Origin of the sequence: Streptomyces bikiniensis, from assembly GCF_000716625.1 — a bacterium.
Lineage (GTDB): Bacteria > Actinomycetota > Actinomycetes > Streptomycetales > Streptomycetaceae > Streptomyces > Streptomyces bikiniensis.
Genome location: NZ_JNXJ01000015.1, coordinates 114,543 through 171,539, shown reverse-complemented (window position 1 = coordinate 171,539; position 56,997 = coordinate 114,543). Strand labels below are relative to the sequence as shown.

The window sequence follows — 56,997 nt, the reverse complement described above, 5'->3', positions numbered from 1 at the left end:
GCGCCCGGTGGAAACGCCGGTGCGGCACGACGGAGGGCGGGCCCGGAGCGCCCGTACGGCTCCGGGCCCGCCCTCCGGCCGCGCTCAGGCGTCCAGCGCCTTCGCCAACGCCGCCACAAGCCCGTCGATCTGCTCGTCCGTCACCGTCAGGGCGGGAGCGAGCCGTACGGTGGCCGGGCCCGCCGCGTTGACCAGGAAGCCGGCGTCCTGGGCCGCCCGCCGGACCTGCGCGGCCCGCGGTTCGGTGAGGACGACGCCCAGGAGGAGGCCTGCGCCCCGCACCTCGGCGACGCCCGGATGCCCCAGCCCCTCGACGCCCCGGCGCAGCCGCTCGCCCGCCCGTACGGCACGGGCGAGCAGCCCCTCGGCCCCGACGGTCCGCAGGACGGCGAGCCCGGCCGCGCACGCGATCGGGTTGCCGCCGAACGTGGAGCCGTGCTGACCGGGCCGCAGGAGCCCGGCCGCCGACCCGAAGGCCACCGTCACGCCGATCGGGAGCCCGCCGCCCAGGCCCTTCGCGAGGGCGACCACGTCGGGGTCCACGTCCTGGTCCGCCTGGTGCGCGAACCAGTGGCCGGTCCGGCCGATCCCGGTCTGCACCTCGTCCAGGACGAGCAGCGTGCCGGTCGCCCGGGTGATCTCCCGCGCGGCCCGCAGGTACCCCCCGGGCGCGGGCACGACCCCGCCCTCGCCCTGGACCGGTTCGAGGACGACCGCCGCCGTCTCCTCCGTGACGGCCGCGCGCAGCGCCTCGACGTCCCCGAACGGGACGTGCGTCACCCCGCCGGGCAGCGGCAGGAACGGCTCGCGCTTCGCCGGCTGGCCGGTGAGGGCGAGCGCTCCCATGGTGCGCCCGTGGAACCCGCCCTCGGCGGCGACCACGTGCGGACGGCCCGTCCGGCGGGCGATCTTGAAGGCCGCTTCCAGCGCCTCCGCGCCCGAGTTCGCGAAGAAGACCCTGCCCCGCCGGCCGAAGAGCCGGAGCAGCTCCTCGGCCAGGGCGACGGGCGGCTCGGCGACGAACAGGTTCGACACGTGACCGAGCCGTCCGGCCTGCTCCCGGACGGCCGCGACGACGGCCGGATGGGCGTGGCCCAGGGTGTTGACCGCGATCCCGCCGGTGAAGTCGGTGTACGTACGGCCCGACTCGTCCTCGACGGTGCTGCCCTCGCCCCGGACCAGGGCCAGCGGGGGAGTGCCGTAGGTGTCCATCATGACCGCGCGCCAGCGGTCCGTGAGGGTCCTCGTGCTGTCGGCGGCGGTCACGCGTCGTCCTCCTCGGAAGGGGAAGCGGGTACGGGGGCGGAGGGACGCTCGGGGTCCGGGACCACGGTGGTGCCCGGCCCGTCCGCGGCGAAGACGCCGCCGAGGAGCGCGTGCGGCACCCGCCCGTCGACGACCCGGGCCGCGCGGACGCCCCCGCGGACCGCCCGCAGACAGCCCTCCATCTTCGGGAGCATGCCGCTCGCCAGGTCCGGGAGCAGCGCGTCCAGTTCACCGGCCGTCAGCCGGGCGACGACCTCGGTGCTGCGCGGCCAGTCCGCGTACAGGCCCTCGACGTCGGTCAGGACCACGAGCCGGTCCGCGCCGAGCGCCACGGCGAGCGCGGAGGCGGCGAGGTCGGCGTTGACGTTGTAGACCTCCCCGTCCTCGCCCCGCGCGACCGGGGAGACGACGGGGATGCGGCCCGCCTCCAGGAGGGCGCGCACGGCGGCGGTCTCCACGGCCACGACCTCGCCGACGAGACCGATGTCCACGGACCGGCCGTCCACCCGCGCGGGGCGCCGCACGGCGGTCATGGTGTGCGCGTCCTCGCCCGACAGGCCCACGGCGAAGGGACCGTGGGCGTTGAGGGCGCCGACCAGCTCCCGCTGCACCTGCCCGGTCAGCACCATGCGGACCACGTCCATGGTCTCGGGCGTGGTCACCCGCAGGCCCGCCTCGAAGCGGACCTCCAGGTCGAGCCGGTCGAGCATGGCGCTGATCTGCGGTCCGCCGCCGTGCACGACGACCGGCCGCAGGCCCGCGTGCCACAGCTCCACGACGTCCTGCGCGAAGGTCCGGTGCAGCGCCGGGTCCACCATGGCGTTGCCGCCGAACTTGACGACGACCGTCCGGCCCCTGAGCTCCTCGGCCCAGGGCAGGTCGGCGGCCGCGGTGACCGTTCCCGCGGCCGGAGTTCCGGCCGGGGCTCCGCCCGGCCGTGCGTGGGGGAGCGTCCCCGTCCGTGTCGTCCCGGGCCCGCTCATGAGCTGTACGCGCTGTTCTCGTGGACGTACTCGGCCGTCAGGTCGTTGGTCCAGACGACCGCCGACGCGTCGCCGGAGCGCAGGTCGGCGGTGATCGTGATCCGCCGGTCCGACAGGTCGACCTCGTCCCGGGGCTCGCCCGCCGCGCCGTCCCGGCACACCCACACCCCGTTGATCGCCACGTCGAGCCGGTCCGGGTCGAAGACGGCCGCCGTGGTGCCGATCGCGGAGAGCACCCGGCCCCAGTTGGGGTCCTCGCCGTGCAGGGCGCACTTGAGGAGGTTGTTGCGGGCGACGGAGCGGGCCACCTCGACGGCGTCCTCCTCGGAGACCGCGCCGACGACGTGCACCTCGATCTCCTTGGAGGCGCCCTCGGCGTCCGCCACCAGCTGCCCGGCCAGGTCCCCACGTCGGCGTCGGTGGTGAGGACGACGAGCATGGTGGCGAGGCCGGGGGCGAGCATGCCGGCGCCCTTGGCCATGCCGCCGACCGTCCAGCCGTCCCGGGTCACCACGGCGGTCTTGTGGACCGAGTCCGTCGTCCTGATCGCGACGGCCGCGTCCTCGCCGCCGTCCGGCGAGAGCAGCCGCCCGGCGGCGTCGACGCCCGCGAGGAGGCGGTCCATCGGCAGCCGTACGCCGATCAGTCCGGTGGAGCAGACCGCGACCTCGCGCGGTTCCACGCCCACCGCGTCCGCCGTCCGCTCGGCCGTCAGACGCGTGTCGACGGCGCCGGCCTGTCCCGTACAGGCGTTGGCGCCGCCGGAGTTGAGGACGACGGCCGATATCCGGCCGTCGGCCAGGACGCGCCGGGACCAGCGCACGGGCGCGGCCTGGACGCGGTTGGAGGTGAAGACGCCGGCGGCGGCGCGCGACGGCCCCCGGTTCACCACCAGGGCCAGATCGGGGTCACCGGACTCCTTGATGCCGGCGGCGATGCCGCAGGCGAGGAACCCCTGTGCAGCGGTCACACTCACGGTGCTTCTCCGTTCTCCCCCAGGGCCGGCGCCTGGGCGGTGCCCCCGTCTCCGCCCACACGGCGCGGAGGTGCGGGCTTCGTCGTCTTCTGCGGACCGGTGGCTGTGCGCGCGTCGCTCACGGAGCCGCTCCGTTCACGGGCAGGCCCAGCCGTTCCGGCAGGCCGAGGGCGACGTTCATGCTCTGCACCGCGCCGCCCGCGGTGCCCTTCGTCAGGTTGTCGACGGCGCTGACGCAGACCAGCCGGCCGGCGTCCGGGTCCACGGCGATCTGCACCTGGACCGTGTTGGAACCGAGGACGGCGGCGGTCGAGGGCCACTGCCCGGGCGGCAGCAGCCGGACGAACGGCTCGCCGGCGTAGGCGGATTCGTAGGCCTCGCGCACCGCGTCGGGGCCCGCCGCGAGCGCTTCGGGGCGGAGCCGCGCCGAACAGGTGGCGAGGATGCCCCGGGGCATGGGGGCGAGGGTCGGGGTGAAGGAGACGGTGACCCGCTCGCCGGCCACCAGGGAGAGGTTCTGGACGAGTTCGGGGGTGTGCCGGTGGCCGCCGCCGACCCCGTACGGGCTCATGGAGCCCATCACCTCGGCGCCGAGGAGGTGCGGCTTGAGGGCCCGTCCGGCGCCCGAGGTCCCGCTGGCCGCGACGACCACGACCTCCGGCTCCACGAGCCGCGCCGCGTGCGCGGGGAACAGCGCGAGCGTGACCGCCGTGGGATAGCAGCCGGGCACGGCGATGCGTGTGGAGCCCTTCAACTCCTCGCGAGCGCCCGGGAGTTCCGGGAGACCGTACGGCCAGGTCCCGGCGTGCTCGGAGCCGTAGAAGCGCTCCCAGGCGGCCGGGTCGCGCAGACGGAAGTCCGCCCCGCAGTCCACGATCAGCGTCTCGGGGCCCAACTCCCGCGCGTACGCGGCGGACTGCCCGTGCGGCAGGGCCAGGAAGACCACGTCGTGGCCGCGCAGCGCGGCCGCCGAGGTCTCGCCGAGGACCCGGTCCGCGAGCTCCGCCAGCTGCGGTTGTACGGAGCCGAGCGTCCGGCCCGCGCTGCTGTGCGCGGTCACCGCGCCGATCTCCACGCCGGGATGCGACAGCAGCAGGCGGAGTGTCTCCCCGCCCGCGTAGCCGCTCGCACCGGCCACCGCGACCCTTACGGTCATGTTCTTCCGTCTCTCTGCCGTACGTGTGGGGGGCGCCGCCCCGGGGAGGGGGCCGCGGAGTGCCGTTCCAGGGTGGGCGCGCGGGGTTGCCGGCGCGGGCCCCCGGCGGTGCGTCCCGGCGAACGCCTCGCGGCGTCCTGCCGGACGGGACCGCGCGCCCGGGGCCCGGCCCCGCGCGCCTCCGGCCCTCGCGGGCCGGGGAGCGCCGCGGACCGAACGCCGTTCGCGGCCCGGTTCGCGTCCCCGCCCGTCCTGCCGTTCGCGCCCTCGGTCGTGTCCTCGTCCGTGGAATCGTTCGCGTCCTTCGGGAAGAACGCGAAAAGCGGATGTGCCCGCACCCCCTCACCCTTCGATCGGGACTTAGCTGAGCCTAACCTAAGTTGAGCTTTCGTGGGGCTCGCAGGTCCGGTCCACCGATGGGCCGGTCCTGTCGAGCGCCCCGGACGGGCCCGGCGTAGGGTCCGGATATGGGAGAGCCCGCGGGCGCGGACGCCGAGGACGTCTTCGGCGCGGGATGGTTGGACGCCGTCCTCGCCGACGTGATGCGCGACACCGGCGCCTCGGTCGGTCTGGTGTACCTCCGGGTCCCGGGGGAGGGCATGCTGCGCCTGGCCCTGGTGTCGGGCGTCTCCCAGGAGATCGCGGCCCCCTGGGTCCGCATCCCGGCCGACGCGCCGATCCCGGTGGTCGACGCCATGCGCGACCGCGCGCTCGTCTGGCTGGGGGGACAGCAGGAGATCGCCCGCCGCTACCCGCGCCTGGGGATCGTGCTGCCGTACGACTTCCTCCTCGCCGCCGCCCCGATCGCCGACGACACCGCCGTGCGGGGCGGGATCGTCCTGCTCTGGCCGGTCTGGCACCCGCCCCACCTCGACGAGCACGAGCGCGCGGCGCTCGACGCCTGCGGCCGCCGGGCGGCCCGCCTGCTGCGCCGGGCGGCCGAACGGGGACCGGCCTCCTATCCGGCCGAACCGCGCGTCGTGCACCCGGCCGGGCTCCCGGAGGCCGACCCCGTCCTCGCCCGGTCCGCCCTCCGCTTCACCGAGCGGCTGCCCGTCGGGTGCTGCGCCCTGGACCTCGACGGACGCCTCACCTTCCTCAACACCGCCGCCGCCGAACTGCTCCAGGCGGGCGCGGCGGCGCTGCTCGGCAGGCGCCCGTGGGAGGTGCTGCTCTGGCTGAACGACCCCGTCTTCGAGGACCGCTACCGCGCGGCGGTGGTCACCCGCCAGCCGATGTCGTTCACCGTCGTGCGGCGGCCGGCGACCCGGCTGCTGTTCGAGCTGTACCCGGACGCCACCGGCATCAGCGTCCACGTCACCCGGGTGGCGGGGCCCTCCGTCGCGGACGAGGGGGAGGGGGCCGGCAGGGAGCCCGGGGCCGGCGCGGCGGCCCCGCCCGGCGCCCCGGCCGCGTCGTATTCGACCCCGAACCCGGCCCCGGCCCCGTTCGAGGGCTCCGGAGGGACCGCGGGCGGCGCGGCCCCGGCCTCCCGCCCCGCCGAGCCCGTGGGCGCCGGGGCCGTGTACCGCCTCATGCACCTGGCGGCGACCCTGGCGGAGGCGGCCGGCGTCCACGACGTCGTCGAGCTCGTCGCCGACCAGATCGTGCCCGCCTTCGGCCCGCAGGGCCTCGTCCTGATGAGCGCGGACGAGGGGCGGCTGCGGATCATCGGACACCGCGGCTACAGCCGGGAGTTCGTGGACCGGTACGACGGCACGCCGCTGACGGCCGAGGTCGCCGACGCCCAGGTCCTCGCCACCGGCGTCCCGCTCTTCTTCACCAGCCCCGAGGACCTGTACCGCGCCCACCCCCACGCCCCGCGCTACGAGGACCGCTCCGCCTGGGCGTTCCTGCCGCTGATCGCCTCCGGCCGCCCGGTGGGCTCCCTGATCCTCTCGTACGCCCGGCCGCGCCCCTTCCCGGCGGCCGAGCGGGCCATGCTCACCTCCCTGGCGGGCCTGATCGCCCAGGCCCTCGCCCGGGCCCGGCTCTACGACGCCAAGCACTCCCTCGCGCGCAGCCTCCAGACCAGCCTGCTCCCGCACGGCCTGGTCCCGCTCCCGGGCGTCGAGGTCGCCGCCCGCTATCTGCCGGCGGGTCACGGCATGGACGTCGGCGGCGACTTCTACGACCTCATCCGCGCCGCGCCCGACACCGTCATCGCCGTCATCGGCGACGTCCAGGGGCACGACCCGAACGCCGCCGCCCTCATGGGGCAGGTGCGCACCGCCGTCCACGCGCACGCGACGGCCGGCGCGTCCCCCGGCGACATCCTCGCCCGCACCAACCGGCTCCTGAACGACCTGGACCCGGACCGCTTCACCAGCTGCCTGATCGTCGAACTCGACCTGGCCCGCCACCGCCTCCGGCTCGCCACGGCGGGCCATCCGCCCCCGCTGCTGCGCGCGCCCGACGGCCGCACCCGCCTCCTGGAGGCCCCGCCGGGCCTCCTCCTCGGGATCGCCCCGGACGTCGAGTACGCCACCGCGGAGGTGCCCTGGGAGGCCGGTTCGGTCCTCGCCCTCTACACCGACGGCCTCGTGGAGGCGCCCGGGGTCGACATCGGCACGGCCACGGCGGAGCTGTCCGGCCGCCTCGCCCGGTCTCGGCCCGGGGACCTGGACTCCCTCGCGGCCGATCTGATCCGGCACGTGAAGGACCCCGCGCACCGCACCGACGACGTCGCGCTCCTGCTCGTCCGCCGCGAGTCCTGACCGCCGCCTTCCACGCCGCCCGGGCCCTCCCCCTTGCTGAACCTATCGAATATCGATAGCTTGTTATCGGTTTTCGATCGAAGGGGATGTCATGGGAAAGCTGACGGTGCTCGCGCTGCGCGCCGTGCTCGCGGGGCTGCTCGCGGGTTCGGTCTTCGTGGAGGCGGTGATGGTGCCGCTCCTGGCCGCCGACCTGAACGGGCTGAGGCCGGAGTACGCGTACCTCCGCACGCCGGTGCTCGTGCTCCTGGTCCTGGGCGCGCTGACGGCGCAGACCGTCCTGGTCTGCGTGTGGCGGCTCGTGACGATGGTGCGGCGCGGCACGGTGTTCTCGCACGCGGCCTTCCGGTACGTGGACGTCGTCACCGGCGCCTTCGCGGCGGGCGCCGCCCTGGTGTTCGCGTTCGCCGTGCTCCTGGCGCCCGGGGAGGCCGCCGCCCCGGGCGTCGTGCTCCTGATCTGCGGGGCGAGCCTGGCGGTCCTGGGCGTGGCCCTGATCGTGCTCGTGCTGCGGATGCTGCTCGCCCAGGCCGTCGAGCGCGAGGCCGAGGCGAAGCGGATGCGGGCCGAGCTCGCCGAGGTGATCTGATGCCGATCGTCGTGGACGTCGACGTGATGCTGGCCCGGCGCAAGATGTCCGTGGGCGAACTCGCGGAACGCGTGGGCATCACCCCGGCCAACCTCGCCGTGCTCAAGAACGGGCGCGCCAAGGCGGTGCGCTTCACCACCCTCGCCGCCCTCTGCGAGGTCCTCGACTGCCAGCCGGGCGACCTGCTCCGCTGGGAACCGGAGCCCGGGGCGGACGCGGAAGCCGCCGGGGACGCCGTGGCGGCGGTCGGGGAGAGCACCTGACGGCGGGTCGGCCCACCGCCTCCGGAGCCGTACGGCGAAAGCGGCGCCCCGGCCCGGGCCCTCGGCCGGCCGGGTCCCGGGCCGGATCCGGCGCCGGTTCGCCTCCCGGAAGGACCCCTGGGCCGGTTACGGCACCGTGGTCTCCGACGCCGCGGAGCCCGAGCGGGTCCGCGCACTGCGCGTCCCCGTCGTCGACACGCCTCCCGAGGACTTCCGCACCGCCGCCGACCCGGCCCACGACCCCCAGCGGTTCGTCCAGTGCCGGAACGACGGCCCGGAACCCGTGATCGAGGCCACCGGCCACCTGCACCACCCGGAACGGGCCGGCCCCGCCCGCCTGACGGAGAGCGGCCGGCGGTCCTCCCCCTCGCTCCGGCAGCGCCGCTTCCCCGGCGCCACGGGGGAGGCGGCGCTACGCGAGGACGGCCGCCCACACGCTCGTCGGAGAGCTTCAGGAGCCGGGCGTCGACCCGGCCGACCTCGTCCGCAGCGGGACCGTGACCGGCCGCGGCCACGGCTTCCCCATCGACCTGCCGGGGACGGGCGCCCGCCGCGACCCCCGCGCCTGGCCTACCGCACGCCCCGGGCGGGCTCCACGGGATCGAGCGGCGCCCGGAGCGCGCTCCGGTCCTCCGCCCAGGCCGCCAGCACCCGGTCCCCGAGCCGGTCCTCCAGGAGGACGGTGGCCGCGATGCCGAGGGCGACGTCGGACGCGAGGTCCGGCTCGTCCTCCAGGAGGCCGCCCACGGCCTCCCGGCGCACCAGCTGCTCGTGGACGGCGTCGGCCTCCACGTGCTCGTCGTAGTACCGCTCCGCCGCCGGCCCCGCGCCCGTCCGCCGCATCGCCTCGACGAGCCGGCCGGCGGCGGGCGGTGAGGTCACCTCGACCACGGCGAAGTGCCCCACCAGCGCGCCGCGCAGCCGCCGGTGCAGGGCGAGGAAGGTCGACAGGTTCACGGCCGCCAGCGTCTCGGCCCCCACCGCGTCCACGTACCGCCCGTACGCCGGGTCGAGCCCCAGGTCCACCATCAGCTCGGCGTAGAGCCGCTCGTGCATGCGGTCGGCGCGCCCGCAGCCGAACTCGTCGTACTCGATCGCCACCATCGCCGCCTTGGCCCGGCCGCGCAGCCGGGGGACCACCCAGAGGTACGGGTCGGCCTCCCGGAGCTGCGACACGGAGCGGAGCGCCGCGTACTCCCGCACCTGCCACCGCTCCCCCCGCGAGGCGAGGAACGCGGAGACGCCGGTGGCCTCGGCGGGCTCCACCAGAAGGGCGCCCAGCTCCTCGTCCACGTTCTCGCGGTGCCGGCAGTCGTGCCGCAGCGCGCTCTCGAAGCGGTGCTCCAGGAGGGCGCGGGTCCTGAGCAGGTGCGGATCCCATTCGAGGGTGTCGGGAACCCCGTCGTACCCCCGGTAGTGCAGGGCGTAGCAGAGGTGCAGGGCCAGCTGGAGGTCCTCGCCGTACGGATCGCAGCGCGCGATCTCCGGGCCGTCGGGCAGCGCCCCGGGGTCACCGAGCAGCCGCCGCCGGACCGCCCGCGACACCTCGCCGCGGGCCTCGGGGACTTCCGGCGCGCCGGAGGCCGTACGGACGGTCTGCGGGGCGGTGGTCATGGGGTCGGGTCCTCCGGGGAGTCGGCCGCCGGGCGGGAGCGCCGCTGCCGGTGGCGGTGGCTGGTGTCGCAGAACGGGGCCCGCTTGCTCCGCCGGCACGTGCACAGCGCGACCATCGGCCGCTCGCAGTGCCGCACCGATCCGTCGGGCATGACGACGTCCACCGGCCCCTCGACGAGCATCGGCCCGTCGTCCAGCGGGCGGACCAGGGTCGGCGCGCTCCGCGCCGGGCCTTCAGCCCGCTCCGGGGGCACGGCCCCGGGCCGTACGTCCGGGGAAGGGGACATGGCACACCACCCATCGGCTGTCTCGTTTCCTCTGCTGCGCGGCTGCCCCGCCGGACCGCGCCCATGCGCGGGCGGTGCGGCGGGGGAGGGGCCGGGGGTCACGCGCGGGACGCGCGGATCACGACCAGGTCCTCCGTGCGCGTCCCGGGCGGGACGAGCCCCCGGGCGGCGAACCAGTCCTCGCGGGAGGACATCACCGGGCCGAAGGGCTGGGCGCGGCGGTCGGCCACCCGGGCGCGCAGCCCGGCCCGGCGCAGACCGTCCAGGGTGGCAGTGACGCCGGAGAGCGACGACTGCACGACGAGCAGCGTCCCCGAGGAGGTGAGCAGCCGGGGCACCCGGGCGCAGACCCGGTCGAGGAGGAGCCGCCCGTCCGTCCCCGCGTCCCAGGCGCGGCGGGGGCCGCGCGCGGGCAGCGCGGGGTCCTCGCAGGGCACGTACGGCGGGTTCACGGTGATCAGGTCGAAGCGCTCGTGCGCCACCGGGGCATCCAGGTCGCCCCGGAACAGCCGCACCCGGCAGCGGTGCCGGAGCGCGTTGAGCCGGGCCGTGGTGACGGCGGCGCGCGAGATGTCCACGGCGGTGGCCCGCGTGCCCCGCAGCGCGGAGGCGACCGCGACGACACCGGTCCCGGTGCACAGGTCGAGCGACCGCGCGCCGGCCCGGAGCTCCTCGCGCGCCAGGTTCGCGAGCAGCAGCGCGGTGTCCCCCTGGGGGGCGTACACCCCGGGGAGCCGGTAGACGCGCGGCGGGTCCGCCGGCCCGTCTCCGGGCGGCGCGGCGAAGCCCTTGCCGACGGAAGGGGTCACCTGGGTCACAGCGGCCGCCCTCCCGCCCGGGACGGGGCGCCGGGCGCCGGCGGTACGCGGTCCGCCGGCGCGGGCGCCTCCGCGGAGTTCCTTATCGGGATCCTCATGGCCCGGGCCTCAGCGTTCCCGGTCCCGCTCGGACTGCTCCGGCGGCTGCCAGGACTCCCGCCTCGCCTCCGCCGCCGGGGGCTGGGCCACTCCGGCGGTCTGCTTCCGCCGGGCCACCCGCCGGGAGCCCCACCAGAACGCGCCGAGCAGCAGGGCCGCCACCAGCACTCCGACCGCGATCAGCAGGAGCGAGGAAGAACCTTCCGCCGCCAGGAGGGAAGGCGGTGCGGCGGTGGGGAGAGAGGAGAGAAGCATGATCGCCCTTCCTGTCGGAGACGGGGCAGTTCGTTCGGAACGGCGGCTACCCTCGCGGAGAAGATCCATTCGCTCACGGTCGGTGTCCCGCCTCCGCGTGTCCTCAGAGCTCGCGCAGGACCGGAAGCAGTTCCTTCTCCGCCCAGCGCAGGAACGGCTCCTGGTGCCCGCCGCCGATCTGGACGAGGGCCAGCTCGGTGAAGCCGGCCTCGGCGTACGGACGGGCGGCCTCCACGAACGCGTCGACGTCGTCGCCGCAGGGGATGTTCTCCGCCACGTCCTCGGGCCGCACGGTCTCGGTGGCCTGGGCGAACCCGGAGGGCAGCGGAAGCTCGGAGTTGACGCCCCAGCCGCCCAGTGACCAGCGGAACTGGTCGTGGGCGCGGGCCACCGCCGCCTCCCGGTCGGGGTCGTAGCAGACCGGCATCTGGCCGACGCGCGGCTTGCCCGCCCCGCCGTGCTCGTCGAAGGCGTCGAGCAGCTCCCCCTTCGGCTCCGTGGCGATCACCAGGTCCGCCCGCCGCCCGGCCACCTTGCAGGAGTGCGGGCCCGACACGGCGATCCCGATGGGCGGGGGCGCGTCCGGGACGTCCCACAGCTTGGCGTTCTCGACCTGGAAGTGGGTTCCGCGGTGGGTCACGTACTCGCCGGAGAACAGGTCGCGGATGATCCCGGCGGCCTCGTCCAGCATCTCCAGGCGGACGCCCGCCGAGGGCCAGCCCGCGCCGACGACGTGCTCGTTCAGGATCTCGCCCGACCCGAGGCCGAGCCGGAAGCGGCCCTCGGAGAGCAGCTGCACGGTCGCCGCCTTCTGCGCCACGACCGCCGGGTGGTAGCGGAAGGTCGGACAGGTCACGTACGTCATCAGGGGGATGCGGGAGGTCGCCTGCGCCGCCGCCCCCAGGACGCTCCACGCGTACGGGGCGTGGCCCTGGGAGTCCAGCCACGGGAAGGAGTGGTCCGAGATCACGGAGAAGTCGAACCCGACGCGCTCCGCCTCGACCACGTGCCCCACCAGCTCACGGGGCCCGGCCTGCTCGGTCATCATCGTGTACCCGATCTGCATCATGCCGGGCGACTTGCCGCGAACACGCCCCTTGAAACGGGCATGCCGGGCACTTCTCCCGACGGCGTCCGTAACGGTGTGCGACGGGCGAAAACAGGTGCAGGCCCCGATGCGGGCGGATGGTGCCCCGGGGGGGACGGTGGGGCGGAGGAGTACCCGGCGGCCCGGTCGCCGCGCCGGTGCGCGGGACGGGGCGCGCGGAGCGCCGGGCCGGCCGGTGACGCCGGTGTTCCGCGCCATGGGCACGAACGGAGTCCGCGCCCATGACACGCCCCTCCCGCAGACCACGGAGTCCCCTCGCCGCTCCGGACGCAGCGCCCGCGCCCGGCCGCCGCCACCGGGCGGGTCCGCCGTGAGCGTGACCACGTGGGCGACCGTCGCGGTGTTCGCGGCCGTCTGCGTACTGATCGCCACGGAGTGGGTCCACCGGGTCGCCGCGGCCCTCGGCGGCACGGTCGCCATGCTGCTCATCGGGGCGACCAGCCCGGAGGACGCCTTCTTCTCCGAGCACACGGGCGTCGACTGGAACGTCCTCACCACACCGTCGTGGTCGTCAGCGGCGGACTGCTCCTGGCGGCCGGCCTCGTCACGGCGGCCCTCGCGGTGAACCTCTTCGACCCCCGGGAGCAGCGGCTCCGGCGGCCGGCGGTCACCCCGGGCCGAACTCCCCCTCCCGGGGCGGGCGTCGACGCCGTCCCACTCCGTGGAACGCCGGCCGGCGCACCTTGACCCCGCCGGCGGGCACCTGCTTCGATCATGCACATGAAGAGCCGCCGGACGACCCTCACGCGACGACGCCACGTCGACCTCGCGCGCACGTCCTGCGCCCTCTGTAGCGTGCGCTGACCCCGGCCGCGGTCCTCCGCGACCGCGGGCACCGGCCGGGACCGCCGTCCCCGGGGCCCCTGTTCCCGGTCGCCGCCGGAGCGTTCCCGCCGGCCGTCCCCGCCGCCGGGCGCCCGTCCGGCCACCGCCCGCCGCCCCCGGCGCGTTTCCTCCGCCGGAGGCCGGCCCCGGCTGCGTGACGCCGGTCGGGCCGCAGAACCCGTCAACCTCACTGGCCCCATCAGTCCCACAGGCCCTACCGGCCCTACCAACCTCACCGGTCCCACCAACCCCGCCCGCCCCCGGCCCCGGCGATCCCGGGAGCGCCGGCCGTGGGCCCGCCCCGCCGTGCCCGCCGCCCCGCCCGTACGCACCACTCCGCCCGTACGAGCCTCCTCCACGCCCGTACGCGGCCATCCCCGCCCGGCACGCACGCGTCCCGCCCCCGTCCCCGCCCCTCCTTCCGGAAGGAACCCGTCCTCGTCATGACCGCCCCGTCCGCACGCCCCCGCGCCCGCCGCGGGCCCCTGGTCGCCGCGCTGCTCTCCGCCCTCGCCCTCACGGCCACCGCCGTCCCCGCCGGAGCCGCGCCCACGGCCGGCTTCGCCCCCGTACCGCCGCACAACCCGTACGCGGGCCCCGACGGCACCGCCACCATGCACGGGGACACCGGCTCCTCGGACACCACCCCGCTGGCGGGCCCCGGCGCGGGGAACCTGTCCTCGAAGCGGGTGGCGCTCGCCTCCGCCTGCCCCACCGTCCTCGTCGGCTCCGACGGATACCCGGTCGTCCTGTGCACCCCGATCCTCGGCCAGGTCCCGACCGTCCACCTCCTCGACCCGGCCGACGGCTCCTCCCTCACCAGCCTCCGGCTCACCAAGGGCTCGCTCCTCGGCGGCGTCTACGCCTACCTCGACCACGAGGACCGGCTCGTCGTCGTGGACGGCAGCCGCAGCCTCCTGCGCGTCGCCCACCGCAAGGACGCCTCCGGCAAGTGGCGCCTCTCCGTCGACCACAGCCTCTCCCTCGCCTCCGCCGTCCCCGCCGACGATGCGGTCACCGGCCTCTCCCCGGACTGGCGCGGACGCGTCTGGTTCGCCACCGGCAACGGCGTGGTCGGCCTCGCCGACGACCGGACCGGACGGGTCTCCACCCTGCGCCTGCCCGCAGGCGAACGGATCGCCAACAGCATCTCCACCGCCCCCGAGGGCACCGCCGTCACCAGCACCCACGCCACCTACCTGCTCACCGCGGACGCCGACGGCACCCCGGCGATCGCCTGGCGGCAGGCGTACGACCGGGGCCGGGCCCGCAAGCCCGGCCTGCTGAGCTGGGGCAGCGGCTCCACCCCGACCTTCCTCGGCCCCAAGACCGGCACCGACTACGTCGCGATCGTCGACAACGCCGACACCACCGTCCGCCTCAAGGTCTACCGCACCGACGGCGGCGCCGAGATCTGCTCGATCCCCGTCCTCCAGGCCGCCGGCGGCCCCGGCAGCGAGAACTCGCCGATCGGCGCGGGCGACAGCGTCTTCGTCGCCGGCACCTACGGCTACCCGTACCCGGCCCTCCCGGACGGCGCGGGCCCGTCCGTGCCCTCCTCCGCCGACTTCGCCGGCGGCCTGACCCGGGTCGACATCCGCTCCGACGGCACCGGCTGCGCCACGGTCTGGGACAACACCCTGCGCTCGGCGGCCGTCCCGAAGCTGTCCACCGCCACGAACACCCTGCACACCGTCGTCCGCGACCCGCTCGTCCCCGGCACCGGGGGGACGGGTGTCCTCGACCCGTACCGCTACGTCCAGATCGACCCGGAGACCGGCCGCGTCACCCGCTCCCGGCAGGTCGGCGTCGGCGCCCTGTACGACACGCTCCAGATGGCCGGAACCGTCGCCCCGGACGGCTCCTACCTCCAGGGCACGGTGACCGGGGTCCTGCGCATCACCGCGGGCTGAACCCCGCCCCGCGTCAGTACACGTCGCGGACGTACCGCCGGTCCGCGGCCATCCGCTCCACGTAGGCCGCCGCCTCCTCGTCGCCCATCCCGCCGTGGCGGGCGACGAGTTCGCGCAGGGTCCGGTCGACGTCCGCGGCCATGCGGGCGGCGTCGCCGCAGACGTGGAAGTGCGCTCCGTCCCGCAGCCAGGACCAGAGGACGGAGCCGTGCTCGCGCATCCGGTCCTGGACGTAGACCTTGTTCCGCCGGTCGCGGGAGAAGGCGGTGTCGAGCCGGTCGAGGTGCCCGGAGGCCAGATGGGCCTCCAGCTCCTCCCGGTGGTAGAAGTCGGTGGCCTCGCGCTGCTCGCCGAAGAACAGCCAGTTGCGGCCGGTGTGGCCCCGGGCCAGGCGGTCCTCCAGGAAGCCGACGAAGGGCGCCACGCCCGTCCCCGGACCGACCATGATCAGGGGCGCGGCGGGGTCGGCCGGCGGCCGGAAGTGCGGGGAGCGCCGCACGAAGACCTGGACGGGGCCGTCGTCGGCGTGGTCGGCGAGGTAGGCCGAGCACACGCCGGTGCGGTTCCGGCCGCGGCCGTTGGTGTAGCGCACGACGGAGACGGTGAGCCGGACCTCGCCCGGGTGGGCCAGCGGGCTGGAGGAGATCGAGTACAGGCGCGGCTGGAGGCGCTTGAGCACCCCGGTCCACTCGGCGGCGGAGGCGCGGACGGGGAGGCCGCCGATCACGTCGGCCATCTGGAGCCCCCACCCCCACTTGGCCAGCTCGTCCTTGTTGCCGGGGCGCAGCAGCCGCTTGAGGTCGTGGCTCCCGGAGCGCTCGGCCACGAACCTCAGCAGCTCCGGGGTGACGCGCGCGATGTCGAGCCGGGTCCGCAGGGCCTCGGCGAGGGGCAGGGGCCCGGCGCCGCCCGCGTCGACCGGCTCGCCGGGGTCGAGCCCCGTCAGCGCCAGCCACTCGGCGACCAGCTCGCCGCCGTTCACCGGCCACACCCCGAGCGCGTCGCCCGCCTCGTACGCGAGCTCGCCGCCGCGGGTGTCGAAGGCGAACTGCCGCACCTCCTTCCGGGAACCGGGCAGGCCGAGCAGCCGGTTGCCGACGAGGAGCGTGGCGAACGGAGAGGCCTTCGTGTACTCCCCGGGCCGCGCCGCACCGGAAGCGGCGACCCGCCCGGGTGGGGCGGGGGCCGGAGCCGGGGCCGCCAGCAGCGGCAGGAGCGCCGCCAGCCAGGCCGCCGAGCTCTCCTCGTGGTCGGGTTCGCAGTCGGTGCGGGGGTGGAGGCGGGTGGCGCCGAGTTCCGCGAGGCGCTCGTCGACCCGCCGGCCGTGGCCGCAGAAGTCGGCGTAGCCGGAGTCGCCGAAGGCCAGGACGGCGAAGCGGACCCCGTCGAGCCGGGGCGCCTCGGGGGAGGCCAGCGTCCGCCAGAAGGACGCCCCGTTGTCCGGGGCGTCGCCGTCCCCGAACGTACTGGTCACCACCAGCAGGTCCGCGTCGGGACCGATCTCCCCGAGGTCGGCGCTCTCCATCGGCAGGAGGGCCGGGGCGTGCCCGGCCTCGGCCAGCAGCCCGGCGGCACCGGCGGCGAACTCCTCGGCCGTACCGGTCTGGGAGGCCCACAGGAGCAGCAGACGGCGCGCGGGAACGGCCCCCGCCGCCCCGTCCCGCTCCGGCGCGCCGGGCGGGAGCGGCGCCGGTCCTCCGGCCCGCGAGAACGTTCCGGCCAGGACCCCGTCCACCCAGAGGCCGCGCTCCGGCGCGAAGGGCGCGGACGCCGGGAGGACCGGCACGCGGCCGTCGGCGGGTGCTCCGGCGAGCCCGGAGAGGAAGCCCGCGAGGTAGCGGCGCTCCGGCTCGGTGAACGGGGGAGGGGTGAGGTCCGCGACGCCGAACAGGGCGGCGAGCGCGGGCACGGGACCTCCTTCCGGCCCCGGCCCGGTGACGGGCGGGGTCACGGGTGCGGACACGGGCACGGAGACGGGGGCGGAGACGGCGGCGGTCGTCTTCGCGAGGGTCACCGCGCACACCTTGAACTCGGGCTGGAAGGAGATCGGATCGACGGCGTCGCTGGTGACGGCGTTGACGCTCAGGTACTCGCCGAACAGGTCGTTCCAGTGGAACGGGGCGAAGCAGTCCCCGGGCCGGACCCGGTCGGTGACCACGGCGGGCAGGACGGCGCGCCCGCGCCGCGAGGCGATCTCCACGCCGTCGCCCTCGGCGACGCCGAGCGCCGCCGCGTCCTCGGGGTGGATCTCGACGAAGGGCCCGGGGTTCAGCTTCGTGAGCCTGGCCACCTTGCCGGTCTTGGTCAGCGTGTGCCACTGGTGCTGGAGGCGCCCGGTGTTGAGGACGAAAGGATAGGCGTCGTCGGGCAGTTCGGCCGCCGGAAGGTGCGGGCGCGCGAAGAACCGGGCCCGTCCGCTCTCCGTCGGGAAGGCCAGCCGGGGCCGGGTGCCGTTCTCGCGCTCCAGGAGCGTCTGGCTGACGCCGTCGTTCAGGTACCGGACCGGGTTGCGGTCGGGGCCGTCGACGGCCGCGGCCGGCCACTGGACGGGAGCGGCGCGCAGCCTCTCGTACGTCACGCCGCGCAGGTCCCAGCCGGTCCCCGGGTTCCACGCCCGCTTCAGCTCCTCGAAGACCTCCTCGGCGGAGGCGTACGTGAAGCCCTCGGCGAAGCCCATCGCGCAGGCGACGCGGGCGATCAGCAGCCAGTCGGGCAGGGCCTGTCCGGGCGGGTCGACCACCCCCTGGACGAGGGTGAGGTTCCGCTCGGAGTTGACCATGACGCCGTCGGACTCCGCCCACAGCGCGGCCGGCAGCACCACGTCCGCGTACGCGTTGGTCTCGGTCTCGGCGAACACGTCCTGGGTGACGACGAGTTCGGCGGCCTCCAGGGCGTCGATGACGGTCCTGCGGTTGGCGACCGAGGCGACCGGGTTGGTGCAGATGATCCAGCAGGCCCTGACCTCCCCGGCCGCCATCCGCTCGAACATCTCCACCGTGCCGCGCCCCGCCTCCGTCCGCAGCGTCCCCTCGGGCACGTTCCACAGCTCCTCCACGAAGGCGCGGTCGGCGTCCACGAGCACCGACCGCTGGCCGGGCAGCCCCGGCCCCATGTAGCCCATCTCCCGGCCGCCCATGGCGTTGGGCTGGCCGGTCAGCGAGAGCGGCCCGGCGCCCGGCCGGCAGATCGCCCCGGTCGCGAGGTGCAGGTTGACGAGCGCGTTGGTGTTCCAGGTGCCGTGCGTGGACTGGTTGAGCCCCATGGTCCAGCAGCTCGTCCAGGCCCCGGCCTCGCCGATCCACCGCGCCGCCTCCCGGATGTCGGCCTCGGGGAGGCCGGTGATCCCGGCGACCTTCGCGGGCGGGTAGTCGGCGAGGAAGGCGGGCATGTCCTCCCAGCCCTCCGTGAACTCCGCGACGAACTCCTCGTCGACGTGCCCGTTCTCCACGAGCAGGTGCAGCAGCCCGTTGAGCAGGGCGAGGTCGGTGCCCGGCCGGATCGGCAGGAAGAGGTCCGCCCTGTCGGCGGTGGCGTTGCGCCGGGGATCCACGACGATCAGCTTCGCCCCGGCCGACTTCACCCGGTCCATCATCCGCAGGAAGAGGATCGGATGGCAGTCCGCCATGTTGGAGCCGATCACGAGGAACACGTCCGCGTGGTCGAGGTCCCGGTACGAGCCGGGCGGCCCGTCCGCGCCCAGCGACAGCTTGTAGCCGGAACCGGCCGACGCCATGCACAGCCGGGAGTTCGACTCGATGCGGCTCGTCCGGACGAAGCCCTTGGCCAGCTTGTTCGCCAGGTACTGCGCCTCCAGGGACATCTGCCCGGAGACGTAGAGGGCCAGCGCGTCGGGCCCGTGCTCGTCCAGGATCGCGCGCAGCCGCCCCGCGACCTCGGCGACGGCGGCGTCCACGTCCGCCTCGACCGGCTCGCCCCCGCGCTCCGCCCGCACCAGCGCCCTCCCGAGCCGCCCGGGAGCCGCCGTCATGTCGGCGCTCGTGGCCCCCTTGGTGCACAGCCGGCCGGAGTTGGCCGGGTGCGCCTTGTCGCCGGACGCCCGCACGACCCGCCGCAGCCCGGTCGCCGGGTCGCGCGCCACGTCGAGGACGATGCCGCAGCCGACCCCGCAGTACGAGCAGACCGTCCGCGTCGTCCCGCCCTCCGGCCCCATCGGCACCCCTCTCCGTCGTCCTCCCGGGTGGGAGGTCTCCCACGCCCACCGACCGTAGGAAGACCCGGTTTCCGGACGATCACGCCCCTCGCGCACGGGGCGTTACACCGGACGCACGACGAGGGGGCGGAGCGCCGTGAGCACCGCGCCGGCACGCCGTTCTTCCCGGTCGCGGAGGACACTCCGCACGCCCCCGGCCCGCCGGGCACCCCCTAGAGTGCGGGGATGCCGTCGTACAGCATGGGGCAGGCCGCGCGGCTGCTCGGAGTGAGTTCGGAGACCGTCCGTCGGTGGGCGGACGGGGGCAGGCTGGCCGTGGCGCGCGACGGGGCCGGCCGGCGGGTGGTCGAGGGGGCGGCCCTGGCCGCCTTCGCCCGGGAGCGGGGCGCCGGGGCGCACGCCGTCCCGGAGGACGACGTGCCGACCTCGGTGCGCAACTCCTTCGTGGGAATCGTGACCGGGGTGCGGACCGACGACGTGGCCGCCCAGGTGGAGGTGCAGTCGGGGCCGCACCGGCTGGTGTCCCTGGTGACCCGCGAGGCCGTCGAGGAGCTGGGGCTCGACGTCGGGGTCACGGTCACCGCCCGGGTGAAGTCGACCGACGTGCACGTCGACCCGGCCTGAACCGTACGGGACCGTCCCGGCCGGGTCAGCGGCAGAGCAGGGCGGCGCGCAGGTCCACCCGGTCGTCCAGGCGGGACAGGTCCCGGCCGGTGAGGACCTCGATGCGCTCGACCCGGTAGTGGACCGTGTTGACGTGGATGTGGAGGGCCTCGGCGGTCCTCGTCCAGGAGCAGTCGTGCGCCAGGAAGACCTCCAGGGTCTCCAGGAGCATGGCGCCCGACCCCCGCCCGGCTCTGGTCAGGGGGCCCAGGACGGTCTCGCGGTAGACGTCCCGCACGTCGGCGGGGACGCCGGCGAGCAGCAGGGCCAGTCCGCCGAGGTCGCGGACCCCGGCGACCTGCGGGGACGGCGGGGCCAGGGCGGGGGCCGCCGCGAGGGCGTGACGGGCCTGCGCGAGCGCGCCGTTCAGCGCGGCGGGCGCGGTGACGGGCATGCTCAGGCCGACCCGCCAGGTGCCTTCCGGCCGGCGGTCCCGGATCAGCGGCCACACCTCGCGCAGCCGTTCCCTCACCCCGTCCGCCGCGTCCCCCTCGTGGGCGAGGACGGCCACCGTCCCGCCGCCCGCGCCCCGGGCGACGGCGGACGCGACGGACGGCAGGTGGCCGAGCGCCTCGGCGAGCGCGGCGACGCCGTCCGCACCGCCGTTCCCGTCCGGCTCCAGGGCCGCGACGGCCACCGTGTACGCGGCCCGGTCCGCCAGACCGCAGGAGGCCAGCGCGCCCCGCAGGCGGTCGGTGCCGGCGTGCGGGGCGCCGATGGCCTCCACCAGCCGCACGGAGGCGGCGTCGTGCGCCGCCCGCCGCCGGTCCCGGCGCCGCCGGTGCCGGCCGAGGAGTTCGGACATCTCCTGGAGGACCCTCGGGGGCACCCGCCCCTCCTCCGGCAGGTGCAGGTACCAGGTGTCGAAGTCCGTGCCCTCGGCCTCGACGCGCAGCGTCGTGCCCCGCCCGCCGCGCAGGACCGCCACGGCCTCCCGGGCGGGCAGTTCCGCCGTACCGCCGGTGCGGGCGACGGTCCGGCCGGTGGGGGTGAGCAGGTGGCAGGCGGGCGTGCCGAGGTGGGCGAAGGCCCGGTCGAGCAGTTCGCCGGTCGTCGCGCCGCCCTCCAGGGCGCGGTCGAGATCCAGCCGGACGTTCTCCGGCAGGGCGTGGTGGTCGTCGGCGGGGTGCCGGTGGAGCTCGCCCCACCGGCGCAGGTACACGGCTTCGGTGACGGCCCGGAAGCTGGTGTGCGGGGGCACGGCGACGAGGGCGACGCGGTGCCTGCGGCACGCGTCGACCAGTTCGCGCGGCACATGCCCGTGGGTCTCCTCCCCGGCGAGCAGCGCCACGGCCCCCGCCCGGCTCAGGGCCGACACGAAGCGGTCGGTCTTGGCCGGGGCGCCGTCCCGGCTCCACCACACGAGCCCGCTCAGCACCACCTCGCCCGGCTGGAGGAAGCGCTCCGGGTCCTCCAGGTCGGTCGCGGTCACCCCGGCGATCTCCCGGCCGAGCAGTGCCTCGTCGCCCCAGACGAGCGAGAGGTCCAGCCGGTCGAGCCGGAGGAGGTGGTCGACGTGCATACGGGGCTCCTTGGGCGGTCGCGGGACGGGCCCGCCCTCACATTCACGAGGCGAATGCGGGTCGCTGCATCGTAGATGCCCGGCTCTCGGGGGGAAACAGCCCCTGGGTGATCCTCCAGGGCCGAGGGCCGGGAGAGGGGCGATTTCCGGGTGCGCGTCCAGTCGTGCCGCACGCCCCCGCCGGGCTTCACTGGCCTGAAGGAACCGGTCGCAGGACGCCGGTCGGAAGGCGGGGGGCGGAATGGACCTCAACACGATCACGGACGTGCGGGACGCGCGCCGGCGCGAACCCTGGCGGCCCGGGGACGCGTGGCTGGGAGGCGGGACCTATCTCTTCTCCGAGCCCCAGCCGCACCTGCGCCGGCTGATCGACCTGAGCCGGATGGGCTGGGAACCGCTCACGCGCCACGCGGACGGTTCGCTGGAGATCGCGGCGACCTGCACGATCACTCAGCTGTCCCGTTTCGGACGACGCTTCCTCGACGCGCCCGCCGCCCCGCTCTTCGAGCAGTGCTGCCGGGCCTTCCTCGCCTCGTTCAAGATCTGGAACGAGGCGACCGTCGGCGGGAACCTGTGCAACGGCCTCCCGGCCGGGCCGATGATCTCGCTCGCCGCCGCCCTCGGCGGAAGCTGCCTCCTCCAGGCGCAGGACGGCTCCACGCGCGAGGTGAAGGTGGCCGAATTCATTCGGGGCGCGGGCGTCAAGGACCTCGCGGAGGGCGAACTGCTGCGCTCGGTGACCCTGCCCGGACGGGCGCTGGAGTGCCGTACCGCCTTCCGGCAGGCCTCCCTGTACGGGCTCGGCAGGTCAGGCGCCCTGGTGATCGGGACGCTCGATCCGGTGGACGGCTCGCTGGCGGTCACGGTGACCGCCGCCACCGTCCGCCCGTTCCGCTTCTGGTTCCCGCTCCCGCCCACCCGCGAGGCGCTCCGGACCGCGATCGACGCCGCCGTACGGGACGAGGACTGGTTCGACGACATCCACGGACTGCCCGAGTGGCGCCGGCACATGGGCCTGCGCCTCGCCGAGGAGGTCCGCCGCGAGCTGACCGCACCGGAGGAGGACGCCCGATGAGTTTCGAAGTGCACGTCAACGGAAGGCCGTTCGACATCGAGCCGCACGCCGGCCAGTGCCTGCGGACCTACCTCCGCGAGCGCGGCTGGTTCGGGGTGAAGAAGGGGTGCGACGCGGGCGACTGCGGGGCCTGCACGGTCCACGTCGACGGCCGGCCGGTCCACAGCTGCCTCTACCCGGCGGTACGGGCGGAGGGCCGCGCCGTCACGACCGTCGAAGGACTCGCCTCCCCGGACGGCGAACTCCACCCCGTACAGCGGCGGTTCCTCGACGCACAGGGCTACCAGTGCGGCTTCTGCACCGCCGGCTTCCTCATGACCGCCGCCGCCCTGGAGGCCGAGCGGGACACCCCGCACGACGACGGCAAGCTCGACGACCTGCCCCGCGCCTTCAAGGGCAACCTCTGCCGCTGCACGGGCTACCGGGCGATCGAGGACGCCGTACGGGGCGTGAAGCACACCGAACGCCCCTGCGCGGGAGGAGCGGTGGGCCGCAACGTCGGCGCCCCCGCCGGGCCCCGGGTCGTCACCGGCACCGCCCGCTACACCTTCGACGTCGAGGTGCCGGGCCTGCTCCACATGAAGCTGCTGCGCTCCCCGCACCCGCACGCCCGGATCGTCGCGATCGACACCTCCGCCGCGCTCCGCGTCCCCGGCGTGCACGCCGTCCTCACCCACGAGGACGCGCCGAAGACGCTCTACTCCTCCGCCCGCCACGAGCATCCCACCGAGGACCCCGAGGACACCCGCGTCCTGGACGACGTCGTCCGGTACGTCGGCCAGCGGGTCGCCGCCGTCGTCGCCGACAGCGAGCGGGCCGCCGAGGAGGGCTGCCGCCGGATCGGGGTCACGTACGAGGAACTGCCGTACGTGACCGACCCGGAGGAGGCCATGGGCTCCGGCGCCCCCGTCCTCCACGCGGGCAAGGGGCCGGAGGAGCGCATCGCCCGGGTCGGGAACAACGTCGCGGGCGAGGTCCACGGCGAGATCGGCTCCGTCGAGGACGGCTTCGCGGAGGCGGACGTCGTCCACGAGGAGACCTTCCGCACCCAGCGGGTCCAGCACGCCAGCCTGGAGACCCACGGCTGCGTCGCCTACTTCGAGCCGAAGGAGGACGGCACGGGGGAGCGGCTCACCGTCCGCTCCTCCACCCAGACCCCGTTCCTGACCCGTCGCGCCCTGTGCGCGCTGTACGGCCTGCCGGAGGACGGGGTGCGGGTGGTCGCGGGCCGCGTCGGCGGCGGCTTCGGCGGAAAGCAGGAGATGCTCACCGAGGACATCGTCACCCTGGCCGCCCTGAAGCTGCGGCGACCCGTGAAACTGGAGTACACCCGCGCCGAGCAGTTCCACGGCGCCACCACCCGTCACCCCTTCACCATCGGCATCAAGGTCGGGGCCCGGAAGGACGGCACCCTCACCGCCGTACGGATGCGCGTGGTGTCGAACACCGGCGCCTACGGCAACCACGGCCCGGCGGTCATGTTCCACAGCGTCGGCGAGTCCTTCGCCGTCTACCGCGCCCCGCACAAGAAGGTCGACGCCTACTCCGTCTACACCAACACCGTCCCCGCCGGCGCCTTCCGCGGCTACGGCCTCGGCCAGGTCACCTTCGCCGTCGAGTCCGCCATGGACGAACTCGCCCGCCGCCTCGGCATGGACCCGCTCGTCTTCCGGGAGAAGAACGTCATCGGCCCGGGGGAGGGCATGCACAGCCCGATCGGCGAGGAGGAGGACCTCCACATCGCCTCGTACGGACTCGACCAGTGCCTCTCCGTCGTACGGAAGGCCCTCGCCGAGGACACCAGCGCCGAAGAGGCCCCCGAGGGCTGGCTCGTCGGGCAGGGCGCGGGCCTGGCGATGATCGCCACCGGGCCGCCCGGCGGCCACTACGCCGACGCCCGGGTCTCGCTCCTGGAGGACGGGACGTACGACATCGCGGTCGGCACGGCCGAGTTCGGCAACGGCACCACCACCGTCCACCAGCAGATCACCGCCGGCGCCCTCAACACCACCGGGGACCGGCTCACCGTCCGCCAGTCCGACACCGACGTCGTGCGCCACGACACCGGCGCCTTCGGCTCCGCCGGCACCGTCGTCGCCGGCAAGGCCGTCCTCCTCGCGGCGACCTCCCTCGCCGAACGCCTCCGCACCCTCGCCGCCCGGCACACCGGCGTCGCCCGCCACCTGTGCGTGCTCGGCGCCGAGTCCGTCGACTGCGCGGGCCGTACGGTGACGCTGAAGGAGCTGTACGAGGCGGGGCACGCGCTCGGCGCCGCGGAGGAGCTGGCGGCGGACGGGCACTGGGGCGGCTCGCCGCGCTCGGTCGCCTTCAACGCGCAGTGGTTCCGGATCGCCGTCGACCCCGGTTCCGGGGAGATCCGCATCCTGCGCAGCGTCCACGCGGCCGACGCCGGCAAGGTCATGAACCCGATGCAGTGCCGGGGCCAGGTCGAGGGCGGGGTCGCCCAGGCCCTCGGCGCCACGCTCTTCGAGACCGTGCGCGTCGACGAGCGCGGCGAGGTCACCACGGCCGCGTTCCGCCGCTACCGGCTTCCCCAGTACGCGGACGTCCCGCGCACGGAGGTCCACTTCACGGAGACGTCCGACGCGATCGGCCCCCTCGGCGCCAAGTCGATGAGCGAGAGCCCCTTCAACCCGGTCGCCCCCGCCTTCGCCAACGCCCTGCGGGACGCCACGGGCATCCGCTTCACCGAACTGCCGGTGACCCGTGACCGCGTCTGGCTCGCCCTCGACCGGCAGGCGCGCAACGCCGTCCGAAAGGACGTGCAGAGGTGAAGGACGGTCTCGTAGAAAGCTCACAGATGCGGCCCCACCAGCCAGATTCGGGTGGCAATCGCGGTTCTCCGCTCCCTCGGTCGGGTATCACTGCGCGCAGCCGCCGCACCGACCGCAGCGAGGGGACCGACGATGAGCCGACCGAACGCCGCACCCCACCCGACACCCACCGCCACACCCGCACCCGCACCCGTATCCACATCTGCACCCGCACCCGCACCGGCCACACCCGCACCCGCACCGGTATCCGTATCCGTATCCAGGCCCGCTCCCGCCCCCACCCCCGCCGGATCCTTCACGCTCCGGGGGGACGTGGCCCGCCCCGCCGTGCTCACCGTCGCCGACCTGCGCCGGGGCTGGGAGCAGCACCGGGCCGAGGTCGTCTTCGACTGCGCCACCGCGGGACCCCAGCACCACACCTTCGCCGGCCCGCTCCTGCGGGAGGTCGTCGCCGCTGCCCTGCCCCGCTTCGACCCCGCGTGCCGCAAGGAGCGCGCCCGTTTCCTGCTCGCCGTGAACGGCGGCGACGGACACCACGCTCTTCTGTCGTGGGCGGAGATCGACGCCGACTTCGGCGACGCCCCCGTCCTCCTCGCGACCCGGACGGACGGCCGGGACCTCGACGGGGCCGGTCCGCAGCTCGTCGTCCCGTCCGACCGCTGCGGAGCCCGCTACGTCAGCGCCGTCACGGGCATCTGGATCGGCCCCCCTCGGCTCGCGGAAACCCTCCCGGCCGAGGCGTGAGACCGGGGACGCCCCCTCTCGTCACTTCCTACCACCGGCCTCTCATCCGCGATGGAGAGTCCCACCACTTTGTTGCAGATGAGAGAGATCACGGCCTACGGTGTCGCATATGCAGTCCTACACCATCGGGCAGGCCGCGCGTCTGCTGGGCGTCAGCCCGGACACCGCGCGGCGCTGGGCGGACGCGGGGAGGGTCGCCACCCACCGCGACGAGAGCGGGCGGCGCGTCATCGACGGGAAGTCGCTCGCGGCGTTCTCCGCGGAGATCGCGCAGGGCGACGACGAGGACGCGTCGTACACGTCCGCGCGCAACGCCTTCCCGGGCATCGTCACGGCGATCAAGCTCGGTGACGTCGCGGCCCAGGTCGAGATCCAGGCCGGTCCGCACCGGCTCGTCTCGCTCCTCACCCGGGAGGCCGTGGAGGAACTGGGACTCGAAGTCGGCATGCAGGCCACCGCCCGCGTGAAGTCGACCAGCGTGCACATCGACCGCACCTGACCACCCCTCACGCAGTACCGGAACACCTCGGCCGTCGGCGCGGCCGGCCTCTTTTCCGCACTTCCGAACCTTCTCCAAGGAGTCCAGACCCTCATGTCCCCCACCCTCACCCCCGCCGGACGCCGTGCCGCCGCCACCGTTCTCGCCGCCGCCCTGCTCGTTCCGCTCGCCGCCTGCTCGTCCGGCGGCGACACGGAGAAGGGCACCGCCGGCTCCACCCCCTCCGGGTCCGCGAGCACCGCGCCGCGGGCGAACCTGACGGTCCTCGCCGCCGCCTCGCTCACCGACGTGTTCAAGACGGCCGGGGCCGCGTACGAGAAGTCCCACCCGGGCACGAAGCTGACGTTCTCCTTCGCGGGGTCGCAGGAGCTCGTCGCCCAGGTCTCCCAGGGCTCGCCCGCCGACGTCCTGGTCACCGCGGACACCAAGAGCATGGACAAGGTGAAGGCCGACACCGGCACCCCGGCGGTCATCGCCAGGAACCGGCTCGTCATCGCCACCGGCGAGGGCAACCCGCACAAGGTCGACGACCTGAAGGACCTCGCGGACACCGGGCTCAAGGTCGTCCTCGCGGCCCCCGAGGTCCCGGCCGGCAAGTACAGCAAGCAGATCCTCGACAAGCAGAAGATCACGGTGAAGCCGGTCTCCCAGGAGCCCAACGTGCGCGCCGTGCTCAGCAAGGTCGAGCTGGGCGAGGCCGACGCGGGCCTCGTCTACAGGACCGACGCCGAGAGCGCGAAGGACAAGGTCGACGCCGTCGACATCCCCGACGACCAGAACGCCGTCGCGCAGTACCCCGCGGCCACCCTGAAGGACTCCGGGAACGCCGGAGCCGCCGCCGCGTTCGTCGCCTGGCTGTCCTCGCCCGAGGCACAGAAGATCCTCCAGGACGCCGGCTTCCAGAAGCCGTGACGCACGGGATCGACCATGATCGGGAGGGGCCGTCCGCACCGGGGGACCGGACGGCCCCTCCGCTCCACGCCCTCACCCCTCCGGGACCACCGATGAAACGAGCAGGCACGCGCGGCGCCTCCGCGCGCCGTCCGGGGGCCGCCCGGCCGCCCCTCGCCCTCGTGCTGCCCGCGCTGGCGGCCGTGGCCTTCCTGGCGCTGCCGCTGGTCGGCATCCTCGTACGGACCGAATGGAGCGGACTCGCCGGACACCTGACCTCGCCCGGGACCGTCGAGGCGCTGAAGCTGTCCCTCCTCGTCTCCTTCTGGGCGCTCGGCCTCTCGCTGCTCCTCGGCGTCCCCCTGGCCTGGCTCCTCGCACGGGTCCCCTTCCCCGGCAAGGCGGTCGTCCGTTCGCTCGTGCTGCTGCCGATGGTGCTGCCGCCGACCGTCGGCGGCGTCGCGCTGCTCCTGGCCTTCGGCCGCCGCGGTCTCCTCGGCCCCCGGCTGGAGGAGACCTTCGGCATCACCCTGCCGTTCCACACCTCCGGCGCCGTGATCGCGGCGACCTTCGTCGCCATGCCGTTCCTGGTCATCAGCCTGGAGGGTGCGCTCGGCGGCCTGCGGCCCCGGTACGAGGAGACGGCCGCCTCGCTCGGCGCTTCCCCGGTCCGCGTCTTCTTCACCGTCACGCTCCCGATGGTGGCGCCCGGGGTCCTCGCGGGGGCGGCGCTCACCTGGGCGCGGGCTCTGGGCGAGTTCGGCGCCACGATCACCTTCGCCGGAAACCTGCCGGGCACCACCCAGACCCTCCCCCTCCAGGTCTACCTCCTGCTCCAGGAGGAGCCCGAGGCCGCCACCTCCGTCTCCCTCCTGCTCCTCGCCATCGCCATGGGCGTCCTCGTCGCCCTGCGCGGCCGCTGGACGGGCACCCCGACGGACCGAGCACACCACCCGGCTCCCACGGAGGAACCGACGACGGGGGAGCGGGCCGCGGGAGGCCCGCCCACGACCGTCCCGGCCGCCGGCCACCACCCGCCCGACGCCACCCCGTCCACCGCCCCACCCGGCGGCCACCGGGCGCCGCGCGCCGCCACCACCGCGCCCGCCGGCCACCACCCGCCCCATGCCACCGCGCCCCCCTCCCCACCCGACGACCGCAAGGCGCCGCGCGCCGCCGTTACCCCACCTGTGGACCGCGAGGCGCCGCGCGCCACCACCCCACCCGCCGACCGCTGGGCGCTGCGCGCCGACGTCACCGGTTTCACCCGGCTCGCGCTGGACGCAGGGCCCGGCACCACCATCGCCGTCGTCGGCCCGAACGGTGCGGGCAAGACCACCCTGCTCCGCGCGCTCCTCGGCCTCACCCCGCGCGCCCGCGCGGAGCTCCGGCTCGGCGACGAGGACGTCACCGCCCTGCCCCCGCACCGCCGCCACGTCGCCTGGGTGCCGCAGGACGGCGCGCTCTTCCCGCACCTGTCGGCCCTCGCGAACACCGCCTACGGCCTGCGCGCCCAGGGCGTCGCCCGCACCGAGGCCCGCCACGAGGCACAGGCCTGGCTCGACCGCCTCGGCGTCGGCCACCTGGGGCACCGGAAGCCGGCGCAGCTCTCCGGCGGCCAGGCCCAGCGGGTCGCCCTCGCCCGGGCGCTCGCCGCCCGCCCCCGGCTCCTGGTCCTCGACGAACCCCTCGCCGCCCTCGACCAGACCACCCGCGCCCACGTCCGGCACACCCTGCGCACCCACCTAGCGGGCTTCGGCGGCGTCTGCCTCGTCGTCACCCACGACCCCGTCGAGGCCGTCTCCCTCGCCGACCGCGTCCTCGTCCTCCAGGACGGCCGCGCCCTCCAGGACGACACCCCCGCCGAGGTCACCCGCCACCCGCGGTCCCCCTGGGTGGCCCGCATGCTCGGCCGCAACGCCTGGACCGGCACCGCCGTCCCCGACGGCCTCGCCCTCGACGGCGGCGGCACCCTGGTCGCCGCCGAGCCCCCGCCGCCCGGCACCCCGGCGCTCGCGATCGTCGCGCCCGAGGCGGTGTCCCTGCACCGCGAGAGGCCCGCCGGGAGCCCCCGCAACGTCTGGCCCGGCACCGTGCGCGAGATCACCACCAGCGGCAGCCGGCTCCGCGTCCTCGTCACCTCCGACCGGGCGCCCGACCTCGTCGCCGAGATCACCCCCCAGGCCGCCGCCGAACTCGGCCTCGCCGACGGCGTATCCGTCTGGACCGGAATCAAGGCGACCGAGACCACGATCGTCACCCTCTGACGGCCCCGGTGTCGAAGGCCGCGGGGACCACCACACTGGAGGGTGCCGCCCAGCCCGTAGCCGCACCTGCGAAAGAGATTCCGGTACGAACCTCGTAGATATGGCCCTTCTCAAGGCTTCGGCCTCTTGGATGATCCACCGGACCGACGCCCCGCCGAAGGGCCGTTTTCCGTGTCCCGGTCCAATCGTCCCGACGGGTCGGAGCCTGCTTGACCGACTCGCGTCGGCCCCGGGGCGGAGGAGCGGCTCTCGCCGCCCCGGACCCGGCCGGTCGGGTGAGCCCTGCGTGCCGTTCGCGGTGTTCGGTACGCGGGGACCCGTACGGCCCGGGTCGCCGTGCCGTCAGAAGCGCTCCCCCGGGGGCGGCGGCTCCGCGCCGGTCAGGCCGGCGCGGGCCAGACCGTACTCGTGGGGGTGCTGCTCCGCCCCGGGCAGGGCGAGGACGGCCTCGTACTCCCGGCGCGCCTCGGCGTGCCGGCCCGCGGCCGCGTAGGTGTCGCCGAGCCGGGTCCGGACCTGCATCTCCAGCCACGTGCTGGTGTGCCGGGTCAGCGCCGACAGCGCCTCGTGGTGGGCGTCGACGGCCGGGCCCAGACGGCCCCGGGCGTGCTCGGCGGCGGCGAGCCGGGAGAGGGTCGCCGCCCGCAGCGGCGGGTCCTCGACCTCGCGGGCCAGGTCGGCCGCCCGCCGCAGCAGCCCGACGGCCTCCGCGGTCCGGCCGAGGTCCAGCTGCGCCTCGGCGACGAAGCACAGGCTGCCGGCGATCGTCCGGGGCCGCCCGTTCTTCTCGGCGAGCGCCAGGGCGGTGGCGTAGAAGCCCAGGGCCTCCTCGTGACGCCCCTGCCGGTGGCGGATCGCGCCGAGGTTGCAGTGCACGATCCCGGTCAGCCAGTCGTCGCCGAGCCCGGCCGCCCGCTCCGCCGCCTCCTCCAGCCGGGCGGTGCCCTCCTCGGCGTGGCCCAGCGTCCACTCCGCGACCCCCATGCCGGCGGCCGCCCGCACGCGGTCCCGGGGATCGCCGTGGCCGGAGCCGTGGCGCAGCGCCTCCTCGAACCAGGAGTACGCCTGCCGGAACCGCCCCCGGTGCACGTCGAGGAACCCCATGCAGTTGCGCAGCGCGGCGGGCATCCGCCGGTCGGAGGCCCGGTCCGCGCAGGACAGGGCGAGCTCCAGGGCGCTCCGGCACTCGTGGTGGTGCCCCTGCCCGAGCAGATGGTCCGCCAGGGCCTCGGCGATCCAGCAGGCGTGGTCGTACTCCCCGGCGGCGACCGCGTACGCCACCACGTCGACCAGCTCCCCGCCCGCCGCGCCCAGCCACGCGGACGCCTCCCGCCAGTCGGCGAACGGAGCGTCGCCCGAGCCCTCCGGCCCGGTGGGGAACGCGTCCGGGCCCCAGTCGGCGGCCAGCCGCCCGGCGGCCGAGTAGAGCCGCAGCACCGCGTCCCGGTCCGCCGCGGCCTGCTCGGGCGCCTCCTCGGCGAGCTGCCGCGCGTGCGCCCGTACGAGATCGTGCAGCCGGTAGCGGCCGGGGTGCGGCTGCTGCACCAGGCTCGCGTCGACCAGGTCCTCCAGGACCCCCTCGGCGTACTCCCGGGAGCGGCCGAGGACGACGGCGGGCACGAGGGCGTCGAAGCGGGCCGTCGGGGCCAGGCCCACTGCCCGGAAGCCGCGCCGCAGCCCGGGCGCGAGCTGGTCGTACGACATCCGGAACGCGGCCTCCACGCTGCGGTCCTCGGCCCGCAGCTCGCCCAGGCCGCGCGCGTCGTCGGACATCCGCCCGGCCAGGAAGGCCAGGGTCCACGACGGACGGTTCTGCAGTCGGGCGCTCGCGATGCGCAGCGCCAGGGGCAGCCCGCCGCAGCGGCGGGCGAGTTCGCGGGCCGCCTCGGGCTCGCGGTCCGCCCGTTCGGTGCCGAGGAGTTCACGGAGCAGCCCGACCGCGACCCCCGTGTCCAGGGGCTCCACGGTGAGGCGCACGTCGGCGTCGAGACCGGGCAGCCGCTGCCGGCCCGCGACGAGGACCCGGCTCCCGGGCCCGGCGGGCAACAGCGGGCGCACCTGCTCGGCGCTGCGGGCGTCGTCCACGACGAGCAGCAGCCGCAGCCCGCTGGTGGCCGCCCGCCAGGCCGCGACCAGCTCCGTCAGGTCGTCCCGGCCGTCCCCGTCCCCGGCGCCGTGCGGTTCGTCGGGGACCCCGTGGCCCCGGTCGCGGACCGCGCGCAGCAGCCGGCGCAGGGCCCGCCGGGGGTCGACGGCCTCGTGGACGGCGCCGTGCGCGTGCAGGTCCACGAACAGGCAGCCGTCGGGGTGGGCGTCGGCCAGTGTCCAGGCGGCGCGCACCACCAGGGCCGTCTTGCCGACCCCCGCCGTGCCGTCGACGGTCATCACGGTCACCGCGTCCGGGGACACCGGGGCGGTGAGGAGGGCGAGTTCCGCCTCACGCCCGGTCAGGCAGGCGGTGTCGCCCGGGAGTTCGTTGCGGTTCCGGCGGAGGAGGCGGGGCCGGTCGGCCGGATCGGACCGTTCGGAGTCCTCGGGGCCCTCCTCGTGCCGGGGGCGGGGAAGGCCGGAAGGCGCGGACGCGTCGGCGGGGCGGTGTTCGACGTCGGCGGCGTCCGCGGCACCGGGCCCGCCGCCGTCCCCGGCGGCGGACCGGCGTACGGAGCCGGCATCGGCCCGGCGGTGCCGCTCCGGCGGGCGCCCGTCCCCGTCGGCCCCGTCGACCGCCGCCCGGCCGAGCAGGAACCGGTCGTCCCGCCGCAGGACGGCCCGGTGCACCCGGCGCAGCTCCTCGCCGGGCTCCACGCCCAGCTCGTCGAGGAGCAGCCGGCGGGTCTCCCCGTAGACGGCCAGGGCCTCGGCCTGCCGGCCGCTGCCGTACAGCGCGCGCATCCGCAGGGCGGCGAGCGGTTCGTCGTGCGGCGGGGCCGGCGGCGCCATCAGGCCGTCCAGGGCCTCCGCGTGGCGCCCGAGCAGGACGAGGCACTCCGCCCGGTCCTGGAGCAGCGCGCGCCGCTGCCGGGCGAGACGCCGGCGCTCGCTCACGGCGAGGGGGCCCGGCAGCCCCGGCAGGGGTTCGCCGTGGAGCAGCTCCAGGGCCCGGCCGCCGTGGTCGAGCGCCGCGCCGAGGTCGCCGGCGGCCTTCGCCCGCCGGGCGTCGGCGGTCCGTTCGGCGAGCTCGGCGAGATCGGTCCCGGCCCCCTCGGGCGCGAAGCGGTAGCCGCCGCGCCCGCCGAGGATCACCGACCCGCCGGGCCCGGCGTCCGGCGCGTCGAGCGCCTTGCGCAGCGCGTAGACGTAGCTCGGCAGGACCCGGTGGCCGGTCCCCGGGGGCTCCGCGCCCCAGACGTCGTCGAGGAGCCGTTCGTACGTCACGAAGGCCGGCGCCCGCAGGACCAGGGCGGCGAGGACCGCCTGCCTGCGCACCGGGCCGAGGGGGATCGGCGTACCGCCGCGCCGGGCCCGGACGGATCCGAGCAGGTCGATCCGCAGGCGTCCCTCCGCACCGGCCGGTGTCCCGTCCGGCCCCGTTGCCCGCTCGTCCACTTCGCCGTCCCCGTGTTCCCCGTGCGCCGCGTGCCCGCGCGATTCTTCAAGGCCCTTGCTTCAACAGGATTTCATCGTCCCTGCAACGCGGTGCGCCAGGGTGGGCCGAGTGGTGTCGGGCACCCGCGCATCGACGGGGGGCGGAGGTGCCGGGTGACGACGCGCAGGGCGGGGCGGCAGTGTCGGCTGCCGCCCCGTGGCCTTCGGAGGACCGGGCCGATGTGATGACGGCCCGGCCCGGGGCGGAAAATCCGTCCGGGCCGGGCGGGGTGACGCGGGCTCGGCCCCGGAAGGCGGCGGGGTGGAGCGGGCTCAGCCCCGGAAGGCGGCGGGGCGCTCGGGGGAGGCCTCGGCGAGGGCCTTCGTCACGGCGTCGACCCCCGCGCGGAGCCCGTACACGGGGGTGTCGGGCTGCTGCCGCCAGGAGTCGTCGATGCCGCCGGCGTCGACCGTGTCGAAGCCGAGCTCGTCGACGAGGGCGCGGACGGTGTTCTTGGCGGCCTCGTCGTCACCGGCGATCGGCAGGGCGATCCGCTCGGGGTCGCCGGCCGGGCGCGGCCGGTCCAGGATGTCCTGGGCGTAGGTGCCGTTGAACGCCTTGACGACCGGATGGCCCAGCTGCCTCTCCGTCCAGCGGCTCTCGGTCAGGCCCTCGTCCTCGATGGCGGAGATCCGCCCGTCGCGCTCCCGGGGGTAGTAGTTGCCGGTGTCGAGGACGACGAAGCCCTCGGCGGCCCCGGCGAGGACGTCGTCGGGCAGGTCGGGGACGTTCTTCAGGGGGATGGTCACGACGACCAGTTCGGCGTCGCGGGCGGCCTCGGAGACCGGGACCGGAGTGGCCCCGGTCTCCTCGGCGAGGGCGCTGAGCGTCTCGGGACCACGGGAATTGGCCACGGACACGTCGTGGCCGAGGGCCGTGAGCCGACGGGTGAGGTTGCCGCCGATGTTGCCGGCGCCGATGATGCCGATCTTCATGACACGTCCTTCGTGAGCGCGGTGGGAGCGGCTGCGGTGAGCGCCGCGGACCCCTCGTCGGTGAGCGAGAACACCACGCTCCGGAGGTTTCTTCCGCGCGCCGGCCCCGGGCGCGTCCGGTCGGGGACGTCCGGCCGCGCCGGGACCGGTGCCGTCTCAGGCCCCGCCGAAGGGACTGTCGATCACATAGCGCCAGTGACCGTCCTCCCCGCGCCGGACCACGTCCGTGGCCGTCCCCGACGCCCTCCCCCCGATCTCCCAGTCCACGGTCAGCAGCGCGATGTCACCCGCGAGACGGACGTGCCGGGGGCGCACCGCGATCGGCAGCCCGAGGCCGAGGAACCCGGCGTTCTCGCGGGCGACGGCGTCCGCGCCGTGCACGGCCGCCCCGGACTCCGGCACGAAGACGGCCCCCTCCTCGTACAGCTCCCGTACCGCGCGGGCGTCACCGCTGTTGAAGCGCTCCGCGAACGCGGCGGGAACGTCCTGCGCCCGGGTCGGAAGCGTACGGGCGGACCCGGATCCGGGATGTGTCATGGTGGCGTCTCCTGTTCGGTGTCCGCCGGACGGGCGCCCGGCACACGGCGACAGTAGGAGACGCCCTCGTGACTCACCGAACGGTAGGAGACGCACCGGCCGCGCTCCCGGGCCTGCCCGACGACCGGCACGCGCGGGTCGCCGCGCCCCGCCCGGACTGCCCCGTGGAGATCGCCCTCGCCGCGCTCCGGGGGCGCTGGACCACCCTCGTGGTACGCGAGTTGCTGCGCGGGGAGTCCCTGTCCTACAGCGAGCTGGCCGCCCGCCTCCCCGCCCTCTCCGACAAGGTGCTCAGCGACCGGCTCGCCCGGCTCGTCGCGGCGGGCGTGGTCGCGAAGGACCGCACGGCGGGGTGGCCGCCCACCGTCGGCTACCGGCTCACCCCGCACGGCCGGGAACTGGGCCCGGTGCTGCAGGCGCTGTGGGACTGGGGCGCGGCGGCCCCCGGCCGGCCGGAGGACCGGGAGCCGTAAGGGAACTGCCCGGAGGACGACCTGCCCGCGGACTTCGAGGACAACCGGGACGTCCACTGCGCCGCCCTGGGCCGGCCGCGGGACGCCGGCGAGTTCATCACCGCGCTCCAGAGCGGGCTCCGCACGTCGCTGGACCGCTCCGAGGCGGCCCTGGCGCACAGGGCCTGCGTCCCTTCCGGGATCCTGACGCCGTCGGGGGCGGCGAAGACGAGATGTGAGGACGTGCCGTTCGGCGGTTGGGCAATGCCTTCGGGTTCGTCCCGCAGCGGGGCGGTGGGGGGCTTCGGGGTCCGAGTGGGGGACGGGTCGGGAAAGCGGTGGTGGCGTTCGGCGGAGGAGAGCAGGGTGGCGGGTGCGGCCCCGCCGCCGGGCTGGGCGAGCCGGGGTGGTCAGGCGGTGGCGTGAGGGTGGGCCGGGCTGAGGTGGTGCACGGTGCTGCTGTCGCAGTGCGGCTGCAGAAGGGCCTGCAGGTCGTCGGCCGCGGTCTTGAGCAGCCGCTCGTCGCGGGCGGCGGCGACGGTCTCCAGGACGAAGGCGACGCGGGTGGAGTCCTCGGTGACGCGGGTGCGGTGGGCGTCGCGGTGGTTCCAGTGCCGGGTGAGCACGTCGGTGGTGTCGGTGTAGATGACCTCGCCGGGCCTGGGCGTCTCGACGGCGCCGGGCTCCCCGAGCGGGGTGAAGCTCTCGCTGCCGTCGGCGTAGCGGATCTCGACGTCGCCGGTGACCTGGTCGAGGTCGAAAGCGCCGGCGGGCAGGCCGTGGCGGACGGAGACCGCATTGTAGGAGTCGACGGCCGGGTTGATCCGGGGCAGGGAGCCCTTCTTCGCCAGGCGGCGGCCCAGGGCGTCGACACTGGGCCGGACGCGGCGGGGATTGGTGCCGAAGGCACGGTAGACGGCATGCCATGCCTCGATGCGCGGGTCGTTCTCGTCGGCCGGGGACCAGGAGCCGTCGGCGAGCCGGGCCTCCAGTTCCTCCAGCGCGGCGGTCGTGGCCGGCCACGGTTCGCGGCCGCGCAGGCCGGTGGCGGTGACGACGGCGATGAAGGTGTCGGGGAAGGCGTCGGCGGCATCGGGGGCGAGGCGAAAGGCAGTGGTCATCAAAGGGTCCGTTCCGGGGGTGGTGTGCGGTCAGGTGAGGGCGAGGAGGCTGACGGCGACGGCGGCGGTGCCCAGACCGATCAGCTGGCCGCGGTGGATGCGCTCGGCCAGGACACCGCGGGCGAGCAGGACGGTGCCGGCCGGGTACAGGGCGGTGATCACGGCGACGACAGCCAGGTCGCCGCTGCGGGCGGCGAGCAGGAACAGCAGGTTGGCCACCGAATCAAGCACGCCGGCCGTCGCCGAGATCGCGTACGCGGGCTTCTCCGGGCCCAGGCGCCGGAACATCACTCCGGCCGCGGCGAGGGTGACGGCGGAGGAGACGGCGCGGCCGACGATCAGCGGACCGACACCGCTGTCGGAGGGCGCCTGGTGCAGGAAGACCAACTGCAGGGCGATCGCGGCACCCGCGCCGAAGGCCGGCAGCAGCGCGGTGCGCGAGGGCCGCGCCGACTGCGCGCCGTGCCCGGCGCTGACCAGCACCACGGCGGCCAGCGCCAGCGGCAGGCCGATCAGCCCCGCCGGGCCCAGATGTTCGCCCTGCAGCAGACCGACGCCCACCGGCAGCATCGCCGAGACCAGCGCGGTGATCGGCGACAGCACGTTCATCGGGCCGATCGCCAGCGTCTTGTAGAGCAGGGCGAAGGCGGCGGCCGACGCGACGCCGGAGGCCGCGCCCCAGGCGAGGGTGGCCGGGGCGAAGGAGGCGCCGAGGAAGGGCCACAGCAGCAGCTCGACGGTGAGCGAGGCCGGCGCGGCGATCATCACGGTCCGCAGGACGTGGGCCTTGCGGGCGCCCAGGCCGCCGAGGAAGTCGGCGCACCCGTAGGCCAGGGAGCTGCCCAGGGCCAGCAGGAGAGCGATCACGGTACGTACATCCCTTACTATCAATGGAACGACTGCACCGTACATCACACCGACCGCAGGTCGTCAACCGAACGACCGCATGGTGCATCACACCGACCTGTTGCTGGAGGGACGAAACCGATGGCCGAGACCGAGGCCGCACTGCGGACGCTCGCGCACAACGTCCGCACGGCCCGCACCCGCGCAGGACTGTCCCTGGACGAACTGGGCCGCCGCGCCAAGGTCAGCAAGGGCGCCCTGGTCGGACTGGAGAAAGCGCAGGGCAACCCCAACTTCGCCACCCTGGTCCGCCTCGCCGACACCCTCGGCGTCTCCGTCTCCGCACTGATGGAGGGCAGCCCCGAACAACGCGTGCGGGTGGTGAGCGCCGACGCCGTCATGCCCCTGTGGAAGGGCGAACGGGGCAGCGAGGCCCGGCTCATGCTGACCACCGGCGGCCCGGCGGCCACCGAGGTCTGGCTCTGGACCCTGGAACCCGGCGAGGAGTACCCCAGCCACCCCCACCAGGCCGGCGTCACCGAGACCGTCAGCGTCACCACCGGCGAGATGGTCCTCGTCGTCGACGGCACCGAATACCCCGTCACCGCCGGACAGACCGCCACCTTCGACGCCGACACCACCCACACCTACCGCGGCACCGGCACCCAGACCTGCCGCCTGATCATGACCGTCCACCTCCCCCCGGGCCCCGCGTAGACCTCAAGAGGCCGTGGCGGCCGGAGCGCCCGGCTGTCGGTGAAGGATCGTTTGACGACAGGGGGCAGCCGTGTCCGATGAACCGCGCGATCCGGGGGTCCGCAGTGGGCGAACACGGCCCTCACCGCCCGCCGCCCCCGCACCGGCGAGCTGCTGTCCACCGTGAAGTTCACGGTGCAGACCCTCGCCACCGCCGGCGAACTCCAGTGCGAGCCGGCCTACGACGGACTGCGCACCACCGAGCCGGAGCCCGCCGAGCGCGCCGCGCTCGACCAGGGAGTCACCGTACGGCGCGGCCAGGGCTGCACCCTGCGCGTCACCGCCGTCCCCACCGTGCACCGCCGGCTCCTCGACCGCTGCCAACCGCTCGACGGCGGCCAGGGCCTCCCTCGGTCCCGGCCCGGCGCAAGGCCCGCCGCGAGTACAAGAGCCGCGTCAGCGCCCTGGAGCCCGGACCCCAACGCTGAAGGCCCGTCAATGCCACACCCTGGTCGTCACACAGGGCTACGCGCCACCTGACCGTAGCCATACGAGAACAGGGCCAAGACGACCGCCCGAAGACGGCGGGCCGGAGGCGATCGCCCGAGACGACTGCCCGGGGGACGTCTGCCCGGAGAGCTGCTGCCCGGGGGAGGGCGTCCGGCTCGGTCAGCCGCCCCCGCGGACCTTCGCCGCCCGGCGGGCCTCGGCCGTCTTGCGGGCCTCGGCGGCGCGGCGGGACTCGTTCTTCGCGCGGCCCGGGCGGCCCGGGACCGTGCCGATGCCGCGGAAGGCCGCGCCGCCGCGCTTGGCGCCCTCCTGGGTGGGAGCGCTGCCGTCGACCGGGACGCCCGAGGGCTTCCGGGCGCCGGTGATGCGGGTCAGTTCGGCCTCGCCGGAGCGGACCCGGGTGACGTGGGGGCGGATGCCCGCGTCCGCCATGACCCGGGCCACGTCCCGGCGTTCCTCGGGGGTGACCAGGGTGACGACGACGCCGGACTCGCCGGCCCGCGCGGTCCGCCCGCCGCGGTGCAGGTAGTCCTTGCCGTCGGCCGGCGGGTCGACGTTGACGACGAGGTCGAGCGCGTCGACGTGGATGCCGCGCGCCGCCACGTTGGTGGCGACCAGGACCGTCACCTCGCCCGTCCTGAAGCGGTCCAGGGTGCGGGTCCGCAGCGGCTGGGACTTGCCGCCGTGCAGCGCCGCCGCGCGGACGCCGCTGCCGAGGAGGTGCTTGGTGAAGCGGTCCACGGCGTGCTTGGTGTCCAGGAACATGATCACCCGCCCGTCGCGGGCGGCGATCTCCGTGGCCGTGGCGAACTTGTCGGGGCCGTGCACGTGGAGCACGTGGTGCTCCATGGTGGAGACGGCGGCGGCCGACGGGTCGACCGAGTGCACGACCGGATCGCTGAGGTAGCGCTCGACGAGCAGGTCGACGTTCCGGTCGAGCGTGGCGGAGAACAGCATCCGCTGCCCTTCGGCGCGCACCTGGTCCAGGAGCTCGGTGACCTGCGGCATGAAGCCCAGGTCGGCCATCTGGTCGGCCTCGTCGAGGACGGTGACCGCCACCCGTTCGAGCCGGCAGTCCTTGCGCTCCACCAGGTCCATGAGGCGGCCCGGCGTCGCGACCAGGACCTCGGCCCCGTCGCGCAGGGCCCCCGCCTGCCGGCCGATCGACATGCCGCCGACCACGGTCGCCAGGCGCAGTCCCAGTGCGGCGGCGAACGGGTCGAGCGCGTCGGTGACCTGCTGGGCCAGTTCCCGCGTGGGCACCAGGACCAGGGCGAGGGGCCTGCGCGCCTCGGCGCGGCGCCCGGCGGTCCGCACGAGCAGCGGAAGGCCGAAGGCGAGCGTCTTGCCGGACCCGGTCCGCCCGCGCCCGAGGACGTCGCGGCCCGCGAGCGCGTCGGGCAGGGTGGCGGCCTGGATCGGGAACGGCTCCTCGACACCCAGACGGCCGAGCACCCGGAGCACCTCGGCCGGCAGACCGAGCCCGGCGAAGCCGGTGGCCGGTATCGGGGACGCGGCGAATTCGTCCTTCCGGGCGTCGTCCGTACGGGGTGTGCTGTTCATGTGGCCTTCCTCGAAACGGTCCGCTCCGAGGAATTCACGACGGGTCGTGGACCCGTGAATTACCGCGACGTACCGAATGGCGTATGCGTACGGATCCGGGCGCGCCGCGGGAGCGGCGAACGGCCTCCGGTCCGTAAGAAATCCGGAAAACGCGACGGGCCGGCGCCCTCACCACACGGGTGAGGACACCGGCCGCGTCGGACGTGTCAACGTCAGGCGGGGAGGATGTTCTCCGCCTGCGGGCCCTTCTGGCCCTGCGTGACGTCGAAGGTCACCTTCTGGCCTTCCTGGAGCTCACGGAAGCCGGAGGTGGCGATGTTGGAGTAGTGGGCGAACACGTCCGGGCCGCCACCCTCCTGCTCGATGAAGCCGAAGCCCTTTTCCGAGTTGAACCACTTCACGGTGCCATTGGCCATGTCAATATCTCCTTCGGGGCGTAGCCCTGGGGACCGCACTGTGCGGAGCCCGGAGTCGCCGTGATGATTGCCCCGTCCGGAAACTGCACCGAAAACACATCAAGTGCCTGACGACGTCGAACCGTCGAAGGCACTTGTAAGTATTTGGGAACCACAACTGCAACTGACATCGACTGTAGCACGTCGACGGCTCCGGTGCGGGAAATCCGCAAATCTCTCACCCGGGCGCGTCGAGAACAAATTTCCGGCCACCGCCCCGGCCGCTGTCCCGGCCACCGCTCCGCCCGCTGCCCGCCACCAGCACGAAGGTGACGCTGATCAGCAGCGCCCACGCCCCGAACTTGGCGAGGGGCACGGGCTGCCAGCCGCCCAGCTGGTGCGGGTAGCTCCAGGCCCCGACGTACGTGGCCGCGTTCTCCGCCACCCACAGGAAGAAGCCGATCAGGGCGAACGACAGGGCCAGCGGCATCCGGTGGTCCCGGGCCCCGACCCGGAACCTCACCCACGTGCCCGCCGTGGCGAGGAGCAGCAGGGCCGCCAGCGCCCAGCGGACGTCGGGCAGCCAGTGGTGGCTGAAGAAGTTCACGTACACGGCGCCGGCGAGGACCGCCGTCGCCCGGGGCCGGTAGCCCGTGAGCCGCAGGTCGAACAGGCGCCAGGCCCGACACACGTAACTGCCCACGGCCGCGTACAGGAAGCCGCCGTACAGGGGGACGCCGCCGAACTTCGTCAGCGCCTCCTCCGGGTAGCTCCACGAGCCCATCCGCACCTTGACCAGCTCGAAGAGCAGTCCCGTGGCGTGACAGGCGGCGATCACGGCGACGTCCCGGCCGGTGTCCCAGCCGATCCGCCACGCGAGGAGCGTGAGCCCGATGCCGTACAGGAGGAGCAGGTCGTAGCGGGCGATCGGCGGATCGGACAGGAGTGTCGAGGCGGCGATCCCGCCGACGAGCGCGACGGCGAAGGCGCAGCAGCGCACTTCGAGGACCGCGAAGCGCAGCAGTTGGCGTGTCCCGTGGACGAGCGTCCTCATGTCGGGAGGGACGCCGGCGACCGCGCGTCCGGTTCGCCGCCCCGTGAACGACGACGCGCCGCACCCCCGCCCGGGGGTGCGGCGCGTCGTCGTGGCGCCGTGCGGATCAGACCGCCGGTGACGGGAAGGTCGGGTACTCCACGCCGGAGACGTGCTGGACGACCCGGATGACCTGGCACGAGTAGCCGAATTCGTTGTCGTACCACAGGTACAGGATCGCGTTGTCGCCGTCGACCTTGGTCGCGCCGGCGTCCACGATCGACGCGTGGCGCGAGCCCACGAAGTCCATCGAGACGGCGTCGGGGGCCGTGGTGAAGTCGATCTGGCGCTTCAGCGGCGAGTGCAGCGAGACGTCGCGCAGGTACTCCAGGACCTCGTCGCGGGTGGTCTCGCGGCCCAGGCGCAGGCTCAGGATCGCGATCGAGACGTCCGGGACGGGGACGCGGATCGAGCTGCCGGTGATCGGGGCCTTCAGGTCCGGCAGCGCCTTGGCGACGGCCGAGGCCGCACCGGTCTCGGTGATCACCATGTTGAGCGGCGCGGAACGGCCGCGACGGTCGGCCTTGTGGTAGTTGTCCAGGAGGTTCTGGTCGTTGGTGAACGAGTGGACCGTCTCCACGTGGCCGCGCAGCACGCCGTACTCGTCGTCCATCGCCTTCAGCGGCGGGACGATCGCGTTGGTGGTGCAGGAGGCGCAGGACAGGATCCGCTCGTCCGGCTTGACCGTGTCGTGGTTGACGCCGTGCACGATGTTCGGCACGTCGCCCTTGCCGGGCGCGGTCAGGACGACCTTGTCGATGCCGGGGCGCAGGTGCTTGGAGAGGCCCGCGCGGTCGCGCCACTTGCCGGTGTTGTCGATCAGGATGGCGTTCTCGATGCCGTACGCCGTGTAGTCGACCTCGGAGGGGTCGTTGGCGTAGATCACCTTGATGGTGTTGCCGTTGGCGACGATGGAGCTGTTGTCCTCGTCGACCGTGATCGTGCCCTGGAACTGGCCGTGGATGGAGTCGCGGCGCAGCAGCGAGGCGCGCTTCACGATGTCCTCGGCGGCCCGCTCGCCACCGCCGCGCACGACGATCGCGCGCAGCCGCAGGCCGTTGCCGGAACCCGCCTTCTCGATGAGGAGGCGGGCGACGAGGCGGCCGATGCGGCCGAAGCCGTAGAGGACGACGTCGCGTCCGTCGCGGCGCTCGATCTTGTTCTCGCCGGTGGCGCCGGCGACGGCCTCGGCGGTGAACTCCGCCACCGAGAGGCCGCGGTCGTCGGACTTGTAGTCGGCGGCCAGCATGCCGATGTCGATCTGGGACGGGCCGAGGTCGAGGGTGGTGAGCGTCTGGAGGAAGGGGAGCGTCTCCGTGACCGACAGCTCCTCGCCGGCTATCTGCCGGGCGAAGCGGTGGGTCTTGAGGATGCTGACCACCGACTTGTTCACCAGGGAGCGGCTGTGGAGGAGGACGGTGACGTCCTGCTCCCGGTGCAGCTTCCCGATGATCGGGATCATCGACTCCGCGATCTCCTCGCGGTTCTTCCAGCTGGTGAACGAGTCGTCATTGACAGTCACAAGTTTATCTTTCGAGCTAGGCGGCGCTCATATGGTAACCCCGGGCCCGTTCGATCGATCAAGGGGGCCGGGATGTGACGAGGGCCCCTTGCGGCCCCCTTGCGCCCGGGGAGGATTCCGTCTCGCGGCCGGGCGGGGGAGGGACGGTCCGTCAGGAGAAGGCCAGGGCCCGGAAGGCGTCCCTCACCCGGGCCAGCGGACCGGGATCGCGGGTGAGGTAGAGCCGGTTGGTCAGCAGGACGGCCCAGCGGCCCCGCGCGGGCGAGACCCACAGGCCCGTGCCGGTGAAGCCGAAGTGCGCCCAGACGTCGTCCGCCGGGCCCGTGCCCGGCGCCGGGTGCCAGAAGAGCCCGCGCCGCGGTTCGAGGCGGCCGGTGCGCACGCGCAGCGAGGCGGCGGTCCATTCGGCGGAGAAGGTGCCGGGCACCGGATCGAGGAGGTGGCGCAGGAAGCGGCCGGTGTCGGCGGCGGTGGTGAAGACGCCCGCGATGCCGCAGGCGCCGCCGAGGAGCCGCGTCGAGAAGTCGTGGACGGTGCCCCTGAGCCGGACGCCGCTCTCCTCGTCGTACTCCGTCGGCGCGCACCGCTCCCTCAGGGCGGCGGGCAGCGGCCCGTACCGGGTCTCCGCCATGTCGAGGGGCGTCCAGACCCGGTCCCCGGCGAGCCGGGGGAGGGGCTGCCGGGTGAGGTGCTCGGCGAGGTAGCCGAGGACCAGGGCCGCCCGGTCGGTGTACGCGACGGCCTCCCCGGGCCGGTGCCGCAGCGGCTCGGACAGGACCCCGTCCCGTACGTCCTGCGGATCGGAGCCGTACAGGTGCCGCAGGTTGGCGCGGAGCGGCAGGCCCGCCGTGTGGGTGAGGAGGTGGTGGGCCGTCACCCCGGCGAGCGGCCGGCCGGCCGCCTCCGGCCAGTACGAGCCGAGCGGGGCGGACGGGTCGAGCTTCCCGGCGTCGACCAGGGTGCCGGTCACGGCCCAGACGGCGAGGACCTTGGTGAGGCTCGCGACGTCGAAGAGGGTGTCGGGGCGGGTCGGGGCGGTGGGGTCCGCCGGGTCGAGGACGCCGACGGCCCCGGCCGACAGGGTGGTGCGGGCGTCGCCCGCGGCCCACGCGGCGCCGGGGACGACGCCCGTGCGCACGGCGTCGCCGAGCAGCCGCTCGCAGGGGTCGGTGCGCTGTGCCAAGGCGGGCCTCCGACGGATCGGCCGGCCCGCCGGGGGGTCCGGGGCCCGTCCGGAAGGCCGCGCCCGGCTCGCGTCGTCCGGGGGCGTTCCCGGCGGACCCCTGCGGGCCGCGCTCCGAAGTCATGCCCGGACCGGAGGGGAAGACACCCTTCCGGCCGCGCGCGTCAGCGCCCCTCGGCGATCTGCTGCGGGGTCTTCGCCGGGACCTTCTCCGCGCTCTCCCCGCCGTCCACCGTGCAGGTCACCTCGTCGCGCGGGGTGTAGTGGGTCTTGAAGGTCTCCCGCTTGACCTCGGCGCCGCCCTTCTTGAACACCCGGTCCACCGAGACGTCGAAGCCCTCCAGCGGGGGCTGCGGCACACAGGCCTTGCCGGTGCCCTCGCGCTTCGCCGGCTGCGTGAGGTTGGTGCGCGGACCGGAGACGGCCTCCACCGAGTCGTACTTCTTCGTCCCGAGGAAGCTCACGGTGACCGAGGAGTCCGTCGCGCTCGCCTTGATGTAGATCGGCTTGCCCGTGTCGTTGAGGAACTTCAGGTCCAGGCTGCCCCAGGCGACGGTCGCCTCGCGGCCGGCCGGGTAGCGCTCGATGTAGAAGGAGTGGGCGCCGTACTCGACGGGCTTCACCCCGGCGAAGAACATGGCGTTGAAGACGGTGGTGGCCATGGCGGACACGCCGCCGCCGGGCGCGGACCGGTACTGGCCGTCGAGGATCATCGTGCCGTCCACGAAGCCGTTGTCCGGGGTGCGCTCGCCGACCGTCCTGTTGAAGCTCCACACCGCGCCGGGCTGCACGAGCGAGCCGTTGATCAGCTCGGCGGCCCGGCCGATGTTCGTCGTCCGGTACGGGGCGGAGGGGAAGTTCACCGTGAACGACGACATCTGCTCGGTGATGCCCATGCGGGCCAGCGAGTCGGAGGTCAGGTCGGGCTGCGTGACCTTGGTGGCCACCGTGGCCGTACGGGCCGCGTCGCCGGTCTTCGTGAGCAGCGGGCGGACGGCGTCGCCGAGGGCCTTCGCGGTCACCTCGTGGCCGGGCCGGCCCTCCGACTCCACGACGACCTTGCCGTTCCGCACGCCGAGGGTCGACTGCGTCGGCGCGTTCGTCAGGGAGGCGAGCGGCCGCGCCACGTCCGGGTCGCGCAGCAGCGCGTCCGCGTCGAGGTTCCCGCTGAGGTGCCCGTCGTCGTTCTTCACGGTGAGGTGGTCGCTCAGCGTGGCCGGGGAGATCCGCAGGCGCTGGCCCCCCGCCGTGAGCGTCACGGGACCGGAGAGGGCGGGCTTCGCGTACGTGTCGAGGAAGCGGTTCACCTCGGCGGCGGGCAGCTTCGGCCGGGTCAGGGCGACGGGGAGGGCGACCGGCGCCGCGCCCGTGGCGGCCGGGTAGGCCGCGCGCAGGGACTCCACGGCCCGGCCGGTGTCCAGCTTCCGGCCCGTGACCGGCTGGGTCGCGACGGCCTTGCCGTCGCGGAAGACGACGGAGCCCTCGCGGACCGCGCGGTCGTTCCGCTTCGCCAGGTCGGCCACGGTGGCCTTCGCCTTGGCCTCGTCGTACGCGAAGACCGGCCGGATCTCGCGCTCGCCGGAGGAGAAGAGGCGCCGGACGACGGTGACGGGATCGCGGGAGGGGTCGGCCGCCAGCGCGGCGGTCCTGGCCACGTCCACGCTCAGCCCGGCGGCGGCCGGGTCCACGGTCGAGGCCTCGTCGCCGAGCCGCACGGGGATCGGCGCCTTCCACTCGGCCGGGGCCTCGGCGGCGAGTCTCGCCTCGGCCTGGGAGCGGCTCATGCCGCCGATGTCTATGCCGGCGACCCGGGTGCCGGCGGATATGTCGTCCCCGGTGGCGAGCAGGCCCGCACCGTACAGGCCGCCGGCGGCCACCGCGACCACACCTGTCGCGATCGCGGCCGTCCGGAGACGCGGACGGCGCCCCTCGCGGGGCGTCGGGTCGTGGTCGGTCGTGGAGCGGGGCACACGCTCTCCCGGGGCGTCGATGGGGAAGGGAACCCCACGACGGTACGCCGAAAGAGTGTCTTATGCACATAAGGCCGGTTTGACCTGCGGCAATGCGGAGGGCGGCGGAAGGGGTACGGAAAGTGGCCCCCGGACCTCCCGGCGACCCCGGCGGCCCGCTCCGGGGCGAGGCCCGGAGCGGGTTCCGGGCCGGCGCCGGGCCGCGATGCGAGCCGGGCCCGGGCCGGGGGTCGGGCGGTGCAGGGACGGGGCTGGAACGGAGGCCCGGACCGGGGTTCGGGAGGGGCTGGAACGGGGGTCCGGGCCGGGCCTCAAGGCCCTCCCGCCGGCCCCGGAGAGCACCCCGTCCCGCCTGATAGGTTCGCGGGCGACGCAGGCGGGGCGACGGCCCGAGGGGGAGGAGCGGCACATGGCGGCGGCGAGCGGGCGGCAGACCGGCAGGCCCACCCTGGAGGAGGTCGCCGTGCGGGCCGGAGTCGGCCGCGGCACGGTCTCCCGGGTCATCAACGGCTCCCCGAAGGTGAGCGAGCAGGCCAAGGCTGCCGTCGAACGGGCCGTCGCCGAACTCGGCTACGTCCCCAACCGGGCCGCCCGCGCCCTCGCCGGCAGCCGCACCGACGCCGTCGCCCTGGTCGTCCCCGAGACCGAGGCGCGACTCTTCTCCGAGCCGTACTTCCTCGACATCATCCGCGGCGTCAGCGGCGAACTCGCCGACGCCGACAAGCAGTTGCTTCTCACCCTGATCCGCAGCGAACAGGAGCGGCAGCGCTTCGAGCAGTACCTCGCCGCCCAGCGCGTCGACGGCGTCCTGCTCGTCTCCGTGCACGGCGACGACCCGCTGCCCGACCAGGTCCGCGCCCTCGGCCTGCCCGCCGTCCTCAACGGCCGCCGCTCGCGGGACGAGAGCGTCGCCTTCGTCGACTCCGACAACACCGGCGCCGGCCGGACCGCCGTCGCCCACCTCGCCGCCCGCGGCCGGCGCGCCGTCGCCACCATCACCGGACCGCTCGACATGTACGTCGCCCGCTGCCGCCTCGACGGCTACCGCGAGGGCCTCGCCGAGGCGGGGCTCCCGGCCGACGAAGCACTCGTCGCGAACGGCGACTTCACCGAGGAGGGCGGCCGCCGGGCCATGCGGGAACTCCTGGACCGCCGGCCCGGCCTGGACGCCGTCTTCGCCGCCTCCGACGTGATGGCGGCGGGCGCTCGGGCCGTCCTGCGCGAGGCGGGCCGCCGGGTCTCCGAGGACGTCGCCCTCGTCGGCGTCGACGACTCGGCCGTCGCCCGGCACATGGACCCGCCGCTCACCAGCGTCCGCCAGCCCATCGAGGAGATGGGCCGCGCCATGGCCCGCCTGCTCCTCCAGGAGATCGCCTCCCCCAGCGCCCCCGACGACCAGCCCCGCCGCGTGCTCCCCACCGACCTGGTGGTCCGCGCCTCCTCCTGACCGGCTCCCGTCAGGCGCGGGGACCCCGGTCCTCGTCGTGGACGATCCAGCGGCCGTCCCCGCCCCGGCCCGGGCGGAACCGGCGTCCGTCGGGGCGGTGGGAGCGGTGCGACTCGCTCATCGCCTCGAAGGCCACGAACGCCGCGATCACCAGGGCGACCACGATCGCGCCCAGGACGTACCAGCCGTTCGGCGCCAGGAACCCGAACGCGATCAGGACCAGCAGACCGATTCCGATCTTGCGCGGCATCGACATGTGAAGCGTCTCCCCCCGGAGCGTGCGTACGGTCTCCGGGGCAGACGCGCGGACCGCCCGGCCGGTTCCCCGCGAGATCCGGATCCCGGCGTGTCGTTCGGACGAGCCCAGCGGGCGGGGCGGCCGGGGCTGGGGTCGAATCGGGGCATGGCTTCCAACGACAGGCCCCGCACCGGCGGCTCCCCGAGGCCGCTGAGGGCCGGTGACACCTGGTGGTACGCCGCCGTGGCGGGCGAGGCCGCCGGCTCGTTCACCACCCGCGTCCGCACCCGCGCCCGGCGCGGCTGCCTCGGGGCCGTCCTCCTGCTCACGGTCGTCTACGCGGGACTCGTCCTCACCGCGACCGGCCGCCGCTGGGGCGACGCCGCCACGACCGGCCGGCGCGCCGACGCCGCCGCCGCCGCCCTGCTCCGCGACCACCCCTCCCTCGCCGGGCTCACCACCCTCTCCCTGGTCCTCGGCTGCGTCCTCCTCCTCGCCGTCGGCCTCATCGGCAGGCGGTACGTCCTCACCGGCCTCGCCGCCGGCGGAGTCGTCACCGCCCTCGCCCTCACCGGACTGCTCCGGCTGTACGCCCCGCGCCCCCGCCTCACCGGCACCGGCGCCGCCCTCCTGCCCAGCGGCTTCCCCAGCGCCCCGACCGCCCTCGCCCTGGGCGTCGCCCTCGGCCTGGCCCTCGTCGTCCCCCACCGGCTGCGCGCCCCCGCCGTCGGCGCCGCCACCCTCTGGGCCGCCGCGGTCGGCGCGCACACCATCGCCGACGGCCGGCACCGGCCCGGCGACGTCATCGCCGCCGCCCTCCTCGTCCTCGCCGTCTTCTGCGGCATCCTCGCCCTCCGCGCCCGCAAGGGCGAGGTGCGCCCCGCCCCCCGGCGCCCGCCCGCCCCGGCCGCCCTCCTGGTGCTCCTCCCACTGGTCCTCGTCGCGGCCGGCGGCCTCGGCGCCGGGATCTGGCTGCTCGGCGACACCCTCGCCCTGCCCGCCACCGCCCCCTACGACCCGGCCGAGCTCCGCCTCGCCCACCGCTGCGGCCAGGCCCTCGCCGCCGGCGTCACCGCCGCCGCGGGAACCGTCCTGCTCCTCCTGCTCCGCCACGTCGACGTGGACGGCCCCCCGCCCCCGTACCGGCTCGGCGGCCCCTTCGCCGAGGCCGCCGGGGCCCCGGAGGACGAGGAGCTCGTGGGGCCCTTTACCGAGGACCACGATCACGAGATATCTTGATGTCGAGCAATCTCGCATACGCAGACGTGGAGCGGAGCACCCTGGTGACTGACTCGACCATCATCTACACCCACACCGACGAGGCGCCTGCCCTGGCGACCTACTCGTTCCTGCCCGTGATCCAGGCGTACGCCTCGCAGGCCGGAGTCACGGTCGAGACGCGGGACATCTCCCTCGCGGGCCGCATCATCGCCGTCTTCCCCGAGTACCTGGAGGAGGGCCAGCGCATCGCCGACGCCCTCTCCGAGCTCGGCGAGCTGGCCAAGACCCCCCAGGCCAACATCATCAAGCTGCCGAACGTCTCGGCGTCCATCCCGCAGCTCAAGGCCGCCATCGCCGAGCTCCAGGCCCAGGGCTACGCCCTCCCGGCCTACCCGGACGACCCGAAGACCGACGAGGAGCGTGAGATCCGCGCCCGCTACGACAAGATCAAGGGCTCGGCCGTCAACCCGGTCCTGCGCGAGGGCAACTCCGACCGCCGCGCCCCCGCCTCGGTGAAGAACTACGCCAAGGCCCACCCGCACCGCATGGGCGCCTGGACCCCCGAGTCCAAGACCAACGTCGCCACCATGGGCGAGAACGACTTCGCCTCCACGGAGAAGTCCGTCGTCATCGCCGCGGACGACACCCTCCGCTTCGAGTTCACCGCCGCCGACGGCACCGTCAGCGAGCTCCGCGAGCCGCTGAAGGTCGTCGCCGGCGAGGTCGTCGACGCCGCCGTCATGCGCGCCGCCGCCCTGCGCGCCTTCCTCGGCGAGCAGGTCGCCCGCGCCAAGGCCGAGGGCGTGCTCTTCTCCGTGCACCTCAAGGCCACCATGATGAAGGTCTCCGACCCCATCGTCTTCGGCCACGTCGTGCGCGCCTTCTTCCCGGCCACCTTCGCCAAGTACGGCGAGGCCCTCGCCGCCGCCGGCCTCTCCCCGAACGACGGCCTCGGCTCGATCCTCAACGGCCTGGACGGCCTCCCGGAGCTGGGCGCCGAGATCAAGGCCTCCTTCGAGGCCGAGCTCGCCGAGGGCCCCGCCCTCGCGATGGTCGACTCCGACAAGGGCATCACCAACCTGCACGTGCCGTCCGACGTCATCGTCGACGCCTCGATGCCGGCCATGATCCGCACCTCCGGCCACATGTGGGGCCCGGACGGCCAGGAGGCCGACACCCTCGCCGTCCTGCCGGACCACAGCTACTCCGGCGTCTACCAGGCCGTCATCGAGGACTGCCGCGCCCACGGCGCCTTCGACCCGTCGACCATGGGCTCCGTACCCAACGTCGGCCTCATGGCGCAGAAGGCCGAGGAGTACGGCTCCCACGACAAGACCTTCGAGATCGCCCGGGCCGGCACCGTCCGCCTGGTGAACTCCGCGGGCGACGTGGTCCTGGAGCAGGAGGTCGCCGAGGGCGACATCTTCCGCGCCTGCCAGACCAAGGACCTGCCCATCCAGGACTGGGTCAAGCTCGCCGTCACCCGCGCCCGCGCCACCGGCGACCCGGCCGTCTTCTGGCTGGACGCCGAGCGCGCCCACGACGCGCAGCTCATCGCCAAGGTCGAGCAGTACCTGCCGCAGCACGACACCGAGGGCCTGGACATCCGCGTCCTGTCCCCGGTCGAGGCCACGAAGTTCTCCCTGGAGCGCATCCGCCGCGGCGAGAACACCATCTCGGTCACCGGCAACGTCCTGCGCGACTACCTGACCGACCTCTTCCCCATCCTGGAGCTGGGCACCAGCGCCAAGATGCTGTCGATCGTCCCGCTGATGGCGGGCGGCGGCCTCTTCGAGACCGGCGCCGGCGGCTCCGCCCCGAAGCACGTCCAGCAGCTCGTCAAGGAGAACTACCTCCGCTGGGACAGCCTCGGCGAGTTCTTCGCCCTGGCCGCCTCCTTCGAGCACCTGGCGACCACCACGGGCAACACCCGCGCCCAGGTCCTCGCCGACACCCTCGACCGCGCCACCGGCACCTTCCTCAACGAGGACAAGTCGCCGACCCGTCGCCTCGGCGGCATCGACAACCGCGGCAGCCACTTCTACCTGGCCCTGTACTGGGCCCAGGAACTGGCCGCCCAGACCGAGGACGCCGACCTCGCCAAGGCCTTCGCCCCGTTCGCCGAGAACCTCGCGGCCAACGAGCAGAAGATCGTCGACGAGCTGATCGCCGTCCAGGGCTCCCCGGCCGAGATCGGCGGCTACTACCAGCCCGACCCGGCCAAGGCCGCGGCCGTGATGCGCCCGTCCGCCACCCTCAACGAGGCCCTCGCGTCCCTCGCCTGATCCGGCGCGCGGCCCCGTACCGCCCCGGCCGGAAACTCCTCCGGCCGGGGCGGTCCCGTCGGTGGCGCATGTGGCATCCGGGTGTGAACCTGGATGGATGAGTTGGGCATCTTGGACGACCACCGGTGTCTACACCGGGCGAGGTGGGGTGCTGACCGACGAGGCCGGGACCGTCACGGGCGATCTGACCGTGCACACCACCTGGACCGAGCGCGAAGCACGTGTGGCCGTGCAGTACAGCGGCGCGTCCGACTGGTTCACCATGTCGGGCAGTCCCGTCCCCTGCGCATCGGAGGAGGAGAGCCGCGAACTCCACGACGCCGTCGTGGAGGCCGTCCGGGAGGGGAACGGGGCCACGGTCCCGACGCTCCCCGGGCCCCTGGTGTAGGACCGGCGCCCCGGTGCCGGGAACACCCGGACACCGCGGGTGACCGGTCACCACGAGCGACCGACCACCACGAACACCCGAGTACGACACGTATCCGGTACCACGAGAAGTGTTATCCCTCCCGCGCCCACGGGTCTCCGGAAGACGGGGGACACGGACCAGGGACGAGGGAGCAGATCCATGCACAGCGACGAGCGCCGCACCACCGCCCTGGTGGAGGCGGCCAGGGCCGGTGACCCGCACGCCAGGGACGAGCTGGTCCGCGCCTACCTGCCGCTCGTCCACAACGTCGTGGGCCGCGCCCTCGACGGCCACGCCGACACGGACGACATCGTCCAGGAGACGATGGTCCGCGCCCTCGACGGCCTGAGCGGCCTCCGGGACCCCGCCAGGTTCCGGTCCTGGCTCGTCGCCATCGCGATGAACGGGATACGGCGCCGCTGGCACGAGCGCCGGCAGGCGCCCGTGGCCGGTCTCGACCAGGCGGCCGACCTCGCCGACCCGGCCGGCGACTTCACCGAGCTCACCGTCCTCCGCCTCGGCCTCTCCGGGCAGCGCCGCGACGTCGCCCGCGCCACCCGCTGGCTCGACGGGGACGACCGCGAACTCCTCGCCCTGTGGTGGCTGGAGGCCGCCGGCGAGCTGACCCGCGCCGAACTCGCCGAGGGCCTCGGCGTCCCCCCGCAGCACGCCGCCGTGCGGGTCCAGCGCATGAAGGAGCGCCTGGAGACCGGCCGGGCGGTGGTCCGCGCCCTGGACGCCCTGCCGCCGTGCCCGGAACTGGCGGAGGTCCTCACCTCCTGGGACGGCCGGCCGTCCCCGCTCTGGCGCAAGCGGATCGCCCGCCACCTGCGCGCCTGCGACGCCTGCGCGTCCCGGGCGACGGGCCGCAGCGGCCTCGTCCCCGTCGAGGGCCTGCTGGTCGGGATCGGCCTCGTCCCGCCACTCGGCCTCGCCGCCCTGACGACGGACGGCCCGGCCCCGGAACTCGCGGCGTACGGGGAGCCCGCCGCCTCCGGGCCGTTCCCGGACACGGGACCTGCCGTGCCGGGGAACGGCCCGGAGGGGACGACCGGTGTGTACGGCAGCGGTCCGGACGGGGTCGCCGCCGGGTACGGGAGCGGCCCTGCCGGAGGACCCGCCGGTCACGTGGACGGATCCGCCGCCGGCCCCGGTGGCGGGGGAGGGGGCGCCGGGCGGTGGGCTCCGGGGCGCGGGGCGGTCCTCGCCGGGGTCGCCGCCGTCGCCGTGCTCGGCGCCGTCTTCCTCCTCGTACCCTCCGAACCGGAGGCGCGCGTGCGGCCCGGGAAGCCCGTCGCCGCGCCCCCGACCACCCCCGCCCCGGCCACCACGTCCCCGTCCCCGTCCCCGTCCCCGGCGCCCACCACCCCCGCCCCCGCGCCGACGACCACCACCCCGGCGCCCCGCCGCACCACCCCGCCCCCACCGCCGCCCACCTCCGGGGAGCGGGTGACCGCCCTCGTCAACCGGCTCCGGGCGGAGGCCGGTTGCGCCCCGCTGCGCACCGACCCCCGGCTCGTCGCCGCGGCCCGCGCGTACGCCCGCGACATGGTCGCGCGGGGCTACTACGGGCACAGCAGCCCGGAGGGCGACTTCGCGGACGCGCGGATCACCGCCGCGGGCTACTCCTGGAGCGCCTGGGCCGAGAACCTGGCCAGGGGCGCGACCGGGCCGGAGGCCGTCGTCGAGGACTGGCGGGACGGCTCGATGCACGAGGAGAACATGCTCGACTGCCGCTACCGGGACACCGGCGTGGCGTCGGTGCGCAGCCCCCGGGGCACGGTCTGGGTGCAGAAGCTGGCCGCGCCCGGGCGGGGATGACGGCCGGATCAGCGCTTGGTGCCGAAGTTCTGCACCCACCAGGGGCCGTTGGAGGTCACGGCCACTCCGACGCCGATGTCCTTGAGCGAGCAGTTGAGGATGTTCGCCCGGTGGCCGGAGCTCCCCATCCAGTCCGCCACGGCCCGTGCCGGGGTCTTCGGCCCGCGGTGGATGTTCTCCGCCCAGGACGACCACGCGTAGCCGGCGCCCTTCATCCGGTCGCCCCCGTCCCGGCCCTCGGGGCTCATGTGCTCGTAGTAGCCGCGGGCGGCCATGTCGGCGGCGTGTCCCTGGGCCGCCGCCCGCAGGTGCTTGTCGGCCCTGAGCGGACGGCAACCGGCCCGGGTGCGCTCGGTGTTGGTCAGGGCGACGACCTCCTTGACGAACCGCTCGCTCTTCCGGGCGGCGGCCGTCCCGCCCCCGGGGACCAGGACGGGCCGCCGCTCCGACAACTGCGCCCGCGCCTGCTCCGGCCGGACCTCCGGGTCCACCCGTACGGGGACGGGGGCAGGCGCGGTCACGGGTGCGGGCGCGGGGGAGACGGCGGACGCCGGGCCGCCGGCCGTCGAGGCGAGGTACGTCCCTGCCGCCACCGTGAGTGCGACGACCGCCGTTCCCGTGACGACGACGGCCGTGCGGAAGCCCGGGCGGTGCCGCCCGCCCGCCCGTGGGGGCCGCGCGGGCCGGTCGGAGGGTCGGGGACGGACGTGGTACCGCATGGGGCTCCGCTCTCTCGCAGGGATCGCCGGACGGCCGGCACCGGGGAGGGCGGCCGGGGCGACGGTGACAGCCCTTTCCGGCCCGGGCCGCCCCGACACCCCGCGTCGACCCGGCGCGTCAGCTCACGTCGAAGCGTTTCAGCCCTGCGGGACGACCGCCACCGGGCAGGGAGCCAGATGGAGGGCCGCGTGCGCGACGGAGCCGATCCGCGGTCCGACGGCCCCGCGCCTGGCCCGCCGCCCGACCACCAGGAGCTGCGCGGCCCCCGACCGGGAGAGCAGCACCTGGCCCGCGCTGCCCAGTTCGACGTGCTCCTCGACCCTGACCTCCGGGTACTTCTCCCGCCAGGGGCCAAGGGCCTCGCGCAGCGCCTTCTCCTCGTACGGGACGAGCCCGCCGGCCTCGTCGGCGAGCCGCATCGAGGCCGGGCTGTACGCGTAGAGGGCCGGCAGGCTCCACGCCCGGACGGCCCGCACGGACGCCCCGCGGGCGGCGGCGGTCGCGAAGGCGAAGCCGAGTGCGGCGGCGCTGTCCTCCGGGGTGCCGAGCTGGCCCACGAGCACGTGTCCGGCGGGCGGTTCGGCCCCTTCGCCGTCGCGGGACCGGACGGCCACCACGGGGCGGGTGGCGGCGGCGATGATCTGCTGCCCGTACGAGCCGAGCAGGAACCCGGCCACGGGGCCGTGGCCGCGCGAGCCGATGACGAGCATCTCGGCCCGCTCCTCGGTGCCGAGCAGCGCGGCGACCGGGGTGTCGGGCAGCACCCCGGCCGAGAGCTCCAGGTCCGGGTGCCGGCGGGCGATCTCCTCCTCGGCCTCGCGCAGGACCGCGTGCGCGGCCCGCCCCTGGGCCTCGGGGTCCTGGACCAGGGGGAGGTCGAGGGGCTCCCAGCGCCAGGCGTGCGCGAGCCGTAGCGGGAGGCCCCGGTGCAGGGCCTCGCGGGCGGCCCAGTCCGCCGCGGCGAGACTCTCCGGGGAACCGTCCACCCCTGCGACGATCTCACGACTCATCGGAATGCCTCCGTCGGTGCGGTGTCGGGTCCGCCGGCCGGCGGACCCTCTCCCCTCCAGCTTGGGCCCGACGGCCGCCCGACGGCAGGGCCGTACGTCCCGACATGCTGTTCTCCGCCGACACGGAGGTGCGGCGGCGCGGCGGCGGAGGCTCCGGCCCGGTCCGGTTCAGGCCAGCAGGGTGAGCCGGGCGTGGGTGCCGTTGAGGTAGTGGTCCCCGATGTCCCGCAGCCGGTGGTCCGCCCGCGTCGGGGCGGTGAGCGCGCGGGCGTTGCGCCAGAAGCGGTCGAACCCCGGCCCGCCGCCCCGGGAGTCGGCGCCCGCCGTGCCGTCGACGAGTTCGAGGATGCGGGTGGTGATGTGGACGGCCGCCCGGCCGGTGACGGTCTCGGCCGCCGCGACGAGGACGGAGATGTCGGCGCGTTCCTCCGGGGTCAGCGACCACTCGGCGTGCAGACCGCGGGCGAGGGCGTCCGTCGCCCGCTCCACCACCGCGGCGGCGGCGTGCGCGGCGGTCGCCAGCTCCCCGTAGGCGAGGAGGAGGTACGGGTCGTCCCCGGTCCCGGCCGGGGCGGCGCCGTCCGCCGCCGGGCCGTCGGCCGGGGCCGGTCCTGCCTGGTCGGCGCGGCTGGTGTCCCGGGCCTCGGCCAGCGCCCCCTCGGCGATGCCGAGGCCGACCTGGGTGAGCAGCAGCCGCAGGGCGAGCGGGGCGAGGGTGGTGAACGGGGCGACGGCGTGCTCGTCGTGCGGAAGGACGCCGAGGACGTGCCCGGGCGGTACGGGGACGTGGTCGAAGGTGACGGTGCCCGCGCCGGCCAGGCGCTGTCCGACCCGGTCCGTGCCCGCGTCGGTGAACACCCCCGGGTGGGCCGGGTCCACCAGGACGACCAGGAGGTCGCCGGTGCCGCCGGGGCGCGCGCCGACGACGAGCCGGTCGGCCACCGTGACGCCGGAGGCGAAGGCGCGGCGCCCGTCGAGGATCCAGCCGCCGCCGCTGCCCTCGGCGGGGGTGAGCACGAGGCCGGGGCCGGTCGCGGTGCGCGGCGGTTCGACGCCTCCGGCGAGCAGCCAGTGCTCCTCGGCCGTACAGGCGTCGAGGGCGAGCGGGCGGAGGTGGGCGGCGCCGGGCCGGTGCGCGCCGTCCGTCCCCGTCGCGGGGCCGGGGTCCTCCGTCGCGGGGGCCCGGTCCTCCGGCGCGGACGCGGCCCGGGGGGCGTGGGCGTCGTGCGCGGGGCCGAAGAAGCGGCTGCTCCAGGACAGCGCGTAGTGGTGGGCGAGGAGTTCGCCCACGGAGCTGTCGGCGGCGGAGATCTCCCGTACGACCGCGCACGCGGCCCGCCAGTCGGCGCCCCGCCGGGACGGCCCGGGGGCCGTGAGGAGGGCGGGCAGCCCCGCCTCCTGGAGCCGGGCGACCTCGTCGAAGGGGGCCTTGCCGGCCCGGTCCCTCACCAGGGCGTCCACGGCGAGGTCGTCGGCGAGCTCCCGGGTGACGCGGGGCCAGATCTCGTCGTCGGCGGGCCGGTCGACGGCCCGGCCGGCCGGTGCGGAGGCGGTGCGTACAGCTGGTCTCTTCGGCGATTTCCTCGGCGTACTCACGTCACCTCACATGATCCCTAGTATTCCCACTGGAATAGTAGGGATAGTGGCAGAGGTGGCCGCCCCTCCCCAAGGGGCGTCCGCAGGCTGGACAGCGTCGTCTTGATTGCCGAGACGGAGTCAAGTCGGCGCACGCCGCGCGGGGTTGACCCGGCCGGCCGGGGCGGGTCGAGGGGCGGGTCAGGGGTTGGTCCAGGCCTCCGGGTCGTCGGCGAGCGCGACGATCCCGGCCGGCAGCTCCGCCGCCGCCACCTCCGCGAGCGAGACCCCCAGGACCTCGCGGACCCCTGCCCGGAGCGCGATCCACAGCGTCAGGAGCGACTCGGCCGGGCCCGTGTACGACAG

General features: G+C 75.1%; 45 protein-coding genes and 3 pseudogenes (1 of these 48 cut by a window edge). 21 read left to right on the top strand and 27 right to left on the bottom strand.

The genetic code is table 11. The annotated features are described in order from the left end of the window. Positions 1-84: 84 nt before the first annotated feature. The 4 genes and pseudogenes from OO47_RS14055 to argC form a co-directional block, all read right to left on the bottom strand. Positions 85-1,215, bottom strand: coding sequence for an acetylornithine transaminase (locus OO47_RS14055; RefSeq protein WP_234323182.1), 1,131 nt, complete (start codon positions 1,213-1,215; stop codon positions 85-87). 47 nt (positions 1,216-1,262) lie between these two features. Next, positions 1,263-2,249 carry an acetylglutamate kinase gene (argB, locus tag OO47_RS14050; RefSeq protein ID WP_078489645.1) on the bottom strand — a complete coding sequence of 329 codons (987 nt, stop codon included), beginning with the start codon at positions 2,247-2,249 and terminating at the stop codon, positions 1,263-1,265. Next, a pseudogene (locus tag OO47_RS33360) lies at positions 2,246-3,225 on the bottom strand (bifunctional glutamate N-acetyltransferase/amino-acid acetyltransferase). The gene argB and the pseudogene OO47_RS33360 overlap by 4 nt, the downstream one beginning before the upstream one ends. Before the next feature lie 118 nt (positions 3,226-3,343). Beyond that, positions 3,344-4,381 (bottom strand): N-acetyl-gamma-glutamyl-phosphate reductase, encoded by a 1,038-nt coding sequence (gene argC / locus OO47_RS14040; RefSeq protein WP_030213587.1) that lies wholly within the window; start codon positions 4,379-4,381, stop codon positions 3,344-3,346. A gap of 467 nt (positions 4,382-4,848) precedes the next feature. Between argC and OO47_RS14035 the strand changes: the two genes are divergently transcribed. The 3 genes from OO47_RS14035 (at position 4,849) to OO47_RS14025 (ending at position 7,950) form a co-directional block, all read left to right on the top strand. Beyond that, on the top strand, positions 4,849-7,098 hold the full coding sequence (locus tag OO47_RS14035) for a PP2C family protein-serine/threonine phosphatase (RefSeq protein ID WP_030213584.1): 2,250 nt from the start codon (positions 4,849-4,851) through the stop codon (positions 7,096-7,098). A gap of 91 nt (positions 7,099-7,189) precedes the next feature. After that, positions 7,190-7,687, top strand: a complete 498-nt coding sequence (locus OO47_RS14030; protein ID WP_030213580.1) for a DUF2975 domain-containing protein — start codon at positions 7,190-7,192, stop codon at positions 7,685-7,687. Then, positions 7,687-7,950, top strand: coding sequence for a helix-turn-helix domain-containing protein (locus OO47_RS14025; RefSeq protein ID WP_030213576.1), 264 nt, complete (start codon positions 7,687-7,689; stop codon positions 7,948-7,950). The genes OO47_RS14030 and OO47_RS14025 overlap by 1 nt, the downstream gene beginning before the upstream one ends. Before the next feature lie 570 nt (positions 7,951-8,520). On the opposite strand, the gene OO47_RS14020 is transcribed toward OO47_RS14025, so the two are convergent. From OO47_RS14020 to OO47_RS14000, 5 genes are all read right to left on the bottom strand, one after another. Further along, the gene (locus OO47_RS14020; protein ID WP_030213573.1) at positions 8,521-9,564 is read right to left on the bottom strand and encodes an iron-containing redox enzyme family protein; all 1,044 of its coding nucleotides are present in this window, start codon (positions 9,562-9,564) and stop codon (positions 8,521-8,523) included. Then, positions 9,561-9,851 carry a CDGSH iron-sulfur domain-containing protein gene (locus tag OO47_RS34990; protein WP_078489644.1) on the bottom strand — a complete coding sequence of 97 codons (291 nt, stop codon included), beginning with the start codon at positions 9,849-9,851 and terminating at the stop codon, positions 9,561-9,563. Before OO47_RS34990 ends, OO47_RS14020 begins: the two co-directional genes overlap by 4 nt. Positions 9,852-9,949: 98 nt before the next feature. Further along, positions 9,950-10,660, bottom strand: coding sequence for a HemK2/MTQ2 family protein methyltransferase (locus OO47_RS14010; RefSeq protein WP_030213567.1), 711 nt, complete (start codon positions 10,658-10,660; stop codon positions 9,950-9,952). Positions 10,661-10,777: 117 nt separating this feature from the next. Beyond that, positions 10,778-11,023 (bottom strand): DUF6479 family protein, encoded by a 246-nt coding sequence (locus tag OO47_RS14005; protein ID WP_030213565.1) that lies wholly within the window; start codon positions 11,021-11,023, stop codon positions 10,778-10,780. Positions 11,024-11,126: 103 nt separating this feature from the next. Further along, positions 11,127-12,092: an LLM class F420-dependent oxidoreductase gene (locus OO47_RS14000; RefSeq protein WP_030213562.1), complete on the bottom strand. Its 966-nt coding sequence runs from the start codon at positions 12,090-12,092 to the stop codon at positions 11,127-11,129. A 349-nt stretch (positions 12,093-12,441) separates the two neighbouring features. On the opposite strand from OO47_RS14000, the pseudogene OO47_RS34985 reads away from it, so the two are divergent. From OO47_RS34985 to OO47_RS13990, 3 genes and pseudogenes are all read left to right on the top strand, one after another. Beyond that, a pseudogene (locus tag OO47_RS34985) lies at positions 12,442-12,624 on the top strand (hypothetical protein); the annotation flags it as partial. A gap of 221 nt (positions 12,625-12,845) precedes the next feature. Continuing rightward, the gene (locus OO47_RS38755) at positions 12,846-12,935 is read left to right on the top strand and encodes a putative leader peptide (RefSeq protein WP_399615715.1); all 90 of its coding nucleotides are present in this window, start codon (positions 12,846-12,848) and stop codon (positions 12,933-12,935) included. 464 nt (positions 12,936-13,399) lie between these two features. Next, the gene (locus OO47_RS13990; RefSeq protein WP_030213556.1) at positions 13,400-14,869 is read left to right on the top strand and encodes a hypothetical protein; all 1,470 of its coding nucleotides are present in this window, start codon (positions 13,400-13,402) and stop codon (positions 14,867-14,869) included. A gap of 13 nt (positions 14,870-14,882) precedes the next feature. On the opposite strand, the gene OO47_RS13985 is transcribed toward OO47_RS13990, so the two are convergent. Continuing rightward, positions 14,883-19,040 (bottom strand): bifunctional nitrate reductase/sulfite reductase flavoprotein subunit alpha, encoded by a 4,158-nt coding sequence (locus OO47_RS13985; RefSeq protein ID WP_030213555.1) that lies wholly within the window; start codon positions 19,038-19,040, stop codon positions 14,883-14,885. Positions 19,041-19,265: 225 nt separating this feature from the next. On the opposite strand from OO47_RS13985, the gene OO47_RS13980 reads away from it, so the two are divergent. Beyond that, a complete protein-coding gene (locus tag OO47_RS13980; protein WP_030213553.1) occupies positions 19,266-19,664 on the top strand; it encodes a TOBE domain-containing protein in 399 nt (132 codons plus the stop codon). Positions 19,665-19,689: 25 nt separating this feature from the next. Here OO47_RS13980 and OO47_RS13975 read toward each other — a convergent pair whose 3' ends face one another. Beyond that, positions 19,690-21,225 carry a PucR family transcriptional regulator gene (locus tag OO47_RS13975; protein ID WP_030213551.1) on the bottom strand — a complete coding sequence of 512 codons (1,536 nt, stop codon included), beginning with the start codon at positions 21,223-21,225 and terminating at the stop codon, positions 19,690-19,692. A 241-nt stretch (positions 21,226-21,466) separates the two neighbouring features. Between OO47_RS13975 and OO47_RS13970 the strand changes: the two genes are divergently transcribed. From OO47_RS13970 to OO47_RS13945, 6 genes are all read left to right on the top strand, one after another. Further along, positions 21,467-22,300, top strand: coding sequence for an FAD binding domain-containing protein (locus tag OO47_RS13970; RefSeq protein WP_030213548.1), 834 nt, complete (start codon positions 21,467-21,469; stop codon positions 22,298-22,300). Beyond that, entirely contained in the window at positions 22,297-25,095 is a 2,799-nt protein-coding gene (locus OO47_RS13965; RefSeq protein WP_030213545.1) for a molybdopterin-dependent oxidoreductase, read from the top strand. The genes OO47_RS13970 and OO47_RS13965 overlap by 4 nt, the downstream gene beginning before the upstream one ends. Before the next feature lie 312 nt (positions 25,096-25,407). Beyond that, positions 25,408-25,839 (top strand): molybdopterin-dependent oxidoreductase, encoded by a 432-nt coding sequence (locus OO47_RS13960; RefSeq protein ID WP_051715978.1) that lies wholly within the window; start codon positions 25,408-25,410, stop codon positions 25,837-25,839. A 109-nt stretch (positions 25,840-25,948) separates the two neighbouring features. Continuing rightward, positions 25,949-26,338: a TOBE domain-containing protein gene (locus tag OO47_RS13955; RefSeq protein WP_030213540.1), complete on the top strand. Its 390-nt coding sequence runs from the start codon at positions 25,949-25,951 to the stop codon at positions 26,336-26,338. A gap of 93 nt (positions 26,339-26,431) precedes the next feature. Continuing rightward, a complete protein-coding gene (modA, locus tag OO47_RS13950; RefSeq protein WP_030213537.1) occupies positions 26,432-27,250 on the top strand; it encodes a molybdate ABC transporter substrate-binding protein in 819 nt (272 codons plus the stop codon). 92 nt (positions 27,251-27,342) lie between these two features. Continuing rightward, on the top strand, positions 27,343-29,496 hold the full coding sequence (locus tag OO47_RS13945) for an ABC transporter permease (protein WP_030213527.1): 2,154 nt from the start codon (positions 27,343-27,345) through the stop codon (positions 29,494-29,496). Positions 29,497-29,838: 342 nt separating this feature from the next. Here OO47_RS13945 and OO47_RS38420 read toward each other — a convergent pair whose 3' ends face one another. The 3 genes and pseudogenes from OO47_RS38420 to OO47_RS13930 all read right to left on the bottom strand — a co-directional run bounded on the left by OO47_RS38420 (position 29,839) and on the right by OO47_RS13930 (position 34,554). Beyond that, positions 29,839-33,042, bottom strand: a complete 3,204-nt coding sequence (locus OO47_RS38420) for an AfsR/SARP family transcriptional regulator (RefSeq protein ID WP_063831905.1) — start codon at positions 33,040-33,042, stop codon at positions 29,839-29,841. 312 nt (positions 33,043-33,354) lie between these two features. Beyond that, positions 33,355-34,059, bottom strand: a pseudogene (locus tag OO47_RS13935) (NADPH-dependent F420 reductase); the annotation flags it as partial. 114 nt (positions 34,060-34,173) lie between these two features. Further along, positions 34,174-34,554 carry a YybH family protein gene (locus tag OO47_RS13930; RefSeq protein ID WP_030213521.1) on the bottom strand — a complete coding sequence of 127 codons (381 nt, stop codon included), beginning with the start codon at positions 34,552-34,554 and terminating at the stop codon, positions 34,174-34,176. 68 nt (positions 34,555-34,622) lie between these two features. On the opposite strand from OO47_RS13930, the gene OO47_RS13925 reads away from it, so the two are divergent. Further along, on the top strand, positions 34,623-35,027 hold the full coding sequence (locus OO47_RS13925; RefSeq protein WP_078489642.1) for a winged helix-turn-helix transcriptional regulator: 405 nt from the start codon (positions 34,623-34,625) through the stop codon (positions 35,025-35,027). A gap of 389 nt (positions 35,028-35,416) precedes the next feature. Here OO47_RS13925 and OO47_RS13920 read toward each other — a convergent pair whose 3' ends face one another. Both OO47_RS13920 and OO47_RS13915 read right to left on the bottom strand, forming a co-directional pair. Then, on the bottom strand, positions 35,417-36,127 hold the full coding sequence (locus tag OO47_RS13920) for a B3/B4 domain-containing protein (RefSeq protein ID WP_030213516.1): 711 nt from the start codon (positions 36,125-36,127) through the stop codon (positions 35,417-35,419). Positions 36,128-36,157: 30 nt separating this feature from the next. Then, on the bottom strand, positions 36,158-36,994 hold the full coding sequence (locus OO47_RS13915; RefSeq protein ID WP_030213513.1) for a DMT family transporter: 837 nt from the start codon (positions 36,992-36,994) through the stop codon (positions 36,158-36,160). A 120-nt stretch (positions 36,995-37,114) separates the two neighbouring features. Between OO47_RS13915 and OO47_RS13910 the strand changes: the two genes are divergently transcribed. Together OO47_RS13910 and OO47_RS34980 are read left to right on the top strand one after the other, a co-directional pair. Then, a complete protein-coding gene (locus OO47_RS13910; protein ID WP_030213508.1) occupies positions 37,115-37,690 on the top strand; it encodes a helix-turn-helix domain-containing protein in 576 nt (191 codons plus the stop codon). 162 nt (positions 37,691-37,852) lie between these two features. Beyond that, the gene (locus OO47_RS34980; protein WP_234323167.1) at positions 37,853-38,209 is read left to right on the top strand and encodes a hypothetical protein; all 357 of its coding nucleotides are present in this window, start codon (positions 37,853-37,855) and stop codon (positions 38,207-38,209) included. A 129-nt stretch (positions 38,210-38,338) separates the two neighbouring features. Here OO47_RS34980 and OO47_RS13905 read toward each other — a convergent pair whose 3' ends face one another. The 6 genes from OO47_RS13905 to OO47_RS13880 form a co-directional block, all read right to left on the bottom strand. Next, positions 38,339-39,742, bottom strand: a complete 1,404-nt coding sequence (locus OO47_RS13905) for a DEAD/DEAH box helicase (protein WP_030213506.1) — start codon at positions 39,740-39,742, stop codon at positions 38,339-38,341. A 212-nt stretch (positions 39,743-39,954) separates the two neighbouring features. Next, entirely contained in the window at positions 39,955-40,158 is a 204-nt protein-coding gene (locus OO47_RS13900) for a cold-shock protein (protein WP_015031667.1), read from the bottom strand. A 217-nt stretch (positions 40,159-40,375) separates the two neighbouring features. After that, entirely contained in the window at positions 40,376-41,191 is an 816-nt protein-coding gene (locus OO47_RS13895) for a DUF817 domain-containing protein (RefSeq protein ID WP_051715975.1), read from the bottom strand. Positions 41,192-41,297: 106 nt separating this feature from the next. Then, complete coding sequence (locus OO47_RS13890) at positions 41,298-42,752, bottom strand: glyceraldehyde-3-phosphate dehydrogenase (protein WP_030213496.1); 1,455 nt, start codon at positions 42,750-42,752, stop codon at positions 41,298-41,300. A 151-nt stretch (positions 42,753-42,903) separates the two neighbouring features. Then, entirely contained in the window at positions 42,904-43,935 is a 1,032-nt protein-coding gene (locus tag OO47_RS13885; RefSeq protein ID WP_030213494.1) for a serine hydrolase domain-containing protein, read from the bottom strand. Between the two features lie 164 nt (positions 43,936-44,099). Continuing rightward, positions 44,100-45,905 carry a VanW family protein gene (locus tag OO47_RS13880; protein ID WP_078489641.1) on the bottom strand — a complete coding sequence of 602 codons (1,806 nt, stop codon included), beginning with the start codon at positions 45,903-45,905 and terminating at the stop codon, positions 44,100-44,102. A 409-nt stretch (positions 45,906-46,314) separates the two neighbouring features. Between OO47_RS13880 and OO47_RS13875 the strand changes: the two genes are divergently transcribed. After that, complete coding sequence (locus OO47_RS13875) at positions 46,315-47,352, top strand: LacI family DNA-binding transcriptional regulator (protein WP_030213488.1); 1,038 nt, start codon at positions 46,315-46,317, stop codon at positions 47,350-47,352. 10 nt (positions 47,353-47,362) lie between these two features. On the opposite strand, the gene OO47_RS13870 is transcribed toward OO47_RS13875, so the two are convergent. After that, the gene (locus tag OO47_RS13870) at positions 47,363-47,608 is read right to left on the bottom strand and encodes a hypothetical protein (protein WP_030213485.1); all 246 of its coding nucleotides are present in this window, start codon (positions 47,606-47,608) and stop codon (positions 47,363-47,365) included. Between the two features lie 147 nt (positions 47,609-47,755). Here OO47_RS13870 and OO47_RS13865 point away from each other — a divergent pair, with 147 nt between their 5' ends. The 4 genes from OO47_RS13865 (at position 47,756) to OO47_RS13850 (ending at position 53,326) form a co-directional block, all read left to right on the top strand. Further along, on the top strand, positions 47,756-48,829 hold the full coding sequence (locus tag OO47_RS13865) for a phosphatase PAP2 family protein (protein ID WP_030213482.1): 1,074 nt from the start codon (positions 47,756-47,758) through the stop codon (positions 48,827-48,829). A gap of 44 nt (positions 48,830-48,873) precedes the next feature. Then, complete coding sequence (locus tag OO47_RS13860) at positions 48,874-51,096, top strand: NADP-dependent isocitrate dehydrogenase (protein WP_030213478.1); 2,223 nt, start codon at positions 48,874-48,876, stop codon at positions 51,094-51,096. Between the two features lie 97 nt (positions 51,097-51,193). Then, positions 51,194-51,484, top strand: coding sequence for a hypothetical protein (locus tag OO47_RS13855; RefSeq protein ID WP_030213475.1), 291 nt, complete (start codon positions 51,194-51,196; stop codon positions 51,482-51,484). A gap of 180 nt (positions 51,485-51,664) precedes the next feature. Continuing rightward, complete coding sequence (locus OO47_RS13850) at positions 51,665-53,326, top strand: sigma-70 family RNA polymerase sigma factor (protein ID WP_030213472.1); 1,662 nt, start codon at positions 51,665-51,667, stop codon at positions 53,324-53,326. Between the two features lie 8 nt (positions 53,327-53,334). Here the strand turns inward: OO47_RS13850 and OO47_RS33975 are convergent, their stop codons facing one another. From OO47_RS33975 to OO47_RS13830, 4 genes are all read right to left on the bottom strand, one after another. After that, positions 53,335-54,045 (bottom strand): CAP domain-containing protein, encoded by a 711-nt coding sequence (locus OO47_RS33975; protein ID WP_051715974.1) that lies wholly within the window; start codon positions 54,043-54,045, stop codon positions 53,335-53,337. Positions 54,046-54,183: 138 nt separating this feature from the next. Then, complete coding sequence (locus tag OO47_RS13840) at positions 54,184-55,056, bottom strand: universal stress protein (protein WP_030213467.1); 873 nt, start codon at positions 55,054-55,056, stop codon at positions 54,184-54,186. 168 nt (positions 55,057-55,224) lie between these two features. Next, positions 55,225-56,652 (bottom strand): acyl-CoA dehydrogenase family protein, encoded by a 1,428-nt coding sequence (locus OO47_RS13835; RefSeq protein WP_030213464.1) that lies wholly within the window; start codon positions 56,650-56,652, stop codon positions 55,225-55,227. A gap of 180 nt (positions 56,653-56,832) precedes the next feature. Continuing rightward, positions 56,833-56,997: the end of an RrF2 family transcriptional regulator gene (locus OO47_RS13830; RefSeq protein WP_030213461.1), read on the bottom strand. It continues 291 nt past the right edge of the window; 165 of the gene's 456 nt are visible here — the last part of the coding sequence; the start codon falls outside the window, past its right edge; its stop codon occupies positions 56,833-56,835.

What these genes read in the sequence shown, in the direction of transcription:
- OO47_RS13965 (WP_030213545.1), top strand. Translation starts at nt 22,297, where the DNA reads ATGAGTTTCGAAGTGCACGTCAACGGAAGGCCGTTCGACATCGAGCCG.
- OO47_RS13910 (WP_030213508.1), top strand. Translation starts at nt 37,115, where the DNA reads ATGGCCGAGACCGAGGCCGCACTGCGGACGCTCGCGCACAACGTCCGC.
- OO47_RS14055 (WP_234323182.1), bottom strand. Translation starts at nt 1,215, where the DNA reads ATGATGGACACCTACGGCACTCCCCCGCTGGCCCTGGTCCGGGGCGAG.
- OO47_RS13855 (WP_030213475.1), top strand. Translation starts at nt 51,194, where the DNA reads ATGAGTTGGGCATCTTGGACGACCACCGGTGTCTACACCGGGCGAGGT.
- modA (WP_030213537.1), top strand. Translation starts at nt 26,432, where the DNA reads ATGTCCCCCACCCTCACCCCCGCCGGACGCCGTGCCGCCGCCACCGTT.
- OO47_RS13850 (WP_030213472.1), top strand. Translation starts at nt 51,665, where the DNA reads ATGCACAGCGACGAGCGCCGCACCACCGCCCTGGTGGAGGCGGCCAGG.
- OO47_RS14000 (WP_030213562.1), bottom strand. Translation starts at nt 12,092, where the DNA reads ATGATGCAGATCGGGTACACGATGATGACCGAGCAGGCCGGGCCCCGT.
- OO47_RS13990 (WP_030213556.1), top strand. Translation starts at nt 13,400, where the DNA reads ATGACCGCCCCGTCCGCACGCCCCCGCGCCCGCCGCGGGCCCCTGGTC.
- OO47_RS13985 (WP_030213555.1), bottom strand. Translation starts at nt 19,040, where the DNA reads ATGGGGCCGGAGGGCGGGACGACGCGGACGGTCTGCTCGTACTGCGGG.
- OO47_RS13895 (WP_051715975.1), bottom strand. Translation starts at nt 41,191, where the DNA reads ATGAGGACGCTCGTCCACGGGACACGCCAACTGCTGCGCTTCGCGGTC.
- argB (WP_078489645.1), bottom strand. Translation starts at nt 2,249, where the DNA reads ATGAGCGGGCCCGGGACGACACGGACGGGGACGCTCCCCCACGCACGG.
- OO47_RS13920 (WP_030213516.1), bottom strand. Translation starts at nt 36,127, where the DNA reads ATGACCACTGCCTTTCGCCTCGCCCCCGATGCCGCCGACGCCTTCCCC.
- OO47_RS13955 (WP_030213540.1), top strand. Translation starts at nt 25,949, where the DNA reads ATGCAGTCCTACACCATCGGGCAGGCCGCGCGTCTGCTGGGCGTCAGC.
- argC (WP_030213587.1), bottom strand. Translation starts at nt 4,381, where the DNA reads ATGACCGTAAGGGTCGCGGTGGCCGGTGCGAGCGGCTACGCGGGCGGG.
- OO47_RS13840 (WP_030213467.1), bottom strand. Translation starts at nt 55,056, where the DNA reads ATGAGTCGTGAGATCGTCGCAGGGGTGGACGGTTCCCCGGAGAGTCTC.
- OO47_RS14030 (WP_030213580.1), top strand. Translation starts at nt 7,190, where the DNA reads ATGGGAAAGCTGACGGTGCTCGCGCTGCGCGCCGTGCTCGCGGGGCTG.
- OO47_RS14020 (WP_030213573.1), bottom strand. Translation starts at nt 9,564, where the DNA reads ATGACCACCGCCCCGCAGACCGTCCGTACGGCCTCCGGCGCGCCGGAA.
- OO47_RS13980 (WP_030213553.1), top strand. Translation starts at nt 19,266, where the DNA reads ATGCCGTCGTACAGCATGGGGCAGGCCGCGCGGCTGCTCGGAGTGAGT.
- OO47_RS33975 (WP_051715974.1), bottom strand. Translation starts at nt 54,045, where the DNA reads ATGCGGTACCACGTCCGTCCCCGACCCTCCGACCGGCCCGCGCGGCCC.
- OO47_RS13905 (WP_030213506.1), bottom strand. Translation starts at nt 39,742, where the DNA reads ATGAACAGCACACCCCGTACGGACGACGCCCGGAAGGACGAATTCGCC.
- OO47_RS13945 (WP_030213527.1), top strand. Translation starts at nt 27,343, where the DNA reads ATGAAACGAGCAGGCACGCGCGGCGCCTCCGCGCGCCGTCCGGGGGCC.
- OO47_RS38755 (WP_399615715.1), top strand. Translation starts at nt 12,846, where the DNA reads ATGCACATGAAGAGCCGCCGGACGACCCTCACGCGACGACGCCACGTC.
- OO47_RS13900 (WP_015031667.1), bottom strand. Translation starts at nt 40,158, where the DNA reads ATGGCCAATGGCACCGTGAAGTGGTTCAACTCGGAAAAGGGCTTCGGC.
- OO47_RS13875 (WP_030213488.1), top strand. Translation starts at nt 46,315, where the DNA reads ATGGCGGCGGCGAGCGGGCGGCAGACCGGCAGGCCCACCCTGGAGGAG.
- OO47_RS13970 (WP_030213548.1), top strand. Translation starts at nt 21,467, where the DNA reads ATGGACCTCAACACGATCACGGACGTGCGGGACGCGCGCCGGCGCGAA.
- OO47_RS13870 (WP_030213485.1), bottom strand. Translation starts at nt 47,608, where the DNA reads ATGTCGATGCCGCGCAAGATCGGAATCGGTCTGCTGGTCCTGATCGCG.
- OO47_RS34990 (WP_078489644.1), bottom strand. Translation starts at nt 9,851, where the DNA reads ATGTCCCCTTCCCCGGACGTACGGCCCGGGGCCGTGCCCCCGGAGCGG.
- OO47_RS13865 (WP_030213482.1), top strand. Translation starts at nt 47,756, where the DNA reads ATGGCTTCCAACGACAGGCCCCGCACCGGCGGCTCCCCGAGGCCGCTG.
- OO47_RS14035 (WP_030213584.1), top strand. Translation starts at nt 4,849, where the DNA reads ATGGGAGAGCCCGCGGGCGCGGACGCCGAGGACGTCTTCGGCGCGGGA.
- OO47_RS13930 (WP_030213521.1), bottom strand. Translation starts at nt 34,554, where the DNA reads ATGACACATCCCGGATCCGGGTCCGCCCGTACGCTTCCGACCCGGGCG.
- OO47_RS14005 (WP_030213565.1), bottom strand. Translation starts at nt 11,023, where the DNA reads ATGCTTCTCTCCTCTCTCCCCACCGCCGCACCGCCTTCCCTCCTGGCG.
- OO47_RS14025 (WP_030213576.1), top strand. Translation starts at nt 7,687, where the DNA reads ATGCCGATCGTCGTGGACGTCGACGTGATGCTGGCCCGGCGCAAGATG.
- OO47_RS13975 (WP_030213551.1), bottom strand. Translation starts at nt 21,225, where the DNA reads ATGCACGTCGACCACCTCCTCCGGCTCGACCGGCTGGACCTCTCGCTC.